This window comes from Nonomuraea sp. NPDC059194, from assembly GCF_042754765.1.
Classification (GTDB): Bacteria; Actinomycetota; Actinomycetes; order Streptosporangiales; family Streptosporangiaceae; genus Nonomuraea.
In genome coordinates this window covers 168,463-224,614 of record NZ_JBHZBH010000004.1, presented here as the reverse complement: position 1 = coordinate 224,614, position 56,152 = coordinate 168,463, and the positions used below count along the sequence as shown (strand labels likewise).

55 protein-coding genes (2 of these 55 running past the window's edge) are annotated in these 56,152 nt (G+C 71.6%); 29 read left to right on the top strand and 26 right to left on the bottom strand.

Annotation, left to right across the window (positions count from 1 at the left end; translation table 11 throughout):
• Positions 1–576, top strand: the 3' portion of a protein-coding gene (locus ACFXJ8_RS08290) for an SAM-dependent methyltransferase (RefSeq protein WP_379643143.1). The gene continues 234 nt to the left of window position 1, outside the view; 576 of the gene's 810 nt are visible here — the last part of the coding sequence; its start codon lies beyond the left edge, outside the window; its stop codon occupies positions 574–576.
• Between the two features lie 114 nt (positions 577–690).
• Here the strand turns inward: ACFXJ8_RS08290 and ACFXJ8_RS08285 are convergent, their stop codons facing one another.
• Positions 691–1,944, bottom strand: a complete 1,254-nt coding sequence (locus ACFXJ8_RS08285; RefSeq protein WP_379643142.1) for a DUF6493 family protein — start codon at positions 1,942–1,944, stop codon at positions 691–693.
• A 474-nt stretch (positions 1,945–2,418) separates the two neighbouring features.
• Between ACFXJ8_RS08285 and ACFXJ8_RS08280 the strand changes: the two genes are divergently transcribed.
• The 7 genes from ACFXJ8_RS08280 to ACFXJ8_RS08250 all read left to right on the top strand — a co-directional run bounded on the left by ACFXJ8_RS08280 (position 2,419) and on the right by ACFXJ8_RS08250 (position 9,214).
• Positions 2,419–3,483, top strand: a complete 1,065-nt coding sequence (locus ACFXJ8_RS08280) for an ABC transporter ATP-binding protein (RefSeq protein WP_379643141.1) — start codon at positions 2,419–2,421, stop codon at positions 3,481–3,483.
• A complete protein-coding gene (locus ACFXJ8_RS08275; RefSeq protein WP_379643140.1) occupies positions 3,476–4,570 on the top strand; it encodes an ABC transporter ATP-binding protein in 1,095 nt (364 codons plus the stop codon). The genes ACFXJ8_RS08280 and ACFXJ8_RS08275 overlap by 8 nt, the downstream gene beginning before the upstream one ends.
• Positions 4,567–5,460, top strand: coding sequence for a carbohydrate ABC transporter permease (locus ACFXJ8_RS08270; protein WP_379643139.1), 894 nt, complete (start codon positions 4,567–4,569; stop codon positions 5,458–5,460). The genes ACFXJ8_RS08275 and ACFXJ8_RS08270 overlap by 4 nt, the downstream gene beginning before the upstream one ends.
• 59 nt (positions 5,461–5,519) lie before the next feature.
• Positions 5,520–6,272 carry a carbohydrate ABC transporter permease gene (locus ACFXJ8_RS08265; protein WP_379643273.1) on the top strand — a complete coding sequence of 251 codons (753 nt, stop codon included), beginning with the start codon at positions 5,520–5,522 and terminating at the stop codon, positions 6,270–6,272.
• A gap of 2 nt (positions 6,273–6,274) precedes the next feature.
• A complete protein-coding gene (locus ACFXJ8_RS08260) occupies positions 6,275–6,550 on the top strand; it encodes a DUF2160 domain-containing protein (RefSeq protein ID WP_379643138.1) in 276 nt (91 codons plus the stop codon).
• Positions 6,551–6,560: 10 nt separating this feature from the next.
• Positions 6,561–8,321 (top strand): ABC transporter substrate-binding protein, encoded by a 1,761-nt coding sequence (locus ACFXJ8_RS08255; protein ID WP_379643137.1) that lies wholly within the window; start codon positions 6,561–6,563, stop codon positions 8,319–8,321.
• Positions 8,322–8,392: 71 nt separating this feature from the next.
• The gene (locus ACFXJ8_RS08250; RefSeq protein WP_379643136.1) at positions 8,393–9,214 is read left to right on the top strand and encodes a siderophore-interacting protein; all 822 of its coding nucleotides are present in this window, start codon (positions 8,393–8,395) and stop codon (positions 9,212–9,214) included.
• A gap of 86 nt (positions 9,215–9,300) precedes the next feature.
• On the opposite strand, the gene pcaC is transcribed toward ACFXJ8_RS08250, so the two are convergent.
• From pcaC to ACFXJ8_RS08200, 10 genes are all read right to left on the bottom strand, one after another.
• Positions 9,301–10,389 (bottom strand): 4-carboxymuconolactone decarboxylase, encoded by a 1,089-nt coding sequence (pcaC, locus tag ACFXJ8_RS08245; RefSeq protein ID WP_379643272.1) that lies wholly within the window; start codon positions 10,387–10,389, stop codon positions 9,301–9,303.
• Positions 10,390–10,391: 2 nt separating this feature from the next.
• On the bottom strand, positions 10,392–11,654 hold the full coding sequence (pcaB, locus tag ACFXJ8_RS08240; protein ID WP_379643135.1) for a 3-carboxy-cis,cis-muconate cycloisomerase: 1,263 nt from the start codon (positions 11,652–11,654) through the stop codon (positions 10,392–10,394).
• Positions 11,641–12,177, bottom strand: a complete 537-nt coding sequence (pcaG, locus tag ACFXJ8_RS08235; RefSeq protein WP_379643134.1) for a protocatechuate 3,4-dioxygenase subunit alpha — start codon at positions 12,175–12,177, stop codon at positions 11,641–11,643. Before pcaG ends, pcaB begins: the two co-directional genes overlap by 14 nt.
• Entirely contained in the window at positions 12,174–12,914 is a 741-nt protein-coding gene (gene pcaH / locus ACFXJ8_RS08230; protein ID WP_379643133.1) for a protocatechuate 3,4-dioxygenase subunit beta, read from the bottom strand. Before pcaH ends, pcaG begins: the two co-directional genes overlap by 4 nt.
• Before the next feature lie 9 nt (positions 12,915–12,923).
• Positions 12,924–14,069, bottom strand: coding sequence for a thiolase family protein (locus ACFXJ8_RS08225; protein ID WP_379643132.1), 1,146 nt, complete (start codon positions 14,067–14,069; stop codon positions 12,924–12,926).
• A 10-nt stretch (positions 14,070–14,079) separates the two neighbouring features.
• Positions 14,080–14,871 (bottom strand): class I SAM-dependent methyltransferase, encoded by a 792-nt coding sequence (locus ACFXJ8_RS08220; protein ID WP_379643131.1) that lies wholly within the window; start codon positions 14,869–14,871, stop codon positions 14,080–14,082.
• A 57-nt stretch (positions 14,872–14,928) separates the two neighbouring features.
• The gene (locus ACFXJ8_RS08215) at positions 14,929–15,405 is read right to left on the bottom strand and encodes a nitroreductase family deazaflavin-dependent oxidoreductase (RefSeq protein ID WP_379643130.1); all 477 of its coding nucleotides are present in this window, start codon (positions 15,403–15,405) and stop codon (positions 14,929–14,931) included.
• 2 nt (positions 15,406–15,407) lie between these two features.
• Positions 15,408–16,025, bottom strand: a complete 618-nt coding sequence (locus ACFXJ8_RS08210) for a TetR/AcrR family transcriptional regulator (RefSeq protein ID WP_379643129.1) — start codon at positions 16,023–16,025, stop codon at positions 15,408–15,410.
• A 53-nt stretch (positions 16,026–16,078) separates the two neighbouring features.
• Positions 16,079–17,329: a winged helix-turn-helix domain-containing protein gene (locus tag ACFXJ8_RS08205; RefSeq protein WP_379643128.1), complete on the bottom strand. Its 1,251-nt coding sequence runs from the start codon at positions 17,327–17,329 to the stop codon at positions 16,079–16,081.
• A 107-nt stretch (positions 17,330–17,436) separates the two neighbouring features.
• Complete coding sequence (locus ACFXJ8_RS08200; protein WP_379643127.1) at positions 17,437–18,849, bottom strand: 2'-5' RNA ligase family protein; 1,413 nt, start codon at positions 18,847–18,849, stop codon at positions 17,437–17,439.
• A gap of 63 nt (positions 18,850–18,912) precedes the next feature.
• On the opposite strand from ACFXJ8_RS08200, the gene ACFXJ8_RS08195 reads away from it, so the two are divergent.
• Positions 18,913–20,034 carry a methyltransferase gene (locus ACFXJ8_RS08195; protein ID WP_379643126.1) on the top strand — a complete coding sequence of 374 codons (1,122 nt, stop codon included), beginning with the start codon at positions 18,913–18,915 and terminating at the stop codon, positions 20,032–20,034.
• A gap of 76 nt (positions 20,035–20,110) precedes the next feature.
• Positions 20,111–20,905: a dihydrofolate reductase family protein gene (locus tag ACFXJ8_RS08190; protein ID WP_379643125.1), complete on the top strand. Its 795-nt coding sequence runs from the start codon at positions 20,111–20,113 to the stop codon at positions 20,903–20,905.
• Positions 20,906–20,957: 52 nt separating this feature from the next.
• Here the strand turns inward: ACFXJ8_RS08190 and ACFXJ8_RS08185 are convergent, their stop codons facing one another.
• Positions 20,958–22,625: a cation acetate symporter gene (locus ACFXJ8_RS08185; protein WP_379643124.1), complete on the bottom strand. Its 1,668-nt coding sequence runs from the start codon at positions 22,623–22,625 to the stop codon at positions 20,958–20,960.
• Positions 22,622–22,936, bottom strand: coding sequence for a DUF485 domain-containing protein (locus ACFXJ8_RS08180; protein ID WP_379643123.1), 315 nt, complete (start codon positions 22,934–22,936; stop codon positions 22,622–22,624). The genes ACFXJ8_RS08185 and ACFXJ8_RS08180 overlap by 4 nt, the downstream gene beginning before the upstream one ends.
• A 274-nt stretch (positions 22,937–23,210) precedes the next feature.
• Between ACFXJ8_RS08180 and ACFXJ8_RS08175 the strand changes: the two genes are divergently transcribed.
• The 4 genes from ACFXJ8_RS08175 to ACFXJ8_RS08160 all read left to right on the top strand — a co-directional run bounded on the left by ACFXJ8_RS08175 (position 23,211) and on the right by ACFXJ8_RS08160 (position 28,046).
• Positions 23,211–24,029 (top strand): PIG-L family deacetylase, encoded by an 819-nt coding sequence (locus ACFXJ8_RS08175; protein ID WP_379643122.1) that lies wholly within the window; start codon positions 23,211–23,213, stop codon positions 24,027–24,029.
• 258 nt (positions 24,030–24,287) lie between these two features.
• Positions 24,288–25,961 carry a discoidin domain-containing protein gene (locus ACFXJ8_RS08170; RefSeq protein ID WP_379643121.1) on the top strand — a complete coding sequence of 558 codons (1,674 nt, stop codon included), beginning with the start codon at positions 24,288–24,290 and terminating at the stop codon, positions 25,959–25,961.
• Between the two features lie 4 nt (positions 25,962–25,965).
• Entirely contained in the window at positions 25,966–27,153 is a 1,188-nt protein-coding gene (locus ACFXJ8_RS08165) for an MFS transporter (protein WP_379643120.1), read from the top strand.
• Positions 27,150–28,046, top strand: a complete 897-nt coding sequence (locus ACFXJ8_RS08160; protein ID WP_379643119.1) for a TolB family protein — start codon at positions 27,150–27,152, stop codon at positions 28,044–28,046. Before ACFXJ8_RS08165 ends, ACFXJ8_RS08160 begins: the two co-directional genes overlap by 4 nt.
• 4 nt (positions 28,047–28,050) lie before the next feature.
• Here ACFXJ8_RS08160 and ACFXJ8_RS08155 read toward each other — a convergent pair whose 3' ends face one another.
• The 7 genes from ACFXJ8_RS08155 to ACFXJ8_RS08125 form a co-directional block, all read right to left on the bottom strand.
• Positions 28,051–28,896: a DUF4097 domain-containing protein gene (locus ACFXJ8_RS08155; RefSeq protein WP_379643118.1), complete on the bottom strand. Its 846-nt coding sequence runs from the start codon at positions 28,894–28,896 to the stop codon at positions 28,051–28,053.
• Between the two features lie 79 nt (positions 28,897–28,975).
• Entirely contained in the window at positions 28,976–29,254 is a 279-nt protein-coding gene (locus ACFXJ8_RS08150; RefSeq protein ID WP_379643117.1) for a hypothetical protein, read from the bottom strand.
• Positions 29,255–29,998: a (2Fe-2S)-binding protein gene (locus ACFXJ8_RS08145; protein WP_379643116.1), complete on the bottom strand. Its 744-nt coding sequence runs from the start codon at positions 29,996–29,998 to the stop codon at positions 29,255–29,257.
• Between the two features lie 43 nt (positions 29,999–30,041).
• Positions 30,042–30,992 (bottom strand): M56 family metallopeptidase, encoded by a 951-nt coding sequence (locus tag ACFXJ8_RS08140; protein WP_379643115.1) that lies wholly within the window; start codon positions 30,990–30,992, stop codon positions 30,042–30,044.
• Positions 30,989–31,372 carry a BlaI/MecI/CopY family transcriptional regulator gene (locus tag ACFXJ8_RS08135; protein WP_379643114.1) on the bottom strand — a complete coding sequence of 128 codons (384 nt, stop codon included), beginning with the start codon at positions 31,370–31,372 and terminating at the stop codon, positions 30,989–30,991. Before ACFXJ8_RS08135 ends, ACFXJ8_RS08140 begins: the two co-directional genes overlap by 4 nt.
• 58 nt (positions 31,373–31,430) lie before the next feature.
• Positions 31,431–32,495, bottom strand: a complete 1,065-nt coding sequence (locus ACFXJ8_RS08130; RefSeq protein ID WP_379643113.1) for an FUSC family protein — start codon at positions 32,493–32,495, stop codon at positions 31,431–31,433.
• 73 nt (positions 32,496–32,568) lie between these two features.
• Positions 32,569–33,888, bottom strand: a complete 1,320-nt coding sequence (locus tag ACFXJ8_RS08125) for an efflux RND transporter periplasmic adaptor subunit (RefSeq protein ID WP_379643112.1) — start codon at positions 33,886–33,888, stop codon at positions 32,569–32,571.
• Between the two features lie 147 nt (positions 33,889–34,035).
• Here ACFXJ8_RS08125 and ACFXJ8_RS08120 point away from each other — a divergent pair, with 147 nt between their 5' ends.
• The 6 genes from ACFXJ8_RS08120 to ACFXJ8_RS08095 are packed head-to-tail and all read left to right on the top strand — an operon-like array spanning position 34,036 to position 39,802.
• Positions 34,036–35,124, top strand: a complete 1,089-nt coding sequence (locus ACFXJ8_RS08120) for an efflux RND transporter periplasmic adaptor subunit (RefSeq protein ID WP_379643111.1) — start codon at positions 34,036–34,038, stop codon at positions 35,122–35,124.
• Positions 35,121–35,933 carry an ABC transporter ATP-binding protein gene (locus tag ACFXJ8_RS08115; RefSeq protein ID WP_379643110.1) on the top strand — a complete coding sequence of 271 codons (813 nt, stop codon included), beginning with the start codon at positions 35,121–35,123 and terminating at the stop codon, positions 35,931–35,933. The genes ACFXJ8_RS08120 and ACFXJ8_RS08115 overlap by 4 nt, the downstream gene beginning before the upstream one ends.
• On the top strand, positions 35,930–37,147 hold the full coding sequence (locus ACFXJ8_RS08110; RefSeq protein WP_379643109.1) for an ABC transporter permease: 1,218 nt from the start codon (positions 35,930–35,932) through the stop codon (positions 37,145–37,147). The genes ACFXJ8_RS08115 and ACFXJ8_RS08110 overlap by 4 nt, the downstream gene beginning before the upstream one ends.
• Positions 37,140–37,655 (top strand): hypothetical protein, encoded by a 516-nt coding sequence (locus ACFXJ8_RS08105; protein WP_379643108.1) that lies wholly within the window; start codon positions 37,140–37,142, stop codon positions 37,653–37,655. Before ACFXJ8_RS08110 ends, ACFXJ8_RS08105 begins: the two co-directional genes overlap by 8 nt.
• Positions 37,642–38,343, top strand: coding sequence for a response regulator transcription factor (locus ACFXJ8_RS08100; protein ID WP_379643107.1), 702 nt, complete (start codon positions 37,642–37,644; stop codon positions 38,341–38,343). The genes ACFXJ8_RS08105 and ACFXJ8_RS08100 overlap by 14 nt, the downstream gene beginning before the upstream one ends.
• Before the next feature lie 10 nt (positions 38,344–38,353).
• On the top strand, positions 38,354–39,802 hold the full coding sequence (locus ACFXJ8_RS08095) for an ATP-binding protein (RefSeq protein ID WP_379643106.1): 1,449 nt from the start codon (positions 38,354–38,356) through the stop codon (positions 39,800–39,802).
• Here ACFXJ8_RS08095 and ACFXJ8_RS08090 read toward each other — a convergent pair.
• Entirely contained in the window at positions 39,763–40,488 is a 726-nt protein-coding gene (locus ACFXJ8_RS08090) for a FadR/GntR family transcriptional regulator (RefSeq protein WP_379643105.1), read from the bottom strand. The genes ACFXJ8_RS08095 and ACFXJ8_RS08090 overlap by 40 nt on opposite strands.
• 87 nt (positions 40,489–40,575) lie before the next feature.
• On the opposite strand from ACFXJ8_RS08090, the gene ACFXJ8_RS08085 reads away from it, so the two are divergent.
• The 9 genes from ACFXJ8_RS08085 to ACFXJ8_RS08045 are packed head-to-tail and all read left to right on the top strand — an operon-like array spanning position 40,576 to position 52,260.
• Positions 40,576–42,081 carry an ABC transporter substrate-binding protein gene (locus tag ACFXJ8_RS08085; RefSeq protein ID WP_379643104.1) on the top strand — a complete coding sequence of 502 codons (1,506 nt, stop codon included), beginning with the start codon at positions 40,576–40,578 and terminating at the stop codon, positions 42,079–42,081.
• Entirely contained in the window at positions 42,078–43,016 is a 939-nt protein-coding gene (locus tag ACFXJ8_RS08080; RefSeq protein WP_379643103.1) for an ABC transporter permease, read from the top strand. Before ACFXJ8_RS08085 ends, ACFXJ8_RS08080 begins: the two co-directional genes overlap by 4 nt.
• Positions 43,013–43,834 (top strand): ABC transporter permease, encoded by an 822-nt coding sequence (locus ACFXJ8_RS08075; RefSeq protein WP_379643102.1) that lies wholly within the window; start codon positions 43,013–43,015, stop codon positions 43,832–43,834. Before ACFXJ8_RS08080 ends, ACFXJ8_RS08075 begins: the two co-directional genes overlap by 4 nt.
• Positions 43,821–44,723 (top strand): ABC transporter ATP-binding protein, encoded by a 903-nt coding sequence (locus tag ACFXJ8_RS08070; RefSeq protein WP_379643101.1) that lies wholly within the window; start codon positions 43,821–43,823, stop codon positions 44,721–44,723. Before ACFXJ8_RS08075 ends, ACFXJ8_RS08070 begins: the two co-directional genes overlap by 14 nt.
• Positions 44,692–45,477, top strand: coding sequence for an ABC transporter ATP-binding protein (locus ACFXJ8_RS08065; protein ID WP_379643100.1), 786 nt, complete (start codon positions 44,692–44,694; stop codon positions 45,475–45,477). The genes ACFXJ8_RS08070 and ACFXJ8_RS08065 overlap by 32 nt, the downstream gene beginning before the upstream one ends.
• A complete protein-coding gene (locus tag ACFXJ8_RS08060; protein WP_379643099.1) occupies positions 45,474–46,655 on the top strand; it encodes a M20 family metallopeptidase in 1,182 nt (393 codons plus the stop codon). Before ACFXJ8_RS08065 ends, ACFXJ8_RS08060 begins: the two co-directional genes overlap by 4 nt.
• A 28-nt stretch (positions 46,656–46,683) precedes the next feature.
• Complete coding sequence (locus tag ACFXJ8_RS08055) at positions 46,684–47,730, top strand: P1 family peptidase (protein ID WP_379643098.1); 1,047 nt, start codon at positions 46,684–46,686, stop codon at positions 47,728–47,730.
• An 11-nt stretch (positions 47,731–47,741) separates the two neighbouring features.
• A complete protein-coding gene (locus tag ACFXJ8_RS08050; RefSeq protein ID WP_379643097.1) occupies positions 47,742–49,196 on the top strand; it encodes an aldehyde dehydrogenase family protein in 1,455 nt (484 codons plus the stop codon).
• A 37-nt stretch (positions 49,197–49,233) separates the two neighbouring features.
• A complete protein-coding gene (locus ACFXJ8_RS08045; protein WP_379643096.1) occupies positions 49,234–52,260 on the top strand; it encodes a chondroitinase family polysaccharide lyase in 3,027 nt (1,008 codons plus the stop codon).
• A gap of 436 nt (positions 52,261–52,696) precedes the next feature.
• On the opposite strand, the gene ACFXJ8_RS08040 is transcribed toward ACFXJ8_RS08045, so the two are convergent.
• The 5 genes in view from ACFXJ8_RS08040 to ACFXJ8_RS08020 are tightly spaced (at most 56 nt apart) and all read right to left on the bottom strand, a layout consistent with a single transcriptional unit that may run on beyond the window.
• Entirely contained in the window at positions 52,697–53,461 is a 765-nt protein-coding gene (locus ACFXJ8_RS08040; protein WP_379643095.1) for an SDR family NAD(P)-dependent oxidoreductase, read from the bottom strand.
• Positions 53,462–53,517: 56 nt separating this feature from the next.
• Positions 53,518–53,736 carry a cold-shock protein gene (locus ACFXJ8_RS08035; protein ID WP_379643094.1) on the bottom strand — a complete coding sequence of 73 codons (219 nt, stop codon included), beginning with the start codon at positions 53,734–53,736 and terminating at the stop codon, positions 53,518–53,520.
• A gap of 7 nt (positions 53,737–53,743) precedes the next feature.
• Positions 53,744–54,205, bottom strand: coding sequence for a hypothetical protein (locus tag ACFXJ8_RS08030; protein WP_379643093.1), 462 nt, complete (start codon positions 54,203–54,205; stop codon positions 53,744–53,746).
• Positions 54,202–55,806: an alpha/beta hydrolase gene (locus ACFXJ8_RS08025; protein ID WP_379643092.1), complete on the bottom strand. Its 1,605-nt coding sequence runs from the start codon at positions 55,804–55,806 to the stop codon at positions 54,202–54,204. Before ACFXJ8_RS08025 ends, ACFXJ8_RS08030 begins: the two co-directional genes overlap by 4 nt.
• Before the next feature lie 31 nt (positions 55,807–55,837).
• Positions 55,838–56,152, bottom strand: the 3' portion of a protein-coding gene (locus ACFXJ8_RS08020; RefSeq protein WP_379643091.1) for an indolepyruvate ferredoxin oxidoreductase family protein. 2,955 nt of this gene lie beyond the right edge of the window; only the last 315 of its 3,270 coding nucleotides appear in the window; its start codon lies beyond the right edge, outside the window; the stop codon is at positions 55,838–55,840.

The following is a 56,152-nucleotide window of genomic DNA, read 5'->3' as shown; positions in this document are numbered from 1 at the left end:
GGCACCGGCCTGCCCACCAGGCAGAACGTCCACGAGGTCGCTCTGGAGGCCGCGCCCGACTCCAGGATCGTCTACGTCGACAACGACCCGATCGTGCTCGTGCACGCCAGGGCGCTGCTCGCCGAGACCCCGCAGACGATCGTGGTGGGCGCCGACCTGCGCGACACCGCCTCGATCCTCGACCATCCCGAGGTCGGCGCCCACATCGACTTCGGCCGGCCGGTGGCCGTGCTGCTGTTCGCCATCCTCCACTTCGTCCCCGACCACCAGGAGTCGGCCGACATCGTCCGGCGGCTGTGCGCCCCGCTGGCCGTCGGCAGCCACCTGGCCGTGTCGCACAGTTACGCCGGCGACCTGACGAGCGAGACGATCAGCACCGGCAGGACGGTCTACCGGGCGGCGACCGCGGGCTCGCTCACGCCGCGCACGACCGAGCAGATCAGCGCCTACTTCGACGGCCTCGACGTGCTCGAGCCCGGTGTGGTGCCGATCGACGCGTGGCGCCCCGAGTGGCCCGACGTCGAGCCCGACTTCACCAAGCCTGGCCTGCTCGGCGGCGTGGCCCGAATCCCGTAACGCCGCGAGGCGACCCCGCGCCCAACGTCGGCCGGTCCAGCGACCGGCAGGCCGCCGCGGTCCCGGAGGCGCGGGTCAGCGATCGGCAGGCCGCCGCGGTCCCGGAGGCGCGGGTCAGCGATCGGCGGGCCGCCGCGGACCCGAAGACGGGGGGAACGGCCGCGGCGGGGTGAGCGCCTCGGATGTCTGCCCGCCGAACCGTCCGGCCAGGCGCTGACCCAGCGCGACAGGCAGTGCCGGGAGCGCCGCCCTGATCCGCTCGGCGCCCGGCGGGCCGAACCGCCCGGCGTTCTTGAGCGCGAGCTGGGCGGCGCGGCCCTGCACCTCGTAGGAGGCGTGGTGGAAGGCGGAGGCGAGCGCCGGGGCGATCTCGTCGGCGTGGACGACGGCCTGCCGTACGCTTTGCTCCAGCCAGGTCAGGCCGGTGCGCGCGAGCGTGATCTCGGCCCTGAACACCAGCGCCTCGACCGCCTCCGCCACGTCGGCGCTCTCGTGCCCCCCGAGCCGCCGCAGGTGGCGCAGCGCGAGCTCGGCGACCGGGCCGGGCGCGGACGGCAGCAGCCGCAGGTAGTCGCGCCGCCGCTCGCCCACCTCCGCCTCCGAAGGGGCGAGCAGTTCGTGCAGGCGGACGAAGAAGCGCAGGTCCTGGGCGCTGCCGCCGCGCAGGAAGCGGCGCACGCACCCGTCGAGCAGCAGCTGCCTGTCGCCCAGTTCGCGCAGCCTGCGCAGCCACGGCGAGAGCGGCTCGATGCGCTCGTGCCGCAACACCCGGCCGACGCCCTCGGCCTCGAACATCCTCGGCAGCAGCGCGTCCGTCAGCGGATCGGGACGCGGCCTCCACCCCGCCGACACCCACGCCACGACCAGCGGATCGTGTTCGGGCGGTGGAGCTCCCATGCTCCGCAGCAGCGCCAGCGCGAGCGGCACGCCCGGATCACGAGGACCTCTCAGCCTGGCGGCCAGCCGTACGGCCAGCGCCGCCTGCCACGCGGCGGGCCTGGCGCTCAGCACGTGCAGGAGGGGTGCGAGGTCGCCAGTGGTGTGGGTCAGGTCGCGCCTGGTCACCCAGGAGGCCACCGCCGAGACGGCGCTGAGCGTGCCCGCCCCGGCCAGCCGTACCAGGCCGGGCCACTTCTCCCACGGTTGGCGCACCTCGTCCCAGTCGTCGTCCGTCCAGCGGGCGTGCTCCCTGGCCTCGGTGCGCGCCCGCATGACCGCGATGTGGCCGCGCAACTCCCCGGCGACCAGCCTGCGCTCGCCGTCGTCGAGAGCGAGCAGCCGTCGCCCGAGCGCGTCCGGGTCACCCGCGTCGATGAGGTCGCGGATCTCGTGCCACACAGTCGGGAGGGGTGCCGTGTCCTGCGTCATGGCTGGGAACCATAGAGATCACCTCCGACAGAATCCTCAGCAGCCGTCCGGCGCGGGGGAAGTACCCGTCGTGGGGTCCGCCGCCTGGCTCGGCCGCGAAGTGGGCGTAGCCGACGGCGTCGTCGGGGATGCCGAGCGCCACTGGTCCCAAGGGTCGAGACGAAGCACAGGTGGCCCGGCGGTTGCGCGCCCAGTCAGGTCCGGCAGCCGCCCGCTGTTCGCGAACTCGACCACCTCGTCGAAGGCGGGACGCGCGGCGAGGATCCACACAGCGGGATCACGGAGGGAAGGCGCCGCGCCGTAGAACTCCGGTGTGCAGAAACCGTGAAGATTCCGGCTCCGATGACCGCCGAATTCGTAGCAGACATTTACTCTAGGCATCCACTGACTCGTCATGTTAGATGGAAGAGCGTCACCGTGGTAAACCGGGAGAGAGGACCGGGCAGAATGGCGCTGGTTCTTGACGGTGTCGGTGTGCGACGACGTGACGAGATCTGGCTCGACGGCATTGACCTGGAATTATCCAGCGGATTGACGGTCCTGCTCGGGCCGCTGGGCGCGGGCAAGTCGACGCTGATGCGGGTCATGGCCGGTCTGCAACCCCTTACCACGGGCCGGGTCATTGTCAAGGGAAAAGACGTGTCCGCCATTTCGGTGCGAAAGCGCTCGGTGGCCTTCGTCTACCAGCAATTCATTAACTATCCGTCGCTGACGGTCCACGAGAACATCGCCTCGCCGCTCCGGCTCGATTCCGCCTTTCCAAACAAGGACGTCGATCGCCGGGTGCGCGAGGTCGCCGAGCTCATGGGCCTCGGCGACCTGCTCGACCGCCGACCGGCGGAGCTTTCGGGCGGTCAGCAGCAGCGCACCGCCATCGCCAGGGCGCTGGCGCGGCCGGTCGACGTGCTGCTGCTCGACGAGCCGCTGGCCAACCTCGACTACAAGCTGCGGGAGCAGCTCAGGGGCGACCTCAGGCGCAGGTTCGCGGGATCGCCGAGCGTGGTCGTCTACTCCACCGCCGACCCCGCCGAGGCGCTCGGCTTCGCCGCGCCGACCGTGGTGCTCGGCGAGGGAAGGGTCCAGCACGTCGGCGACGCGGCCGACATGTACGACAGGCCGCCGACGCTGGCCGTCGCCGCCGCGCTCAGCGACCCGCCGCTGAACCTGCTGCCGGGGATCGTGCGCGACGGCCGGATCGAGTGCATGGGCGCCTCCGTTCCCGCCCCGCGGGAGTACGCCACCGGCCGGCACGTCGTCCTCGGCGTACGCCCCCACCAGGTGAGCATCGACAGCGCGGTGGTAGGCGCGCTCGCCTTCCCCGCGGAGATCAGGCTCGCCGAGGTGACGGGCAGCGCCACGTTCCTGCACCTGCTGCTGCGGGGTGACAGGCACCTGGTCGCCCAGGTGAAGGGGACGCGCCCGGTCACTCCCGGCGAGCCGGCGACCGCCTACGTCGACCCCGCCCACGTCCTGGTCTTCGACGAGGCGGGCGCCCGCCTGACGGCAGGCTCGACGACGGGGGTCGATCCGCATGGCTGACATCCGCCTCGAAGGCGTCGGGCACAGCTACGACGGCGGCCGGACGTGGGCGCTCAAGCCGCTGACCTGGACCTGGCGGGACGGCAGGGCTTATGCCCTGCTCGGGCCGAGCGGCTGCGGCAAGACCACGCTGCTGAACATCATCTCCGGCCTGCTCTCCCCGACGGTCGGGCGGATCTGGTTCGGCGAGCGCGAGGTGACCTCGGTGCCGACCGCCGGCCGTAACATCGCGCAGGTCTTCCAGTTCCCCGTCCTGTACGAGGAGATGTCCGTCTACGACAACCTCGCCTTCCCGCTGCGCAACCGCAGGTACCCGAAGGCGGAGGTCGACCGGCGGGTGCGCACCGTGTCGCGGCTGCTCGGCCTCGACGACCAGCTCGGCCGCAGGTCGCGCAGGCTGGATGCGGGCCGCCAGCAGATCGTCAGCCTCGGCCGGGGGCTGGTCCGCTCCGAGGTCGCGGCCGTGCTGCTCGACGAGCCGCTCACCGTGATCGACCCCGCCCTGAAGTGGACGCTGCGCAGCAAGCTGAAGGAGATCCACCGCGACACGGGGCACACGCTCGTCTACGTCACCCACGACCAGACCGAGGCGCTCACCTTCGCCGACGAGGTGGTGGTGCTCAAGGACGGGCAGATCGTCCAGTCGGGCACGCCCGCCGAGCTGTTTCTGTCGCCCGCGCACGAGTTCGTCGGCCATTTCATCGGCTCGCCGGGCATGAACGTGCTGCCGGCCGAGATCGCCGACGGCCTGGTGCGGGTGGGCGAGGCGGTGGTCGGCAGGGCCGTGGGCGAGCTGCCCGCGGGTCCCGTGCGCGTCGGCGTCAGACCGGAGTTCGTACGGATCACCGCCACCCCCGACCCGCCGGGCCTGAAGGCGCGGATCACCGGGGTGGACCGCATGGGCGCCTACCACCTGGTCCACGCCGAGGCAGGCGGCCACGACCTGGTCGCCAAGGTCGACGCGGGCCCGGCGCTGCCCCCGGGCTCTGTCCAGTTCTTCCAGTTCGCCCCCGACGCGGCGTTCCTGTTCAGGGACGAGGTCAGGTGCGGGTCGATCGCGCCGCCGGAAGAAGGGCGGGAAGCGTGAGCGAGCAGGACCAGGGCAGGCAGGCCGACCTCAAGCCGAAGAACAACCGCGCCTGGTTCCTCGTGCTGCCCGTCGTGGTGTCGGTCGCGTTCACCGCGGTGATCCCGCTGATGACCGTGGTCAACTTCTCCGTGCAGGACATCTTCACCCCCACCGACCGGATCTTCGTGGGCCTCGACTGGTTCAGGTCCGTCTCCCGCGACCCCGAGGTCAGGGCCGCCTTCGTGCGGACCCTGCTGTTCTCCGCCCAGGTGCTGCTGGTGGAGATCCCGCTCGGCGTGGCGATCGCGGTGTGCATGCCGCGGCGCGGCTTCTGGGTATCGGTCGCCCTGGTCGTCGTCGCGCTGCCGCTGCTCATCCCGTGGAACGTGGTGGGCACCATCTGGCAGATCTTCGCCCGCGGCGACATCGGGCTGGGCGGCTGGGCGATCAACAACGTCCTCGGGATCGGCTTCAACTACACCCTCGACTCCACCGACGCCTGGATCACCGTCCTGGTCATGGACGTCTGGCACTGGACCCCGCTGGTCGCGCTGCTGGCCTACGCGGGCCTGCGCTCCATCCCCGACCCGTACTTCCAGGCCGCGCAGATCGACGCCGCCTCGGCGTGGGCGACCTTCCGCCACATCCAGCTGCCGCGCCTGCGCGGTGTGCTGACCATCGCGATCCTGCTGCGCTTCATGGACAGCTTCATGATCTACACCGAGCCGTTCGTGGTGACAGGCGGCGGTCCTGGCAACGCCACCTCCTTCCTCAGCATCCTGCTGTCGAAGATCGCCGTCGGGCAGTTCGACCTCGGCCCCGCGGGCGCGTTCTCGCTGCTCTACTTCCTCATCGTCCAGATCATCTCGTACGTCTTCTTCACCGTGCTGACAAGGAGCGGCAGATGAGGCCGCAGCTGAGGCTGCCGTGGGCGCGCACGGTGTTCTGGCTGTACGCCGCCACGCTGATGCTGCCGCTGCTGTGGATGTTCGGCATGTCCATCAGGCCCAACGAGGACATCCTCGGCAGTTTCTCGCTCATTCCGCAGCGGGTGACGCTGGAGAACTACGAGACGTTCTTCACCGACGCGGTGTGGTACTCGAGTTATCTCAACTCGATCCTCTACACCTCGATGAACGCGGTCATGTCGCTGATCGTGGCGCTGCCCGCGGCGTACGCCTTCTCGCGGTTCAGGTTCGCCGGGGACAAACACCTGTTCTTCTGGCTGCTGACGAACAGAATGGCGCCGCCTGCCGTCTTCCTGCTGCCGTTCTTCCAGATCTACCAGAGCGTCGGGCTGTTCGACACGCATCTCGGCGTGGCCATCGCGCACATGCTCTTCAACGTGCCGCTGGCGGTGTGGATCCTCGAAGGGTTCATGTCGGGGATTCCGCGCGAGATCGACGAGACGGCGGCCATCGACGGCTATTCGCTGCCGCGTTTCTTCATCCGGATCTTCCTACCGATGATCCGCTCGGCGATCGGGGTCACCGCCTTCTTCTGCTTCATGTTCAGCTGGGTCGAACTGCTCATCGCCAGGACCATCACCTCGGTCGACGCCAAGCCGATCGCCGCGACGATGACGCGGACGGTGAGCGCGGCGGGCGTCGACTGGGGGCTGCTGGCGGCGGCGGGCGTGCTGACGATCATCCCGGGGGCGATCGTCATCTGGTTCGTCAGGAACTACATCGCCAAGGGCTTCTCCATGGGGAGGGTCTGACCGTGCTCGAGTGGATGGTGTGGACCCCGCCCACTGCCCTGGTGTTCGCCGGGCTCGGCCTGCTGCTGTGCGGGATGGCGGTGTGGGCCAGGCTCTCGCCGCCCGTGGCGCGCCGCGGCTTCCTGCGTATCGAGACCGACAGGGGCGACCGGCTGTACATCGGGCTGATCGCCGCGGCCGTCGTGCTGGCCGGGTGGATCGCCGTCACCGACCTGTCCATGTGGCTCGCGCTGGGCTGCGCGCTGCTGGTGGCGCTGGTCATCGGCATCTGGGGTTGAAGGAGGGACGATGTCGTCAACGCTCAACCGGGTGGGCGCCGTACTCATCCTGCTGGTGGCAGGGTGCAGCACCGGCGGGGGAGGTGGGGGCGCGAGCGACTTCAGGGAGGAGGACGGCAGGGCGGCGGCTCGCCGCTGGGTCAGCCAGGAGTTCACCCCCAGCACGCTCTCCCGTGATCGGCAATTGGCGGAGATGGACTGGTTCGTCAAGGCGGCCGCGCCGTACCGGGGAATGGAGATCAACGTGGTCTCCGAGACGATCACCACCCACGAGTACGAGTCGAGGACCCTCGCCAAGGCCTTCAGCGAGATCACCGGGATCAGGCTCAAGCACGACCTGATCCAGGAGGGCGACGTCGTCGAGAAGCTCCAGACCCAGATCCAGGGTGACCAGAACATCTACGACGCCTACGTCAACGACTCCGACCTCATCGGCACCCACTCGCGCGGCGACTACGTCTTCCCGCTGTCGGACTACATGGCGGGAGAGGGCAAAGCCGTCACCTCGCCCACGCTCGACCTGCAGGACTTCATCGGCACGAGCTTCACCACCGGCCCGGACAAGAGGCTCTACCAGTTGCCCGACCAGCAGTTCGCCAACCTCTACTGGTTCCGCTACGACTGGTTCACCGACGAGAAGATCAGGAAGCAGTTCAAGGACGCCTACGGCTACGACCTCGGCGTCCCGGTCAACTGGGCCGCCTACGAGGACATCGCCGACTTCTTCACCAACAAGGTGAACGGCGACGGCACGATCGACGGCAAGAAGGTCTACGGCCACATGGACTACGGCAGGAAGGACCCGTCGCTCGGCTGGCGCTTCACCGACTCGTGGCTGTCCATGGCGGGCAACGGCGACCCCGGCATCCCCAACGGCCTGCCGGTGGACGACTGGGGCATCAGGGTGGAGAACTGCAGGCCCGTCGGCTCGTCGGTGACCCGCGGCGGCGACACCAACGGCCCGGCGGCCGTCTACGCGCTGACGAAGTACGTGGACTGGCTGAAGAAGTACGCGCCGAAGGAGGCGGCGGGCATGAACTTCAGCGAGTCGGGGCCCGTTCCCGCGCAGGGCGCCGTCGCGCAGCAGGTCTTCTGGTACACCGCGTTCACCGCCGACATGACCAAGCCGGGGCTGCCGGTCGTCAACGCCGACGGCACGCCGAAGTGGCGGATGGCGCCCAGCCCGCACGGCGCGTACTGGAAGGACGGCAACAAGCTGGGCTACCAGGACGCCGGAGCGTGGACCCTGCTGAAGAACACGCCCCAGGAGCGGCGGGCGGCGGCATGGCTGTACGCCCAGTTCGTCACCTCGAAGACGGTGTCGCTGAAGAAGTCCATCACCGGCCTCACCTTCATCCGCGACTCCGACATCAGGAGCGACTACTTCACCGACAACGCCGCCAAGTACGGCGGGCTGATCGAGTTCTACCGCTCGCCCGCCCGCAAGCAGTGGACGCCGACGGGCACCAACGTGCCCGACTACCCGAGGCTCGCCCAACTGTGGTGGCAGAACGTGGCCACCGCCGTCACCGGCGAGACGACCGCCCAGCAGTCGATGGACAACCTGGCCAAGCAGCAGGACGAGATCCTCTCCCGGCTGGAGCGGCGGGGGTACGGCGGTGCCTGCGCGCCCAAGCTGAACCAGGAAAGGGACGCCCAATACTGGCTCGACCAGCCCGGCGCGCCCGCGCCGAGGCTCGCCGACGAGCGGGGCAAGCCGGAGACGCTCGACTACGACAAGCTGCTGGCCCAGTGGAAGGACGCTGACTGAGTCGCCGAGTTGCCCACCCGACACCTTTGTGTGAAGGTGTTAGGTAAGGCAAGCCTAAGTAAAGGATGGCGATGGACGTCCAGCACTACGACCTGACGGTGGTCAGGGCGATCGACCTCACCCCGCACATGCGGAGGGTCACCTTCACCGCGCCGAACCTGGCCGGGTTCCGCTCGGTGTCGCCCGACCAGCAGGTGAAGATCTTCCTGCCACCGCCAGGTCACGACGTCCCCGTCATCCCGCCGATGCCCGAGGACCGCGACATCACCACGTGGTACGCCGCCTACCTGGCCATGGACGACGCGATCAGGCCCGCCATGCGCACCTACACGATCCGCGCCCACCGCGACGAGCCCGCCGAGCTCGACATCGACTTCGTGCTGCACGACGACGCGGGCCCCGCCTCGGCGTGGGCGGCGGGCGCCGTGCCGGGGCAGCGGATCGCCATGGTGGGTCCCTCGGTCAGCCACGTCAGGACGCCCGCCTCCTACGACTGGATGCTGCTGGCCGGTGACGAGAGCGCGCTGCCGGCGATCGCGGCCGTCCTGGAGACGCTGCCCGACGGCATGTACGCGCGGGTCTTCGTCGAGGTGGCCGGGCCTCAGGAGGAGCAACTGCTGGAGACCAAGGCCGACCTCGACCTCACCTGGGTGCACCGCGGGCCTGGCGACCTGCTCCTGCGGGCGGTCGAGCAGTTCGCGCCGCCCGCGGGCGAGCCGTACGTGTGGCTGGCGGGGGAGGCCGGGGCGGTGCGGGCGCTGCGCAGGCACTTCGTCAACGACCGAGGGGTGCCGAAGTCCTCGATCGTGTTCGTCGGGTACTGGCGCCGGGCGCTGTCCCAGGACGCGCCGCCCACCGCCGAGGACCTGGCCGACGCCACCGAACAAGTCTGAGGCTAGTCGCATCTCGGCTCGCGCCCCGACACCGACAGCATGGCCGACATCAAGGCCTACCTCGACGCGGTCCTCAGCCAGGTGGGCTACCGGCCCTCCTCCTGAAGGACGCGCTGGGCGACGGCGAACGCGGCGTTGGCCGCGGGCACGCCGCAGTAGATCGCGCTCTGCAGCAGCACCTCGCCGATCTCGTCGGGGGTGAGCCCGTTGCGCAGCGCCGCGCGCACGTGCATCGCCAGCTCCTCGGTGTGCCCGTGGGCCACCAGGGCGGTGAGCGTGACACAGCTGCGGGTGCGCAGGTCGAGCCCCGGCCTGGTCCAGATCTCGCCCCACGCGTAACGGGTGATGAGGTCCTGGAAGTCGCGCGTGAACGGGGTCGTGCGGGCGATCGCCCGGTCGACGTGCTCGTCGCCGAGCACGGCCCGCCGTACCTCCATGCCGCCGGCCCGGCCCAGATGCGCGTCCATGGCGGCGGTGACGGGCTCGGGCCGGTCGATGTTGGCCAGGTGTGCGGCGCGCGGCAGCTCGACCAGCGTGGCGTCGGGCAGGCCGTCGGCCAGCTCCCGCGCGTGGGCAGGAGGGGTGGCGGGATCGTCGCGTCCGGCGACGACCAGGGTCGGCACGCCGATCTTCGGCAGGTCATGGCGCAGGTCGTAGGCGGCGAGCGCGTCGCAGCAGGCCGCGTACGACTCGGGGTCGGCCGCGCGCAGGTCGGCGAGCAGCGCGGGAACGGGCTCGCCCGCGAACCAGCGGGCCGCGGCGCCCTCCAGCAGGGGAGCGGTGCCGTGCGCCCGCACCAGGGCGGCCCGCTCCCGCCAGCCCTCGGGCGCGCCGAACCTGGCCGACGAGCAGACCAGCGTCAGCGTCGTGACCCTAGCGGGGTGGTGCAGCGCGAGGTGAGCGCCGATCGCGCCACCGAGCGAGATGCCCGCGTAGTGGAAGCGGTCCCAGCCGTGGTGGTCGGCCAGGCGCAGGACGAGTCCGGCCAGCTCCGCGACGCCGTCCACGGCGGCGGGCGCGGACCCGCCGTGCCCCGGCAGGTCGTAGCGCAGCACCCGGTGGCGGCGGGCGAGCGCGGCCACCTGCGGCTCCCAGACGCGCAGCGACGTGCCGAGCGAGGGACCCAGGATGATCGGCCGCCCGGCCGCGGGTCCTTCGAGCAGGTGGTGAAGCAGGGTCACGAGAACTCCATCGCGGTACGGCGCAGCGCCCTGTCGACGAGCTCGGGCGCCGCGCCCAGGTAGGTCGTGGGGTCGAGCAGACCCGGATCGGCCGGATCCCCGGCGACGGCGGCGAGGCGTTCGGAGACGATCAGCCCGCCTGTCGCGTCGAGATCGGCCCGCATGCGCTCAGGGTGGACGCGCAGCCCCTCGGCCAGCTCGGCCGCGTCCCGCGCGGCGCCGCCGGCGACTCTCAACAGCTCGCGCAACGGCTGCCACTCGGCGTGCCAGGCCCCCGAGGGGCGTTCGTCCTCGGCGGCGAGCGAGCCGTACAGGATGGCGGCCAGCGACGGCGCCTGGCGGGCGGCGGCGGCGATCCAGGTGGCCCGCACCGGGTTGCGCTTGTGCGGCATGGCCGACGAGCCGCCCCCCACGCCCTCCGACACCTCGCCGATCTCCGTGCGGGACAGGACCAGCACGTCGGCGGCGAGCTTGCCGAGCGCCCCCGCCGTGAAGGCGAGCGCGCCGCCCAGGTCGGCGACCGGGGTGCGCAGCACGTGCCACGGCATCGTGGGGACGGCCAGCCCGACCTGCCCGGCGAACGCCTCGGCCAGCCTGATCCCGATGTCGGGCGGGGACGGCGACGCCGGGCAGAGCGCGGCCGCGTGGGCGTGGAAGGCGGCCAGCGTTCCCGCCGCGCCGCCGAGCTGGGCGGGCAGCGCGGCGCGCACGGCGGCGAGCCGGTCGAGCGCGTCGAGGGCCAGCGCCCGCCAGCCGGCCGCCTTCAGCCCGAACGTGGTCGGCACCGCGTGCTGGGTCAGCGTACGGCCGGGCATCGGCGTGGCGCGGTGCTCGGCGGCCAGCCTGGCCAGCGCGGCAGCCGTACGGCCGAGATCGGCGAGCATCGGATCGAGCGCGCGGCGGGCGACGAGCATCAGCGCGGTGTCCATGATGTCCTGGCTGGTCGCGCCCAGGTGCACGTAGGGCGCGGCCTGCGCGCCGACCGCGGACCTCAGGTCGGCGACGAGCGGGATCACCGGGTTGCCGCCCTCGCGGGCGCGCAGGACGAGCGAGGCCAGCTCGAAGCGGTCGGCGCGGGCCGCCTGCGTCACCGCGTCCGCTGCGGCCTGGGGGACCGCGGGCAGGACCCGCGCCCACGCGCGGGTCAGCGCGGCCTCGGCCTCCAGCAGCGCCCGCAGGACCGCCGCGTCGCCCGTCGCATCCTCGACGGCCGACCCCGCGCGCGCCGCAGACAGCAGCCCCTGGTCAGCCGAAGTCAAGGAACACCGTCTCCCGCTCGCCCTGCAGGCGCACGTCGAAGACGTACACGCCAGGCCGCTCCTCCCGCGCCAGCAGCGTCGCCCTCAGCTCGGGCTCCAGCCCGGCCAGCAGCCGGTCCTGCTCATCGGCGCGCAAGTAGGCGCGGGTGTACAGGTGGTGGCCGAGCCCGCGCGCGAACACGCACACCGAGATGTACGGCAGGCCGGGCGCGAGCGTGCGCAGCATCCAGCGGCCGTCGGCGTCGGTGGCGACCCTGCCGAACCCGGTGAAGTCGAGCCCGTGCCTGCCGATGATCTCGCCGGTCACCGGATCGCGGCGCAGCGACCCGGGCGCGCCGCTCAGCCCCCCGGCGGGATCGGCCTGCCAGAACTCCAGCAGCGCGTCGGGCACGGGCTCGCCCGCGCCGTCGTACACGTGGCCGTGGACGACGATGCCGCCGGTCGCGACGTCACCGCCACCCGCGAACGGCAGCGCGTAGCCGTAGAAGGGGCCGACGGTCTGCGAAGGCGTGGGCTGTGTCATGACTCCGTCCAGGTGGCCGAGGGCCCGTCCAGCACGATGTCCCACCGGTAGCCGAGCGACCATTCCGGCACCGACAGGTCGTGGTCGTAGGCGGCGACCAAGCGCTCGCGGGCCCGCTCGTCCAGCACCGAGTTGAAGATCGGGTCGTAGCGGAACAGCGGGTCGCCGGGAAAGTACATCTGCGTGATCAGCCGCTGCGCGAACGCCGTGCCGAACAGCGAGAAGTGGATGTGCGCGGGCCGCCAGGCGTTGCGGTGGTTGCGCCACGGGTAGGCGCCCGGCTTGATCGTGGTGAAGGCGTACCGGCCCTCGTCGTCGGTCAGGCAGCGGCCCACCCCCGTGAAGTTGGGGTCGAGCGGGGCCGGATGGTCGTCGCGCTGGTGGGCGTAGCGGCCCGAGGCGTTGGCCTGCCACACCTCGACGAGCTGGCCGCGCACGGGACGGCCCGCCCTGTCCAGCACCCGTCCCGTGATCGTGATGCGTTCGCCCAGCGGCTCGCCGTGGTGCCGGCGGGTCAGGTCGGCGTCCAGCGCCGTCACGTCCGTCACGCCGAAGACCGGCCCGGCCAGCTCGGCGGCGTCGGGATCGTCGACCACGACCAGCGGCCGGTGCGGGTGGCGCAGGGCGCTGCTGCGGTAGGGGGCGAAGTCGCGGGCCGAATGGTGGCGCACGACGCCCTCTTTGCGATAGGCCTCGTGCAGGTCGGCGATCTCCGCGGAGATCCGCTCTTGCGTCATGGGGGCTCCTCAGCGTTCCAGTACGACGGCCAGGCCCTGGCCGACGCCGATGCACAGCGCGGCGAGACCGAGACCCGAGCCCGCGGCGGCGAGCTGGTGGGCGACCGCGCCGGTGATCCGCGCGCCTGAGGCGCCCAGCGGGTGCCCGACGGCGATGGCGCCGCCCCGCGGGTTGACGACCTCGGGGTCCAGCTCGGGCAGCTCGGCCAGGCAGCCGAGCACCTGGGCGGCGAACGCCTCGTTCAGCTCGACGACGGACGGCTCGCGGCCCCGCAACGCCTTCCTGATCGCCCCGACCGGACCCAGGCCGAAGTACTGCGGTTCGACCGCGCTGACCGCGCTCGCGGTGATCCTGGCCAGCGGCTCGCGCCCGGTCAGCGCCAGCCCCTCCCGGTCGCACAGCAGCAGGGCCGCCGCCCCGTCGTTGAGCGGCGAGGAGTTGCCCGCCGTGACCGTGCCGCCCTGCCTGAAGGCGGGCTTCAGCCTGGCCAACGCCGCCATCGAGGTGTCGTCGCGGATCGACTCGTCGCGCGTCACCTCGCCGACGGCGACGATCTCCCCGGTGAAGTCGGCCTTCGCCGCCTTCGCATGGCTGGCCAGGGCGTAGGCGTCCTGCGCCGCGCGGTCGATGCCGTGCTTGTCGGCGATCAGCTCGGCGCCCTCGCCGAGCGCGACCGTCCACTCCGGCGCCATGCGCGGGTTGACCAGCCGCCAGCCGAGCGTGGTGGAGACCAGCTCCTGGTTGCCCGCGGGGAAGGCCCGCGACGGCTTGGGCAGCACCCACGGCGCGCGGCTCATCGACTCGACCCCGCCGGCTACCACCACGGACGCCTCACCGAGCGCGATGGCCCGGTAGGCCTGGATCACCGCCTCCATGCCCGACCCGCACAACCGGTTCACCGTCGCGCCCGGCACGCTCACCGGCAGGCCCGCCAGCAGGACGGCCATGCGGGCCACGTTGCGGTTGTCCTCGCCCGCGCCGTTGGCGTTGCCGAACACCACGTCGGCGATCGCGGCGGGGTCGAGGGCGGGGGAGCGGGCCAGCAGCTCCTTGACGACGTGCGCCGCCAGGTCGTCTGGGCGCACATCCGACAGCGCGCCGCCGTACCTGCCGATGGGGGTGCGGACCGCATCGACGACGTAAACCTCGTTCACAGCCCCGACGCTAGGGTGCGCGCCGCCCGCCCGCACGCACCCGCTTCCGGTGAGCGGAAGATGTCGCCAGCTTGATCACGGTGTAGACGGGGTCGGGGCGGGGCCGCTCCTGACCGGGCAGCGCGGCCAGCCGGGCGTCCAGCGCGGCGAGCTCGGCGGGTTCGGCTCGCCTCGCCCAGTGAAGCTCGCCCGAGGCGAGCATCGCGCGCCACGCCCGCGGGCTGCCTCCCTGCCCGTGCCCGGTGAATGTCGTACGGCCCGCGACGCTCAGGCCGTGCCGCGCCGCCATCGCGGCCACCGTGTCGAGGGCGTCGGAAGGCGCGGCGAGGTGGCGCGCCCGCACCGGCCCGAGGAGGGCGGCGACGTCGCAGCCGGTGTCGTATATGGCGGCGTGCTTGTCCACGGTCGTGATCAGGGCGCCGCCCGGGCGCACGACTCGGGCGGCCTCGGACAGGACCCTGGCCACGATGCCCGGATTGAGCAGGTGGAACAGCCAGATCGTCGTGACGGCGTCGACGGAGGAGCCCGGCAGCGGCAGCGCGGTCGCATCGCCCAGGACCACCGTGCCGCGCAGGCGGGAGGCGGCCACCCGCGCCATGCCGTGCGACAGGTCGACGCCGAGGACACGCCGCCCCCGACTCCGGAGCAGAGCGGTGACGCTGCCGGTGCCGCAGGCCGCGTCGACCAGGACCCTCGTCGACGGGGGAAGGAGCGACGCGACCGCCTCCGCCGCGGCCCTCGCCCTGGGCTCGCCTCCGCGGGTCAGGTCGTAGATGGCCGCCTCGCCGTCGTAGTCGAGCATGGCCCAACCCTACGGTCGCCGCGCCCGGCATCCAGGCGCCTGCGCGGTGTCGCCCCGTCAGCGTGGGACGAAGCGGACGAAGGCGATGCGGCTGCCGACCTCCCTGAAGTCCGCCTCCGAGCCGTCGACCAGGAAACCCATGAATCGGGCGAGCCGCCTGGCCACCCTGGGGGAGCGCCTGGCGTAGGCGGCCATCAGCGCGGCGCCCTCCTCGGGGCCGAGCGGGCGCGCCGTCATCGCCATGGCGCGGGTGCCCACCTGGACGGTGACCTCCGGCGTGGCCAGGATGTTGCGGAACCAGTCGGAGCGCCTGCCGTACCCGGAGGGGCCGACGTAGCTGCCGTCGGCGGGATCGTGGGCGATCGCCTCGATGACGACCTGGCGCGGCTTGCCGGAGATCCGGCCGGTGTGGGTCAGGAGCATGAACCGGCCGGCCAGCAACCACCCCAGACGCAGGCGGTAGAGGTGGATGGGCAGCCGGAACAGCAACCGGCGGATGCCGGACGGCGGCGGCGGGGTGGCGACGACCTGCATGGTCACTCCTTCGTTTGGACCTCGTCCGCGCCGAGCGCGGAGAGGAGGTCGGCCAGGGCCGCCACCGCCTCCTGGGCGGGCAGGTCGGGATCGAGCAGCCGGTGCAGCACCAGCCCGTCCAGCAGGCCGGTGATCAGGGTGGCCGCGCCCAGACGCCGGCTCGGCGACCACCGCGGATGCAGGGCGCCCAGCCACGCGGCGATCCGCTCGCGAGCGTGCCGTAGCTGGGCGCGGAGGACCTCGCCGATCTCGGGAGCGCGCTGCGCCCCCGCCACCAACTCCACCGACAGCCGGATGACGTGGTCGTCCTGCACGGCCATCGGCAGCAGGCGGCGCAGGGTCTCGACGCCCGCGCGCTCGTCGGTCGCGGCGAGCACCTGGGCGAGCAGCGGCTCGATCACCATCTCGCCGGCCCGCTGCGCGATCGCGACATGGAGCTCTTTCAGACCGCCGAAGTGGTAGTGGATCAGCCCCAGATTGGTGTCGGCGGCTACGGCCACCGCCCGGCTGGTGACGGCGGGCCAGCCGCCCTCGGCCAGCAGCGCCAGCCCTGCCGAGACCAGCCGTTCGCGCCGCTGCTCCCCGCGGTCGGAACCTGGTCGATCGACTAAGTTAGTCACACGACCAAGCTAACACCGCCTCCTCCTGCGTGCAGCCCCTCCACCACCGCGATCTACCGGTTGGTCAGTTCGTGGGCGTGCGTGTCGTCGACGATGGCGGGGTGCCACGGCTCGGCCACCTTGGCCCCGTAGGAGATCTCGCGGGCGCCGACGAACGCGCCCAGCTCGGCGACCGCCCGGCCCACCGCCTCGACGGTCGCCTCGTCGGCGGACGTTTCCGCCTCCGGGAACAGGCCCTCGATCTCCAGCACGCCCCCGCGCCGGTCGAGGCGTGGCACGAGCCTGCCGATCAACCGCTCACCGTGCAGGATCGGCAGGATGTAGTGGCCGTACTGCCGCTTGGCCTTCGGCACGTACATCTCCGTGCGGAACGCGAAGCCCCACAGGCGTTCGGTCCGCTCCCTGTCGCAGATCAGGTTGTCGAACGGCGACAGCAGCGTGGTGCGCGGCTCCCACGCCCGCTCCAGCAGGACGAGGGAGTCGCGATGCACGTACCACCGCTCGGTGCCGCCCTCCACCTCGGCGGGCAGGATACGGCCCGACCGCTCCAGCCGGTCGAGCACTCCGTCGAGGCCGGGATAGCGCGCACGCGTGAAGTGCCGCTCGATGTCGGCCACGCGGGCCACGCCGAGCGCTCGCAGCGCGTGCTCGGCCGCCAGCGACACCGCCTCCTCCTGCGACAGCGGCTCGCCGTCGACCCACTGCGGCAGCCAGCGCTCGGCCAGGTCCCAGTGGCGGCGGCGACCCTCCCTGCCCGCCACCATGATCTGGCCCTGGATCCACAGGAAGTCGAGCATCCGCTCGACGTTGCGGCCGTTGGTCCAGCCGCTCGACTCCCACGCCACGGCGGCGTGGTCGTCGAACCCGCCGACCGGCAGCGGCCCCTGCTCGCGCAGCCGGTCGAGCACGTGCTGCCGCAGCCCGTCGTTGGCCTCCAGCCAGTCGCGGACGCGCCCCCCGTAGCCGGACCGGCCCGCCGGGTAGCCGCGCATCATGACCTGGTGGATCGGGAAGTCCTCCGCCAGCACGATCGACGCGGCGTGCGCCCAGTACTCGAACAGCCACCGCTCCCGCCACAGCAGCGCGTCGAGGTCGGCAGGGTCGTAGCCGCCGACCCTGCTCCACAGCACCAGCAGGTGACTGCGCGCCACCACGTTGACCGGGTCGAGCTGCAGGCAGCGCAGGGTCCGCAGGACGTGCCGTAACCCCTCCAGGTCGCCGCCGGGGCGCGGACCGGCCAGCTGCTGACTGCTCACGGCCAGCCGGCGCGCGGACTCCACGTTCAGGACCAGGGGGAACGGCATAGCCCCGAACTATACCCGAAAATACGTTCGAGTGTTGTTGAAAGCACGGGAGGTGGCGCGTGGATCCCGCACCCCAACGTGGTCGCCGCGCGCCCCGGAACCAGTCGTCAGAAGCCGAACTGCGCGAAAGGCCGACCTTCGCCGATCGCCATGAGGGCCGCCTCGGGATAGTCGACCGTGTCGGCGGGCAGCCGGTCGAGCGGATGCCACTCCAGCGCGTCGCACTTGTCCGGCTCGGCGTTGTACGGTTCGCCGTCCCACCGCTCGGCGCGGAAGAACAGCCCGAGCCGGTCAGGGGCCCGGTGCATGGCGTGGACGAAGGTGAGGTCGGCGGGGTCGATCACCACGCCCACCTCCTCCCCGGCCTCCCTGACCGCTGCCTCGACCGCCGACTCGCCCGCCTCCAGGTGCCCGGACGGCAGGTGCCACTGGCCGTCGGCGTACCCGGTGCCGGCCCTGCGCCCGAGCAGCACCTTCCCGTCGCGGACGAGCAGCACGTGCACGTCCACGATCGCCTTGAACCTGGCCTGCTTCGCCCGGTGCGGGGCGCTCGCGCCGCGGCCGCCCAGGGCCTGCGACCACTTCACCGCCACCGCGGCGACCTGGATCAGCTCGGCGCGCAGCCGGTCGGGGTCGCTCTCGGCGAACGCCTCCAGCACCTCCTCGTGCAGGATGTGCCGCCAGGTCACCTCTCCGGCCCGCTTGGCGGCCTCCAGTTCGGTTTTCGCGCGGTCGGCGGCGGCGGTGCGCTCGGGGCCGGTGCCGTCGGCGGGGTCCTGGATGCCGAACATGACGTCCTGGGCCACCCGCTCGGCGGCCACGTCGGCCAGCACCTCGGCCAGCGAGCCCGGCCGGCCGTAGTCACCGTCGACCCGGCCGCCGCCCCGCGGCAGGGCCGGCTCGGAGCGCCCCGCAACGTCGTCGCCGAGCGGGCAAGTCTCGGGGCGCCCCGCAATGTCGTCGCCGAGTGGGGAAGTCTCGGGGCGCCCCGCGCCGTCGCCGCCCAGCGGGAAGGTCAGCTCGGAGCGCCACGCGGTGCCGTCGTAGGCCAAGAGCGTCACCTCGCTCGCGCGGGCGGTGAACGGCATCCCAGCCGCCAGGTCAGCCTCGATCTCCGCGAGGGCGTCGGCGGGCGCGCCGTCGGCGACCGTCAGGTGGGGGACGGCGTCCGGATACCGCCCGCCGTACGGCGGCGCCTCGGGCCAGCGCCGCCACACGGCCTCGGTGAGCGCGCGCAGCGGCCCCTCAGGCTCGGGCGCCAGATAGAGCACGCCGGGGAAGCGGCCGGTGGCGTGGAAGGTGACGTCGAACGGGTCGAAGCCGGCGAACAGCCGCCCGAGCTCGGCGGCCACCTCCGCGCTCACGCGGTCGCGGCGCAGGAACGGGTACAGCACGGTCACGTGCGCCGGCACGCCGTAGGCGGCGGAGGAGTCGTAACGCTCGCGCCAGCGCCCGACGACGGGCTCGGCAGCCGGAACGTTGACCACCAGTGCCGTCAGGCCCGCCTCGTAGTGATCCACGCGGACATCCTTCCACGCCGGGCTCATCATGGCCCTCGCGGTGCTCGGCTACCCTGGGGGCCGATGAACGAGCTCGACCTGACCCGCTTCCCCGAGAACCCCCGCGACCGGCTGCGCGCCTGGGACGCCGCCGACGAGTATCTGCTGCGGCATCTCGGCGGCGACCTCCACGGAAGTCTCCATGGCAGCGTGGTTGTGGTCGGCGACAGGTGGGGCGCGCTCGTCACCGCGCTGGCCGCCCACCGCCCCACCCAGATCACCGACTCCCACCTCACCCAGGAAGCCACCAGGGCCAACCTGAAGCGCAACGGGATCGACCCCGACCAGGTCCGCCTGCTGTCCACCAGGGACACCCCGCCAGGCCGGATCGACGTCCTGCTGGTCCGCGTGCCCAAGAGCCTCGCCCTGCTGGAGGACCAGCTCCACCGCCTGGCGCCCGCCGTGCACGAGGACACGGTGGTCGTCGGCGCGGGCATGGTCACCGAGATCCACACCTCGACGCTGCGGACCTTCGAGCGTGTTCTCGGCCCCACCAGGACCTCGCTGGCCGAGCGCAAGGCCAGGTTGATCTTCTGCGCCCCCGACCCCGCGCTGCCCAGGACCGCGAGCCCGTGGCCGCTGCGCTACGAGCTGCCCGACGACCTCGGCGAGCTCTCGCGGCGCACCGTCACCAACCACGCGGGCGTCTTCTGCGCCGACCGCCTCGACATCGGCACCAGGTTCTTCCTGAGCAACCTGCCGCGCAGCGAGGGGCCGGAGCGGATCGTCGACCTCGGCTGCGGCAACGGCGTGGTCGGGCTGGCCATGGCGCTGCGCAACCCCTCGGCCGAGGTGGTGTTCGTCGACGAGTCGTACCAGGCGGTCGCCTCGGCCGAGGCGACCTTCGCCGGCAACGCCTCCTCGGCCGCCCGGTTCGTGATCGGCGACGCCCTCGCGGGCGTCGAGGCCGGCTCGGCCGACCTGGTGCTCACCAACCCGCCGTTCCACAGCCACCGCGCCACCACCGACGACACGGCCTGGCGGATGTTCACCGGATCCCGTACGGCGCTGCGCCGCGGCGGCGAGCTGTGGGTGATCGGCAACCGGCATCTCGGCTACCACGTCAAGCTGCGCAGGGTGTTCGGCAACTGCGAGGTCGTGGCGAGCGATCCGAAGTTCGTCGTGCTCCGCGCGGTCCGGCGCTGAGCGAGGCGTCCGGCCGCCACCCGGTAGCGTCGCCGCATGGAGCCCGACCAGTTCGTCAGGGTGCGCGGCGCGCGGGGTGCACGACCTGCGTGACGTCGACGTCGCCATGCCGCGCGACGCCCTGGTCGCCTTCACCGGCGTCCACCTGCTGGACGAGCCCGCGTCGGGCCTGCACCCGGCCGACACCGAGGTGCTGATGCGCCAGCTCGGCGTGCGCGTGGACGGCGGCGGCACCGTGGCCGCCTCTAGAGTCACGCTTGACAAAAAAAATTGTCGGTGGGAGGGTGAAGGCACCACCGAGAAACACGAGGAGCAAGACATGCGCAAGATCGTCGCTTCGTACTTCATCTCGCTCGACGGCGTCGTGGAGTCCCCCGACAAGTGGCACTTCCCCTACTTCAACGACGAGATGGGCGCCGCCATCGGCGCGCAGTTCGCGGAGTCGGACGCCATGCTCATGGGCCGCGTCCTCTACCAGGAGTGGGCCTCCTACTGGCCGGCCAAGAGCGACGAGGACGACGACTTCGCCGGCCACATCAACGGCATCCAGAAGTACGTCGTCTCCAACAGCCTCGACTCGGTCGACTGGAACAACACCACGCTCATCCCCGGCGACTCCTTCGTCGAGCGGCTGACCGAGCTGAAGCAGCAGCCCGGCGGCACCATCGCGATGAACGGCAGCCCCACCCTCGCCCGCTCGCTCTTCCAGCACGGCCTGATCGACGAGCTCTTCCTGCTGGTGCACCCGATCGTGGTCGGCACCGGACAGCGGCTGTTCGAGGGCAGCGACCAGATCCCGCTCAAGCTGACCTCCTCCACGACGTTCGAGACCGGCGTCCTTTCCCTCACCTACTCCACCGAAGCGAAGTGACCACCAGGACCACCGCCGCCAAGCCGCACCTGAAGTCTCGGCGCCGGGCAGGCTAGGACTGGCGGCGTGTCCCGCGCGTGGCGCCCCGATGGGCTCCCGTACCCGTCAACGACCTGACCGACAGCTCGTCGAACCGGTCGGGGTCGGCCTTCTCCTTGCTGCACCACGCGCCGACGATCGCGCACAGGAAGCCGAACGGAATCGACACCAGACCCGGATTCTCCATCGGGAAGACGGCGAAGTCGACGCCCCTCGGCAGGAGCGACAGGCTGGCCCCGGTGACCGGATCGACCTTGCCCGACACCACGGGGGACAGGAGCACCAGCAGCACCGATCCGGACAGCCCGCCGTACACCCCGGCAACGACGCCGGTGGAGTTGAACCTCTTCCAGAACAGCGACAGCACGATCGCGGGCAGGTTCGCCGAGGCGGCCATGGCGAACGCGAGCGCCACCAGGAAGGCGACGTTCTGCTCGCGGGCGATGACGGCGAGCGCGATCGCCAGCAGGCCGATCACCAGGGCGGAGAAGCGGGCCACCCCGACCTCCTGCGACTCGCGCGGCCGGCCGAACATCAGCACGTGACCGAAGTAGTCGTGGGCCAGCGAGGTGGAGGAGGCCATCACCAGCCCCGACACGACCGCCAGGATCGTGGCGAAGGCCACCGCGCCGATGAAGGCCAGCATGAGATCGCCGCCCATCGGGCCGCCGACGTACTCGCCGAGGACCTGCGCGAGCTGCAGCGCGGCGGTGTTGCCCGACGGGTCCTGCGCCGTGATCGCCTCGTGGCCCACCAGCGCGGTGGCGCCGAATCCCAGCGCGAGTGTCATCAGGTAGAAGACGCCGACCAGGCCGATCGCCCAGTTGACCGAGGTGCGGGCGGCGCGGGCGTCCGGCACGGTGAAGAACCTCGTCACGATGTGCGGCAGGCCCGCCGTCCCCAGCACCAGGGCCAGGGCCAGGCTGATGAAGTCGAGCTTGTTCACCAGCGTCCTGACCGGGTCGCCCGCCACCTCCTGGGCGAACCTGCCGCCCGGGCGCAGGAAGTCGGGGCTGCCGCTGGCCTTCGCGGCGGCGCCCAGCATCTCGCTCAGGTTGAACCCGAACCTGCCCAGCACCAGCACCGTCAGCACGGTCGTGCCCGACATCAGCAGCACGGCCTTGATGATCTGCACCCAGGTGGTGCCCTTCATCCCGCCGAACATCACATAGAAGATCATCATCACGCCGACCGTCACGATCGTCGCCACCTTGGCGGCGTCGGTCGAGACCCCCAGCAGCAGCGACACCAGCGCGCCCGCGCCGACCATCTGGGCCAGCAGGTAGAACACCGACACGGTGACCGTGGAGATCACCGCGGCGGTGCGCACCCTGGGCTGCTGCCGTACCCGATAGGACAGCACGTCGGCCATCGTGAACCGGCCGGCGTTGCGCATCAGCTCCACCAGCAGCAACGTCAGCAGCCACGCGACCAGGAAGCCGATGGAGTAGAGGAAGCCGTCGTAGCCGGACAGCGCGATGATGCCCGCGATGCCGAGGAACGACGCGGCGGACATGTAGTCGCCGGCCAGCGCCAGGCCGTTCTGCGCGCCGGAGAACGCCCGGCCGCCGGCGTAGAAGTCTTCGGTGGACCTGGTGTTGCCCCTGACCCAGAACGTGACCACCAGGGTGATGGCGATGAACAGGATGAACAGCCCGAACGTCAGCACGGTCCCGTTCATCGGCGGCGCCTTCCGTGCCGTGGCGACGGCGTCCAGTTCTCGATGCGCCTGCGTTCGGCGAGGGCCTGTTGCGCCCGTTCCTGCTCGGCCTGCCTGAGCTCGGCCTCGTCGCGCAGCTGCGCCGACAGGGGGTCGAGCATCCTGCGGGCGTAGCGGGTGTAGCGCCAGGCGAGCACGAAGGTGGAGACGAACTGGAGCACGCCCAGGAGCAGGGCCACGTTGATGTTGCCGATGGCCGGATAGGCCATGAAGTCGCGGGCGAACGCCGACAGTGAGATGTAGAGGAAGTACCAGCCGAGGAACGAGGCCACGATGGCGATCGCCAGACGGCGAAACCGTTTCTTTAGCAGGCGGAACCTCCTGTCCTGCGCCAATTCCGCATATGGCCCTGGCGGGCCGTGACGTCCTGAGCCCCCCACCATGCGGCCCTCCCCTGGCTCGCGATGACCCTCTGTGGCGGTGCGACTCCACAGTGAGATGAAACGATACGGGCGGCTCCCCACACTTTTCCGGGGAATGCGGGAACTCCCATTCGCGCCTCCGGGAGCGGGCGGAACTGTCGCAGGCGTGCGGTTGAATGCAGGGATGGATCGACAGTTGACAGTGATGGCCGTGCACGCGCACCCCGACGACGAAGTGATCAGCACCGGCGGGATCCTCGCCCGTTACGCCGCCGAGGGCATCAGGACGGTCCTGGTCACGTGCACCAACGGCGAGCAGGGCGACGGCCCTGGCGGGGTCAAGCCTGGCGACCCGGCCCACAACGACGCCGAGGTGGCCGAACGCCGGCTGGCCGAGCTCAAGGAGTCGGTCGCCCACCTCGGCATCGAGCACGTCGAACTGCTGGGATACCGCGACTCGGGCATGGACGGCTGGGAGGGCAACGCCCATCCCGACTCCTTCTGGAATGTGCCGGTCGACGAGGCGGCCGCCAAGCTGGCCGTGTTGATGGAGCACTACCGGCCGCAGGTCGTGGTCACCTATGACGAGAACGGCGGATACGGTCACCCCGACCACATCCAGGCGCACAGGATCGCGGTGGCCGCCGTGGAGTCGACGGGCATCCCCGACAAGCTCTACTACTCGGCCGTCTCGCGGGCCCGGATCAGCGAGATGTTCGACTGGATGCGGGCCTCGGGGATGGACATGACGGAGTTCGAGCTCCCCGAAGACTTCGGCACCCCCGACGAGCTGATCACCGCCGTGGTCGACGTCTCGCCGTACGTGGACAACAAGGTGAAGGCGCTGCGGGCGCACGCCAGCCAGGGCGACAGCATCTTCCTGCTCCAGATGCCGGAGGAGGCCCAGCAGCGGGCCTTCGACACCGAGGCGTTCGTCCGCAAGGTCTGCAAGGTGCCGGCGCCCGACCACGAGGACGACCTGTTCGCCGGACTGCGCGGATAGCCGTCCGCCCCGGGTCGCCTGCGGGCGCGGCGACCCGGGGCGCCGGATCGGCAGCGCGACTCCTTCCCCGCTCCTGGTGATCACGCTTCGCTAGGTCAAGTTAGGAATGTTTCCTAACTTTCTTGACAGGCCCATGAACAGGTTGCCAAGATGCGGCTAAGCGGCTTGGCGCGGCGTCGACGACGACGACGTGACGCGCTCAGTTCTCCTTCTGTCCCTGCCGCATCGTGAGTCGTTGCACCATGCCTTGGAGCCCCCATGTCGCGTGCGCTGCTGTTACCCCTCCTCCTCCTGACCGGGCTGCTCGTCGCCCCTTCCTCCGCCACCGCCACCGCAGCCGAAACCCTCCTGTCCCAGGGCCGACCGGCGACCGCCTCCTCCGTCGAGGACGCCTCCCTGGGCCCCGCCGAAGCCTTCGACGGCGACCTCACCTCCACCCGATGGGCCTCCGTGGAGGGCCACGACCCCGAGTGGATCCAGGTCGACCTCGGCACGGCGGCCCCCGTCTCCCGCGTCGTGCTGACCTGGGAGGCCGCCTACGCCAGGTCGTACCAGATCCAGACCTCCCCCGACGGCGTCACCTGGACCACCGTCCACTCCACCACCAGCGGCGACGGCGGCACCGACGACCTCGCGGTGACGGGCACCGCCCGCTTCGTCCGCATGTACGGCACCGCCAGAGGCACCTCCTACGGCTACTCCCTGCACGAGATGCAGGTGTACGGCGAGGGCGGCACCCCCGGCGGCCCCGACCACCAGGCCGAGGACGCCACGCTCTCCCAGGCCTCCGTCGCGAGCAACCACGCCGGATACACCGGCAGCGGCTTCGTCGACTACGTCAACACGGTGGGCGGCTACGTCGAATGGACCGTCCAGGCCGCCACCGCCGGTCCGGCCACCCTGACCTTCCGGTACGCCAACGGCACCACCACCGCCCGCCCGCTGGCCATCGCCGTCAACGGGACGACCGTCAACCGCGACTTCCCCGGCACCGGCGCCTGGGCCACCTGGGCCGACCTCGCGATCACGGCCACGCTCAACGCCGGGGCCAACACCGTTCGCGCCACCGCCACGGGCCCCAACGGCGGCCCGAACCTCGACAAGCTCACGGTGGGCTCCTCCTCCGGCGGGCAGACGTTCGTGGTGGCCGCCGCCGGAGACATCGCCGAACAGTGCAAGGCGAGCTCCTCCTCGTGCGTCCACCCCAAGACCGCCAACCTGGTGAAGTCGATGAACCCCGAGTTCGTCATCACGATGGGCGACAACCAGTACGACGACGCCCGGCTGCAGGACTTCACCGCCTACTACGACAAGACGTGGGGCGCGTTCAAGAACAAGACCCGCCCGACCCCCGGCAACCACGAGAGCTACGACCCCGCCGGGTTCGAGGCCGGCTACAAGTCGTACTTCGGGTCGATCGCCTTCCCCAACGGCAAGAGCTACTACAGCTTCGACCACGGCAACTGGCACTTCGTCGCGCTCGACTCCAACCTCTTCGACCAGAGCGCGCAGATCAACTGGCTGAAGGCCGACCTGGCCGCGACGAACAAGCGGTGCGTGGCCGCCTACTGGCACCACCCGCTGTTCAGCTCGGGCGAGCACGGCAACGACCCCGTCAGCAAGCCGGTGTGGCAGATCCTCTACGACAAGCGGGCCGACCTGGTCCTCAACGGCCACGACCACCACTACGAGCGGTTCGGACCGCAGAACCCGAACGCGCAGGCCGACCCGAACGGCATGGTCGAGATCCTCGGCGGGATGGGCGGCGCCCCGCCGTACAACATCGAGAACGTGCAGCCCAACAGCCAGAAGCGGCTGTCGGGGACGTTCGGCGTGGTGAAGCTGACGCTGGGCGACAGCACCTTCTCCACGCAGCTGATCGGCGTCGACGGGCAGGTCAAGGACACCAGCCCCACCTACACCTGCCACTGACCGCGTGTACATCTCCGGATTCCGCTATCGAAGGCTGACCACGGCCGTGCCCGCCAACGTGCTGGCGCTGGGCGTGGTCAGCCTGGTCACCGACATCTCCTCCGAGATGGTGACCGCGGTGCTGCCGTACTACGCGGTACTCGTGCTGGGGCTCAGCCCGCTGGCCTACGGCCTGCTGGACGGCCTCTACTTCGGGGTGACCGCGCTGGTACGGCTGGCCGCCGGTCACGCGGCCGACCACTGGCGGCGGCGCAAGCTCGTCGCGGGCATCGGCTACGGACTTTCGGCGGTGTGCAAGCTCGGCCTGTTGGCCGCGGGAAGCTCGGTGGGCCTGCTCGGCGCGGTGGTGGCGGCCGACAGGACGGGCAAGGGCCTGCGGACCGCGCCCCGCGACGCGCTGATCTCGCTGAGCGCCACACCCGAGACGCAGGGGCAGGCCTTCGGCGTGCACCGGGCGATGGACACGGTCGGCGCGTTCCTCGGACCGCTGGCCGCCTTCGCGGTGCTCGGCGCGAGCGGCGCCTACGACGCGGTGTTCGTGGTCAGCTTCGCGGTCGCCGTGCTCGGCGTCGTGCTGCTGGCCCTCTACGTCAGGGAGCAGCCCCTGACGACACTCACCCCCTCGCGGCAGGGTTTCGACCTGCGGCCCGCCCTTGAGATGCTGCGGCAGCGGCCTTTCCGCCGGATCTGCGTGATGGCCGCCGCGCTCGGCCTGGTGACCGTCAGCGACCCCTTCGTCTACCTGCTGTTGCAGAAGGGGACGGGCATCGCGCCCGAGCACTTCCCGCTGCTGCCGCTCGGCACCGCCGCCGTCTACCTGCTGCTGGCCGTGCCCATGGGCAGGCTGGCCGACAGGTGGGGCAGGGTGCCGGTCTTCCTGCTCGGCCACCTCGCGCTCGTCGGCGTCTACGCGCTGCTCGCAGGCGGCGCGCCGTACTGGCTGGTCCTGGGGGTGTTCGGGCTCTTCTACGCCGCCACCGACGGCGTGCTGATGGCCGCGGCGGGCCCGCTGCTGCCCGGCCACCTGCGCGCCAGCGGGCTGGCGGTGCTGCAGACCGGCCAGGCCGTCGCCCGCATGCTCTCCTCGATCATGTACGGCGCGGCATGGACGTTCGCAGGACCGGTGCCGGGGCTGGTCGTGATGGGCGCGGGAATCCTGGCCTGCCTGGCGTTCTGGAAGGTGGTCCGATGAGAAGGACACTCATCCTGGTCCTGACGATGCTGGTGCTCGGCGGCGGCGCGCTCTTCTACACCGTGCGCGCCGCCAGGGTGGACGAGGGCGCGGGCGCGGCCGCCTTCGACCTGGCGAAACCGGGCCAGATCGTGGTCAGGGACGCCGGCACCGGCCTGGTGCGCGGCAGCCGTACCCGATGCGAACGCTTCGCCACCGCCGCGGGGACGGGCGTCTGCCTGGTCACCGACGTCGCCAAGACCTACGCCGTCATCGTGGACCGGACGATGAAGGAGACCAGGCGGCTGCACATCGCCGGCATCCCGAGCCGCGCCAGGGTGTCGGCGAGCGGGCGGATGATCTCCTGGACGGTTTTCGTCACCGGCGACTCCTACAACAAGAGCGGCTTTTCCACCTGGACCGGCATCCTCGACAACCGCACCGGTTACGCGATCACCAACATGGAGCAGATCCCGCTGATCAAGGACGGGCGCCGCTACCACTCCGCCGACGTCAACTACTGGGGTGTCAGTTTCGCTCCCGACGACAACCGCTTCTACGCCACCGTCTCCACCCGCGGCAAGACCTACCTGGTGCAGGGCGACTACGGCAAGTGGCAGGCGCGCGTGCTGCGCGAGAACGCCGAATGTCCCTCGCTGTCGCCGGACGGCAGGCGGCTGGTGTTCAAGAAGCGGATGCCGGGGGGAGCATGGCGGCTGCACGCGCTCGACCTGGCCACGATGGCCGAGACCCCGCTCGCCGAGAGCGCGAACGTCGACGACCAGGCGGCGTGGCTGGACGGCACGAGCGTGATGTACGCCAAGGGACGGGACGTGTGGGCGGTGCCCGCCGACGGCACGGGCGCGCCCCGCCTGCTGGTCGCCGACGCCACCTCGCCGTCGGCCGTCCGCTGATTTCTCAGGCGCGGCGGATCACGATGTCGCCGTAGTACGTCCTGGCGTGCACCTCGACGGTCTCGTCGGACTCTGCGGGCCCGGTCGCGGCCGCCATGAGGTTGTGCACCGTCCCGTACGGCGTGCGCACGTCGAGCCAGGCCGCCGTGCCCTGCCCGATGCCGACCTCCACCTGGCCGTGACCGGTCTCCAGGTCGAGCGAGCCGCGCACGGCCTGCTCGACGCGGATGTCGCCGTAGGCCGTCCTGGCGTGGACGCCCGCCAGCGCGCGCTCGACGGTGATGGCGCCGTAGGCGGTGTTGAGCCGCAGGTCGCCGGTCACCTCGCCGAGGCCGATGTCGCCGCTGGAGGTCTTGATCACCGCGGTGCCGTCGACCCGCCGCAGGTCGATGCCGCCGTTGGCGGTGGTGACGTCGGTGTGGCCGCTCGAGCCGGCCACCCTGATGTCGCCGTCGGCCGTGCTCAGCCGCAGCTTGCCCGTCTCGTCGAGGGTGATGCCGCCCGAGGCGGTCTCGAGGGAGCAGTCGCCGAGCCGGCCCCTGCCGCGGATCTCGCCCGCCGTCGTGGCCTCGACGCGCGAGCCCGCCGGCAGGTCGATCGTCACCTCGACCGACCCGGCGTGGCTGAACAACGACAGGGCCCTGTTCCGCGGCGCCTTCACCAGTAGCCGGCCGCGTGTGTGCTCCACCGTGGTCTGGCGGGCGGCCTTCACGTCGGCCTCGTCGGACTCGTCGGCCGGGCGGATCGTGACGACGGTGTCGGCGCGGTCGCTCGCGTTGATCCGCAACCGGCCCGTGCCGGCGGAGATCGTCGCGGTGATCGGCTCTGGGGTGTCGAACGTCTCGGGCACGGCATCACTATGGCGTCAGAATGACATCATGGCAAGCGGGGTGTGGCCTCACGATGGCGTCGCGTGCTGCTCCACCTGATCAGGAGGGCGGTGGCGGCGCCGTACGCGAGGGTGAACCACAGCGGACCGGTGCCGCCCACGCGCCCACGCGCGCCATCGCGGGGCGCCGCTTCAGCCTGGCCGCGATCGCCAGGCCCGCCAGCGCGAAGGGAAGCAGAAACGCCAGCGCTCCCGAGACCGTCCACGCCCACGGCTGGAAGGGGGTGGTGTCCACCATCACGAAACACCCGAAGCTGGACGCCTCGCCTGGCACGAAGACCCCCGCGGACGCCGCGATCGCCAGAATCCACCAGAACATCTACGCCTGCCCCAGCACCGACCGGTAGCGCGCGAGGCGATCCGCTTCGCTGTCCAGGCAGCAACTGGCGCACAGGACCTTCTCGGCCGAGGTGTAGTAGAGGCAGCAGGTGTTGCGCAGGTAGAACAGCCCTTCCCGGGCGCCCTCCCTGATCCGCACGAGCGTGCCGAGCCGGTCGAGCCCGCCGCCCGCCGCGGCCATGAAGCGGTGGTAGGCCGCCTCCAGCACGTCCACGTCGCCTCCACGCAGGCTCGCCGCACCGAACGCCGCCGCGCAGCCGTGCGCGACACCGCCGTGCAACTGCCGCAACCCGGCCCGCGTGCGCACGCGCAGGGCGCCCGCCAGCGGCAGCAGGTGCTCCTCCAGCACCCAGGAGACCAGGGTCTCCACCGAACCCTCGACGGCGTACGGCTCGCGCAGCCCGACCGCCTCGAACCCGTGATGCTCGGAAAGCCGGATGGCCACATTCGAGGGCCGCACGTCGATCAGGACGCCCTCCAGCGCCCAGGCCAGCAGCGCGGCGGTGGTGACGCGGCCCGCGTAGACGGCGATCACGGTCAGCGCCGTGGCGTGGTCGCTCACCTGGCCGCTGGCGTGCCGTTCGGCGTCGAGGACGCGGGTCAGCTCGGGGGAGCCGGGATCGAGCAGCCGCGAGCAGTCGATCCAGTCATCGCCGGGGGGCAGGCCGTGTTCGAGCCGGTAACGCTCGCCGAAGGCGTCGAGCCTGGCGAACACGTCATGCATGGGGATCCTTCGTCGATGCGGAGCTACGACGAGGAATCGTAGTTCATGGCAGGGTGAGCGAATGACAGTGATGGGCGACAAAAGCCGCCAAACCGGGCACTGCGGCCACGGCAGCCGGGCCGCCCGGCAGCAGGGCGACGGCGGCCAGCCACGCCACCCGCTCGCGGCGCGCCAGCGGCGCGGCCGGGCGCAGCATCCGGCGCACCCTGGCCAGCGCGCTCTGCCCGCCCGCGCCCATCACGAACGCCGGCACCCGCCCCGTGGCCAGGCCGACCAGCGCCGCCGCGATCTGCACCCTGGGGTGGCGGCTGGCGGCCACGTCGTCGGCACGCAGCTCGACCAGGCGGGCCACCTCCGACCTCGCCGCGGCGAACAGCGGCACGAACGGGAACGCCCGCGCGAACGCCTCGCCCGCGGCCAGCACGAGATGATGCCTGCCGCGCAGGTGGGCCCGCTCGTGGGCGAGCACGGCCGCGAGCTGCTCGGCGTTCAGCGATCGGAGCGCGGCGGTGGTGATCACGGTCGTGGCCGTCCGGCCGGGCAGGCAGTAGACGAGCGGCTCGGCGTGCTCGACGACGACCGCGCCGAGCTCGGGGTCGGGACGGCCAAGCACGGCCAGCCCCTCGGCATGGCGGCGGCGCTGCCTGCCTGCGCGGGCCAGCACCACCGCCAGACAGGCCGACACCCTGCCCACGACCAGCGCGCCCACGGTCAGCGCGACCAGCGCCGCCCACCCGGCCGTGCCAGGGCCCTCGGCCAGCATCGTCGTGCAGAGCTCGAACAGCTCGGCCAGGCCATGCCCGATCGCGTCGGCCGGAACCGTGGCCGCCACCAGCGCCAGCAGCGCGGAACCGGCGACCGACGCGCAGGCCGCCAGCCACATGGCGATCGCCAGCCGCGGCGCCCGGTCGGACCACCCCGACCTGCTCAGCGGACCGGGCAGCAGCACGGAGACGGCGACCGCGTAGCAGGTCAGGACGACGGCGTCCGTCATGCCTGGCGGCCCTTGGGCGGGTACACCTGCAGCGCCGACTCCAGCGCGGCGGACTCCTCGGGGGTCAGCCGCTCCAGGAAGTGGACGAGCGTGGCGGCCTGGTTGCCGCTGCTGGCCAGGGTCTCGCGCATCAGGCCGGCGGTGTAGGCCTCCTTGCTGGTGACCGTCTCGTACACGTAGGCCTTGCCGACCGGCTGGCGGCGCAGCAGACCCTTCTTGTGCAGCTTGTCCATGACCGTCATGACGGTGGTGTAGGCGATCTCCCGCTCGCGGCGCAGGTCTTCGAGCACGTCACGCACCGAGGCGGGGCGGTGGTAGGACCACATCCTGTCCATGATCGTGGCTTCGAGATCACCGAGGGCGCGCACCATGCGGCTCATGCTACCCGCGATCGTAGAAGAATCGAGGGGCCAGGTCGCCCGCCCCCGGTCCTCGCGCTCAGTCGGCGAGCGGGGGCAGCGCGGCGACGGCGTCCTCGCGGCTGACGCCGGTCGCCTGGAGCAGATCGACGGTGATCGACCGCAGCTGCGCGACCAGCACGCCCGCCGCGAACCCCTCCCCGACGCCCGCCTGCGCCGCAGCCACCGCGAGGATCGCGGCGCGCGCCCTCTCGGGCTCGTGACGGGAGGGCAACTCGTCGCGCAGCAGCACGACGGCGGCCGACAGGTCGCGTAGTGCCCCCGGCAGCCATGATGGGACGGGCGCGCCCTGGTCGAGGGCGACCAGCGCGCGGCGGGCCAGGACGCGGGCGTTGCGCAGGGCGTGGTCGACGGGAGTGGCCGCGGTCTCGTACCTCAGCAGCAGCTCCCGCCGCCGCCCGCGCAGCAGCGGGGAGATCGTGATGATCTCCCTGCTCGTCTGCAGGGCCTCGGCGAACTGCTCGATCGTCTTCTGGGTGCCGCGCGCCTCCTCCAGCGCCGCGGCGGCCAGCTCCGGGTCCGACTTCTCGACGGCCTCGGCCGTGTCGTGGAGCGCCGCGGCCAGCGCCTCCAGTGCCGCGGCGGCGTGCCGGTGGGCGATGCCGGTGGTGCTCGCGGGCATCAACGCCACGGCCGCGATGCCGAGCACCCCGCCGAGCAGGGCGTCGACCATCCGGTCCAGGCCGCCGGTGCCCGAGGGCGGCAGCAGGGTGGCGACGAGCACGGCGGAGGAGGCCGCCTGCGTCACGATCAGCGACCCGCTGTCCAGCAGCACGGCCACAACCATGGCCAGCGCGACGACGAGCGCGATCTGCCACGGGCCCGAGCCGATCTGGGACACCAGCAGGTCGCCCACGCCGACGCCGAGGCCGACCCCGACCACCAGCTCGGCCACCCTGCGCAGCCGCGCGCCGAGCCCGACGCCGATGCAGATCACCACGGCGATCGGCGCGAAGAACGGGCGGGGGTGGCCGAGCACGTCCTTGGCCACCAGCCAGGCGAGCGCCGCGGCCAGGGCGCACTGGGCGATCGAGGGCGCCATGAGGGCGAGCCGGTCCATCCGGCCCCGCACGTCGATTCTCACGTCGCCAGCATGCCCGCCCCAGATGACAACGCGGTTACCCTGGGAAAGCCTGGCAGCCGGCTGAACGCCGCTGTCAGCTTTCGGGCCAGCTCCCGTCAGGGAACTCGCCCGTGCCGCTCGAGCCCAGCACCACCTGGTCGTCGTCACTCAGGCCCGCCTCGATCTGCACGTACTGGTCACCGCGCACGCCGGTCGTGACCGGCTGCTCCTTCTGCCCCGAGGCGGTCTTCACCGTGACCGTCGCGCTGCCGTCCGCCCTGGTCCTGACGGCCTGGGCGGGAACATAGAGCGCGTCGTCGGCCTCGCCCGTCGTGACCGTGACGGTCGCGGTCTGGCCCACAAGGAGGTCGGCGGGCGGGTCGTCGAAGGTGACGGTCACGGCGTAGCGGACGAGCCGGCCGGAGGCCGTGGCGGTCGGGGCGATGTGGGTGACGGTGCCGCTGTGCCGTTCACCCTGGCGCGTGGCCAGCGTGACGCGGGCCTTCTGGCCGAGGGCGAGGCTGTTGACGTCGGACTCGGTGAACATGGCCTGGACCTGCAGCTCGTCCAGGTCGCCGAGGCTGATGAAGGTGCCGGTGCCGGTGCTGTCGCCCCGCGCTCCCGCGACGGACAGCACCGTGCCCGAGGCCGGAGCGACGATCCTCGTGCTCCTGACGGCGTCGGCGGCCCGCTCTTCGGCGGCCTGGGCCTTGGCGAGGGCGGACTCGGCCTGCTCCTCGCTCATCCCGCAGTCGGCCTTGTCCTGGCCGCCGGGGCCTGAGCTGGCCCTGGGGGCCGTGCTCGGCCTGCCGTTCGGCCGAGGGTCTGAGGTCTGGCTCGGCGGGGTCGCGGTCACCGTCACCGTCACGGTGGGGGCGGGCGCGGTCACCGTGACCGTCACCGTCGGCACCGGCTCCTCGGGCTCGCCGGGGTCGGGTGAGCCGGGATCGGGCGAGCCGGGATCGGGAGAGGGGGTGAGCAGCGCAGTCGCGGGGGTGAAGGCGGTGAGCGTGATCCCGGCGCCCGCACCGCCCGTCTGCGCGGAGCACGACCCGGCCGAGTCGAGGGCGTCCTGCGCGGCGGCCACGTCCGCCTTCGCCGCCGTGTACGCCTCCCTGGCCGCCGTCGCGTCGACCCACGCCAGCAGCCGGCCCTTGCGCACCCTGTCGCCGACCTTCACCTTCAGCCCCTGGACCTTCCCCGAGGCGCCGAAGGCCAGGTCGCGGCGCGATCCGTCCCTCGTGTTCCCCGCCGCGGAGACCGACGCCGTGACCGTGCCGCGCTGGGCGGCCGCCAGCCGTACCGTGGACAGGGGTGTGGGGTCGTCGCCCAGGGCGACCACCAGCACCCCCGCGCCCACCAGTGCCGTCGCGGCCACGGCGAGGGCGCCCCGGCGAATATGACTCGGTCTCATGGGCGCCCATCCTGGCGGTCCCGATTCGGAGGAGGCTGTCGGGAAGCTGGAGGTTGCCTGTGCGACCTGAGGCCGCGCGGCGGCGTTCAGCAAACGCCCAGGCTTCGTGAGGGTGGAGCCAAGGCTGGTGTGCCAGGGTCACCGCCTGTGAAGCTGTCGACCAGGCGCAGGAGCCTGATAACGAACGGGATCCTCGCGGTCGCGTTGCTGGGCGGGGCCGGGCTTGCCTACTCCGCGCTGGGAGCGGGCGGGTCCTCGGCCGACGCCGTCGTGCGTACTGTCACCGCGGCGAGAGGCACGGTGGAGGCCTCCGTCTCGGCCTCCGGCGCCGTGGAGAGCGCGCGGTCCCGCTCGCTCACCTTCGCCTCCGCCGGCACCGTGGAGAAGATCTACGTCAAGGCCGGGGACGCGGTGTCCAAGGGCGACATCCTGGCCAGGCTGGACGACGACGCCGCCCAGGAGAGCCTGGACTCGGCGCGCGCCGCCTACGAGGCCGCCGCCGCCGACGGCACTTCCACCGCCGCGCTCTACGCCTCCTACGTCAAGGCGCGCAACGCCTACAGGGCCGCCAGGCGCGAGGTCGCGGGCACCGTGCTGAGGGCGCCCTTCGCGGGCACCGTCATCGCGGTGAACGGCACCGTCGGCGGCTCCTCCGCCGCGGCAGGGACGGGTCAGGGCGAGGAGGCGTCCTCGGGCTTCATCGAGGTGGCCGACGCCAAGAAGCTGAAGCTCGTCGGCTCCTTCACCGAGGCGGACGTCACCAGGCTGAAGGTCGGCCAACCGGCGGCGATCACCTTCGACGCCCTGTCGGGCGTCACCGCGACAGGAAAGATCACCCAGATCGAGCCGGTCGCCGCCACCAGTGAGAACGTCGTGCAGTATCCGGTGACGATCTCCTTCACCAAGGTGCCCGACGAGGTGCGCCTCGGCCAGACCGCCACCGTCCAGGTCGTCACTGACCGCGCGGAGGACGTGGTGACCGTCCCCTCCATCACCGTGACCACGGCGGGCGGGCAGAGCACGGTCACCCTCGTGAAGGACGGCCGGCAGGTGCGCACCCCGGTCGAGATCGGGGTGAAGGGCACGGCCACGACCGAGATCAAGTCGGGCGTGGCGGAGGGCGACAGGCTCGTCCCGCCTGCCGCCACCGGCACCGGCGGCACCCAGCAGCTGGGCAGGTTCCCCGGCGGCGGCATGATCGGCGGCCCCGGCGGCGGTCCTGGGGGTGGCAGGTGAGCGCGCCGGTCATCAGAGTGGAGAACCTGGTCAAGACGTACGGCGAGGGCGACGCACAGGTCCGCGCGCTGCGCGGGGTCAGCCTCGACGTCGAGCACGGCGACTACGTGGCCATCATGGGCGCCTCGGGCTCGGGCAAGTCCACGCTCATGAACATCCTCGGCTGCCTCGACGTGCCGAGCGAGGGCCGCTACCTCATCGACGGCGCCAACGTCGGCTCCCTGGACGAGCACCAGCTCGCCGTCCTGCGCAACCGCAAGATCGGGTTCGTGTTCCAGTCGTTCAACCTCATCCCGCGCATGAGCGCGCTGGCCAACGTCGAGCTGCCGCTCACCTACGGCGGCGTCGCCACCGCCGAGCGCCGCGCCCGCGCGCTCGACGCCCTCGACAAGGTGGGCCTGGCCGACCGCGTCCACCACGACCCGAACCAGCTGTCGGGCGGCCAGCAGCAGCGCGTGGCGGTCGCCAGGGCGCTGGTCACCGCGCCCGCCCTGCTGCTGGCCGACGAGCCGACGGGCAACCTCGACACCATGTCCACGCGCGACGTGCTGGGCATCATGGACCGGCTCAGCGAGTCGGGCAGGACCATCGTCATCATCACCCACGAGGACGACGTGGCCGCGCACGCCAAGAGGATCATCAGGCTCGTCGACGGCGACATCGTCGAGGACCGCCGCCAGGCGCCGGTCGAAGGGCCGCCGCCGCGGCCGGCCGCCTCCGCCCCGCTCCCGGAAAGCGGATCGGGACCGCCGGGGGGAGCGGGCGGAGAGCACGACCAGCAGCCCGCGAGCGAGGTGCGGGCCAGGTGAACCAGCTGGAGATCCTCCGCTTCGCGGTGCGCGGCCTCGCGGCCAACAAGTTGCGCAGCGCGCTGACCACGCTCGGCATCCTCATCGGCGTCGCCGCGGTGATCCTCCTGGTCGCCGTCGGCGAGGGCTCGTCACAGAGCATCCAGCGCAACATCCAGCGCCTCGGCTCCAACACCCTCACGATCTCCCCGTCGTTCTCGGGGGCGGGGCCGGGCGGCGGTCAGGGGTCGGGGCCGAGGACGCAGGCCAGGCCGCTCACCCTGCAGGACGCCAAGGCGCTCACCGAACTGCCCTCGGTGAAGAGCGTCTCGCCCGTGGTGAACGCCAACGCGGCCACCGCCGTCCACGAGGGCGCGAGCCACGCGGTCGGGCAACTGGTCGGCACCTATCCCAGCTACTTCGAGGCGATGAACAAGCAGGTCGCCTCAGGCACGTACTTCGTCAACGACGACGTCCGCGCCGCCAGGAAGGTGATGGTGATCGGCCGGACGGTCGCCGAGGAACTGTTCGGCCAGGTGAACCCGATCGGCAGGCAGCTGAGCGTCTCCGGCGTGCCGTTCACCGTGGTGGGCGTGCTCAAGGAGTCGGGCTCCAGCGGCATGCAGGACGCTGACGACCTCGCGATCGCGCCGCTGCCGGCCGTCCAGCAGAGCCTGACGGGGTTCGGCTCGCTCGGCTCGATCGTGGTGCAGGCCGCGGGCGCGACCGCCACCGAGTCCGCGCAGGCGGAGGTGACGGCCCTGCTCAACCAGCGTCACGGCGTCGGCGCCGACCCCGACTACCGCATCCTGAACCAGGCCGCGCTGCAGGAGACCGTCAGCGCCGCGACGGGCACCTTCACCGTCCTGCTCGGCGCGGTGGCGGCGATCTCGCTGCTGGTCGGCGGCATCGGCATCACCAACATCATGCTGGTCACAGTCACCGAGCGGACCCGCGAGATCGGCATCCGCAAGGCCATCGGCGCGCCGAGGAGCGCCATCCTGGGCCAATTCCTGATGGAGGCCACGCTGCTGAGCCTGGTCGGCGGGCTGTCAGGAGTGCTGATCGCCTTCCTCGGCACCCGTTTCACGATCGCGGGCATCGAACCCGTGCTGGTGCCCTCCTCGGTCGCGCTCGCCCTGGGCGTCTCGATCGGGATCGGGCTGTTCTTCGGCAGCTATCCGGCCAACAGGGCCGCCAAGCTGCGTCCCATCCAGGCGCTGCGCCATGAGTGAGGAGAAGGTCGTGTCGTCGTTCGAGGAGGAGTTCCGGCCGCGCCGCGGGACGCCCAAGCTCACGCTGGGCCTGGTCGCGGCGCTGGTGCTGGTGGCGGGGGTGCTGATCGGCATCCAGGCGCAGAAGGCGCTCGGCGGCGCCACGGCCGCCGGGGAGTTCGGCACCCGCATGGGATACGGTGGGGCGCAGCCGAGCGGGGGGCCGAGCGCCGGGCCGGGACCGCAGGGCCAGCGGCCGGGGGGCGCGATCCGCGGTCCCGGCCAGGGCGACGCGACCGTCGGCACCGTCGAGAAGGTCGAGAAGGACCGGATCAGGGTGAAGACCATGGACGGCTCCACCGTCGTCGTGACGACGACGGGCGAGACTACGGTCCAGGTCACCGAGCGGGGTGCGCTGTCCGACCTGAAGAGCGGCTCCACCGTGGTCGTCCAGGGCGAGAAGGGCGGCAACGGCGAGATGGCGGCCACTTCCATCAGCCAGGGAGGCGGATTCGGTGCCAGGGGATAGGGCTCAGGAGGCGCGGCTGCTCGTCGTCGACGACGAGCCCAACATCAGGGAGCTGCTGTCGGCGAGCCTGCGTCTGGCCGGGTTCGAGGTGCGGGCCGCCGCCGACGGCGGGCAGGCGCTGCGCCTGGCCGAGGAGGAACGGCCCGACCTGGTGATCCTCGACGTCATGCTGCCCGACCTGGACGGCTTCGCGATCGCCGACCGGCTGCGGGCGGGCGGCAGGCGGGTGCCCGTACTGTTCCTGACCGCCCGCGACGCCCATGACGACAAGGTGGCGGGGCTGCGGGTCGGCGACGACTACGTCACCAAGCCGTTCAGCCTGGACGAGGTGCTGGCCAGGATCAGGGCGGTGCTGCGCCGTACCAGGGGAGGGGAGGCGGCGCCGTCCAGAATGGAGGTCGGCGACCTGGAGCTGGACGAGGTGGCCCACCAGGTGCGCAAGGCGGGGGTGCCGGTGTCGCTGTCGCCTACGGAGTTCAAGCTGCTGCACTACTTCATGGTCAACGCGGGCAGGGTGGTGTCGAAGACGCAGATCCTCGACAACGTCTGGTCGCACGACTACGACGGCGACACCGGAGTCGTCGAATCCTACGTCTCCTACCTGCGGCGCAAGCTCGACAGGGGCGACCCCCGGCTGCTGCACACCCTGCGCGGGGTCGGCTACGTCCTGCGCGCGCCACGGCAGTGAAAGCCCGCCGATGAAGGCGCTCCCGCTCTGGTTGCGGCTGGTCTCCGCGACCCTGCTCCTGGTCACGCTGGCGATCACGCTGACGGGGGGCTTCGCCGTACGGCTGCTGCGCGGCTATCTCGTCGAGCGGGTGGACCAGCAGCTGGCGGCCGCCGCCCGGCCCCTCCCGTCCCCCGACGTGCCCCCGCGGCCGATGGAGGGGCGGCCGCTGCGCCTGCCGGGGCTGTTCCACATGGTGCTGCTCGACCAGCAGGGCGCGATGGTCAGGATCTTCGCCGAGTCCGTCGACGTCGACCGGCCCGCCATCCCGCGGATCACCCGCGTGGATGTGATCGAAAGAGCGGGACGGCCCTTCAACCTGGGTTCGGCCGATCGCGACGGACCCGAGTGGCGGGCCGTCGCGGTGCCGGGTCCCAGGGAGACCACCCGGGTGATCGCCATCAGCCTCGGCGACATCGACCGCACCGTCTCCCGCCTGGTGGTGATCGTGGCGGGCGTCGGCGGCGGCGTGCTGGTCGTGCTGGGCCTGGCCTGCTACTGGCTCGTACGGCGCAGCATGCGCCCCCTGGGCGAGATCGAACGCACGGCGGCCGCGATCGCCGAGGGCGACCTGTCCAGGCGCGTGCCGCAGCGGCCTCGCCGTACCGAGGTGGGCAGGCTGGGCCACGCGCTCAACGGGATGCTCGCGCAGATCGAGCGGGCCGTCAGGGACAGGGAGGCGGCGGCCGAGGCCGCGAGCCGGTCGGCGGAGCTGATGCGCAGGTTCGTCGCCGACGCCTCGCACGAGCTGCGCACCCCGCTGACCTCGATCAGGGGGTTCGCCGAGCTGTTCCGCCAGGGCGGGCCCGACCTGGACCGGGCCACCTGGCTGATGGACAGGATCGAGAACCGGGCGGGCCACATGAGCCTGCTGGTCGACGACCTGCTGCTGCTGGCCCGCCTCGACCAGCGCCGCCCGCTCGACCGCCGGCCCGTCGACCTGCTCAGCCTGGCTGCGGGCGTGGTGATCGACGCCAGGACCCTCGCACCCGGCAGGAACATCCGCTTCGAGCGCCTGGACGACGCGGAGGGCGAGGTGAGCGTGCTGGGCGACGAGGCGAGGCTCGCCCAGGTCGTCGGCAACCTGGTGGGCAACGCGCTCAGGCACACACCCGAGGGCACGCCGTTCAGCGTGCGGGTCGGGGTGGTGGGAGGGCAGGCCGTGGTGGAGGTCGCCGACGAGGGACCGGGCCTGCCGGGCGACGCCCTCGACAGGGTCTTCGAGCGCTTCTACCGCGCCGACCCCGCCAGAGGGCTCGACTCGGGCGGCACCGGACTCGGCCTGTCCATCGCCGCCGCGCTGACCGACGCGCACGGCGGCACGATCAGCGCCGCCTCGCCGCCCGGCGGCGGCGCGCTCTTCCAGGTCAGGCTGCCCGTCTACTCCAGCAGCTCGTCGAGCGCCCCCTCCGGCAGGTAGGGGGAGTAGAAGTCGCTCAGCGCCTGACGGGCCAGGCGCGCGGCCAGCGGGCCGTCGCCCGCGCGGACGGCCGACAGCGCCTCCTCGTGGTGGGCGATGCTGCGCCGCCGCTGCTCGGGAGCCCTGATCTTGTCGGCGATGAGGTTGAGCACGATCGAGCGGACCACGTCGCTGCAGATCTGGATGAGCTTGTTGCCGCTTGCCCGCGCCACCGCGTCGTGGAAGTCGACGTCGGCCGCGCCGAACGACTCGTAGCCGTCGGCGGCCCGCATGCGCGCGATCGCGTCGTCCATCTCCGCCAGCTGCTCGGGGGTGTGCAGCCGGGCGGCCAGCAGGTAGGCCGCGCCCTCCAGCACCATCCTGAACTGCACCAGCTCGGCCAGTGACAGCTCCTCCACCCTGGCCAGGGTGGTCATCGACTTGTGCAGCGCCGCGGGGCTGAACGGCAACACCTGCGCGCCGTTCGGGTCGCCCGGCCGCGAGCTGACCAGGCCGCGCGCCTGCAGCACCCGCAGCGCCTCGCGCACGGTCGACCGGCTCACCGAGAACTGCACCATCAGGTCCCGCTCGCTCGGCAACCGCTCGCCCGGCCGTAGCTCGCCGCTCTCGACGGCCTGCTCGACCTGCTCGACGATGCGCTCGTAGGCCCGCACGGTTCGCACCGGCTGGAACCGAGGTCCGTCCATCGAGCCCCCTCTTGACCGAAAAGTCCTCGGCTGGCAGTGTGCGTAGCCTACTGGTCAGACCAGTGCACTAGCCAGGAGGCTTGAGGAATGAGGCGGATTGGCATGTGGGTCGCCCTCGGCGGCCTCCTTCTGAGTGCGGCCTGCGGCGGTGGCGGCGACAGCGCCGGCGACCGCACCGGCGGCACGGCGGGCTCCCAGCCCTCCAACCTCGCCGTCGGCTTCGTCGCCGAACCGGCCAACCTCGACTTCACCACCACCGAGGGCGCGGCCATTCCCCAGGCGCTGCTGGTCAACGTCTACGAGGGCCTGGTGAAGCTGGACCAGGACGGCAAGATCCAGCCGTTGCTGGCGGAGAAGTGGGACGTCTCCGCCGACCGCAAGACCTACACCTTCACCCTGCGCAAGGGCGTCACCTTCACCAACGGCGCGCCGTTCACCGCCGACGACGTGGTCTTCTCCATCGACAGGGTCACGTCCGACTGGAAACTGAAGATCAAGACCCAGATGGACGTCGTGGACAAGGTGGAGAAGAAGGACGACACCACCGCCGTCGTGACGCTCAAGCGGCCGAGCAACGGCTGGCTGTACTCGATGGCCACCAGGCTCGGCGCGATGTTCAGCCGCACCGGCGTCGCCGACCTGGCCAACAAGCCCGTCGGCACCGGCCCCTACCAACTCGGCTCGTGGAAGCGCGGCGACTCCATCCAGCTCACCGCCAACCCGAAGTACTGGGGACCGCAGCCGCAGGTCTCGCAGATCACCCTGAAGTACTTCAAGGACGCCACGGCGATGAACAACGCGCTGCTCACCAGCGGCATCGACGTCATCTCGGCGGTGCAGGCGCCCGAGTCGCTGGCCCAGTTCGCCGACACCAGCCGCTTCCAGGTCATCGAGGGCACCACCAACGGCGAGGTCGTGCTGTCGATGAACAACGCCCGCCCGCCCTTCAACGACAAGAAGGTACGGCAGGCCGTCCGCCACGCCATCGACCACAAGGCCCTGCTCGACACCGCGTGGGCGGGCCGCGGCCAGCTCATCGGCAGCATGGTGCCGCCCACCGACCCGTGGTACGAGGACAGGACCGCCGACTACCCCTACGACGTGGCCAAGGCCAAGGCGCTGCTCGGCGGCAAGACCTACAACGTCAAGCTGCGCATCCCCAACCTGCCCTACGCGGTGGCCGCCGCGCAGGTGGTCAAGTCGCAGCTCGCTCAGGTCGGCATCAACGCCGAGATCGACCCGCTGGAGTTCCCCGCCCGCTGGCTCGACGTGGTCTTCAAGCAGGGCGACTACGACATGTCCATCATCAACCACGTCGAACCCCGCGACATGGGGATTTTCGCCGACAAGTCGTACTACTTCCACTACGACAACCCGGAGTACGGCAAGCTCCTCGCCTCCGCCGACGAGGGGTCGGAGCAGCAGCAGGTGGACGACCTGAAGGCGGCGGCCAAGCTCCTGTCCGACGACGCCGCGGCCGACTGGCTCTTCCTCTTCCCGAACCTCATCGTGGCCAAGAAGAGCGTCGCCACCGGCCTGCCGAAGAATGCCATCGCCGAGTCCTTCGACTTCACCGCCCTCACCAAGCAGTGATCTGGTACCTGGCCAAGCGGGTCGCGGTGCTCCTGGCGAGCACCGCGGCCGCCGGTGTGGTCGTCTTCGCCTTCATGGCGCTGCTGCCCGGCGACCCCGCCGAGGTCGCGCTCGGCGTCAACGCCACGCCCGAGGCGGTCGAGGCGCTGCGCAGGCAGTTCGGCACCGACCGGCCCGCGCTCGCCCAGTTCTTCGACTGGGCCGGCGGGCTGGCCGGCGGCGACTTCGGCACCTCCTACGTCACCAGCGCGCCGATCGGGCCGCAGATCGCCGAGCGCTTCGGCGTCACGCTCACGCTCGTGCTCGGCGGGATGGCGATCGCGCTGGTCGTCGCGGTCCCGGCGGGCACCTTCGCCGCCGTCCACCACCGCAACCCCCTCGGCGCCGCCATCAGCGCCTTCAGCCAGGTCGGCATCGCGATCCCCGCCTTCCTCGCGGGCATCCTGCTGGTGTTCGTCTTCGCGGTGCAGGCGCAGGCGCTGCCCTCGGGCGGCTACGTGCCCTTCGCCGAGGACCCGTCGCTGTGGTTGCAGTCGCTGCTGCTGCCGTGGCTGTCACTCGGGCTGGTGCAGGGGGCGGTGCTGACCCGCTACGTGCGTAGCGCCGTCCTCGACATCATGCGCGAGGACTACCTGCGCACCGCCCGCGCCAAGGGCAGGGGGCGCATGGGCGCGCTGTGGCGCCACGGGCTGCGCAACGCGGCCATCCCCGTGGTCACGGTGCTCGGGCTGCAACTGGCCACGCTGCTCATCGGGGCGGTCGTGGTCGAGCGGGTCTTCGTCATCCCCGGCCTCGGCGACCTGCTGCTGAACGGCGTCGCCCAGCGCGACCTGCTGCTCGTCCAGGGGGTGGTCATGGTGCTCGTCGTGGCCGTCCTGCTGGTGAACTTCGTGGTCGACCTCGCCTACGCCGTACTCGATCCGAGGTTGCGATGAGAGGAAACCTGATCGTCGGCGCCGTCCTGGTCGGGCTCACGGTCCTGGCCGCGCTGGTGTCGTTCGTGTGGACGCCGCACGATCCGACGCTGGTCGACGCCGCCCACCGGCTGGCCCCGCCCGGCGGCGACTACCTGCTCGGCACCGACAAGTTCGGCCGCGACACCCTCAGCCAGCTCATGGTCGGCGCGCGCACCACGCTGTACGTCGGGATCGTCGCGGTCGGCATCGCCGCGCTCGTCGGCACACCGCTCGGCATGCTCGCCGGGATGACGCCGCACGGGTGGCTGTCGGAGCTGATCATGCGGGTCAACGACCTCGTCTTCGCCTTCCCCGCGCTGCTGCTGGCCGTCATGCTCGGCGCCGTCTACGGGGCAGGGACACTCACCGCCATGATCGCCATCGGCATCGCCACCGTGCCCGCCTTCGCCCGCATCGCCCGCGCCGCCACCATGCAGGTGATGGTTACCGACTACATCCTCGCCGCCCGCGCCGCCGGGCGGCGGCGCAGCGCGATCGCCGCCCGGCACGTCCTGCCGAACATCGGCTCCATGCTCATCGTGCAGGCGTCGGTCTCCTTCGCCATCGCGATCCTGGCCGAGGCGGCGCTGTCCTTCCTCGGCTTCGGCACCAGGCCGCCGACCCCCTCGTGGGGCCGCATGCTGCAGGAGGCGCAGGAGCTGCTCTTCTCCACGCCGCGCCTGGCCCTGTGGCCGGGCCTGGCGATCGCGCTGGCCGTTCTCGGCTTCAACCTCCTCGGCGACGGGCTGCGCGACCACCTCGACCCCAAGCTCAGGAGGATCCGTGCTGAGCGTTGAGGGCCTGACCGTCCGGGCCGGCGACCTGGAGCTGGTGCGGCAGGTGTCGTTCGACATCGCCCACGGCGAGCGGGTCGGCCTCATCGGCGAGTCGGGCTCGGGCAAGTCGCTGACCGCGCTGTCGCTCATGGGCCTGCTGCCCGAGGGCGTCACCGCCGCCGGCTCTGCCCTCCTCAAGGATCAGCCGCTGGTCGGCGTCCCCGACAAGCAGGTCAAGGACCTGCGCGGCCGCGTGGTGTCGATGGTCTTCCAGGAGCCGATGACCGCGCTCAACCCCACCATGCGCGTCGGCGCCCAGGTGGCCGAGGTCATGACCCTGCACGGCACACCGCGCGCCGACGCCCGGGCCCGCACGCTCGACCTGCTGCGCCGCGTCGGCGTCGAGGCGCCCCGCGCCTACCCCCACCAGCTGTCGGGCGGGCAGCGCCAGCGCGTCATGCTCGCCATCGCCCTGGCCAACGAGCCCTCCCTGCTCATCTGCGACGAGCCCACCACCGCGCTCGACGTCACCGTGCAGAAGCAGATGCTGGAGCTGATCGCCGAGCTCGCGCCGGCCGTGCTGTTCATCACCCACGACCTGGCCGTCGTCGCCTCCGTCTGCTCCCGCGTCCTGGTCATGTACGGCGGGCGCGTCGTCGAGAGCGGACCCATCCGCGAGGTGTTCACCAACCCCCGCCACCGCTACACCGAGGGCCTCATCGCCGCCTCCAGACTCACCCCTCGCGGCACCCGCCTGCCCACGATCAACGGCACCGTGCCCGCGGCGGGCGCGTTCCCCGACGGTTGCGTCTTCAGTAACAGGTGCGCGCACGCCACGCCGACCTGCTCGCAGGAGCCGACGCTGCAAGGAGAGGGCCATGCCTACGCCTGCTGGCACCCCCGTGATTGAGGCCCGCGACCTCACCAGGGTCTACCGCACCTCGCTGTTCAAGCCCGAGGTGCACGCCCTGCGCGGCGTCTCCCTCGACGTACGGCGCGGCGAGCGCTTCGGCCTGGTCGGCGAGTCGGGCTCGGGCAAGTCGACGCTGCTGCGCCTGCTGTGCGGCCTCGACCAGCCCACGAGCGGCTCCATCAGCTTCGACGGGCGGCAGATCGTCGGCCGCCGCGAACGCGACCTGCGCTTCCTGCGCGACGACCTCCAGATCGTCTTCCAGGACCCGATGAGCTCGCTCGACCCCAGGATGAAGGTCCGCGACATCATCGCCGAACCGCTCGTCTCCCTCGGTCGCCCCGTCGAGGGCCGCGTCGCCGAACTCCTGGACGAGGTCGGCCTGCCCGCCTCCGCCGCCGACCGCTACCCCCACCAGTTCTCCGGCGGCCAACGGCAGCGCATCGCCATCGCCAGGGCCCTCGCGCCCCGGCCCAAGGTGCTGGTCGCCGACGAGCCCGTCAGCGCCCTTGACGTGTCCGTGCGCGGCCAGATCCTCAACCTGCTGGCCGACCTCATCGACACGCACGGCCTCACCCTGATCTTCGTTTCGCACGACCTGTCCGTCGTGCGGCACGTCTGCGAGAGCGTCGCGGTCATGCACCGGGGCACCATCGTCGAACGGGGCCTGGTCGACGAGGTCTGGGCCGAGCCGAGCCACGACTACACGCGGACGCTGCTGCGGGCCGTACCCACTCTGGAGGGACTGCTGTGATCGAGATCGATGCCAGGGGTGTCGTGGAGTTCACCCAGGAACTGGTCCGCATCCCCAGCACCAACGACCCCGCCAAGGGGCGCAACGAGCTGCCCGCGGCCGAACTGGTGGCCGCCAGGATGCGCTCGTGGGGCTGGGAGCCCGTCATCGACGAGGCCGCGCCCGGACGGCCGAACGTCGTCGCGGTCGTGGAGGGCGGCGGCGGTGAGGGGCCGACGCTGATGTTCGAGGGCCACACCGACGTGGTGACGGAGGGCGACCTGTCGGAGTGGACGGTCGACCCGTTCGGCGGCGAGATCCGCGACGGCAGGCTGTGGGGCAGGGGCAGCGCCGACATGAAGTCGGGCCTGGCCGCCGTCCTGTACGCCACCAGGGCCCTGCAACTGGCCGGACCGTTCCCCGGGCGGATCAAGGTGTGCGCGCTCGCCGACGAGGAGGGGCTGATGATCGGCGCCCACCACTTCGTGAACTCCGACCTGGCAGCCGACGTGGACGCCGCCATCGTCGCCGAACCCGAGGCGGGCGAGATCTGCGCCGTCGCCAAGGGGGCGCTGCGGCTGCGCGTCGACTTCACCGGCAAGATGGCCCACGGGGCGATGCCGCAGCACGGGCGCAACCCCGTTCAGGCGGTCGGCGCGCTGCTGGTCGCCCTGCGCTCCTACCAGGAGGAGCTGCAGGCCGTCCATCCCGCGCACGAGCACCTCGGCGAGGTGTACGTGACGCCGACCGTCGTGCAGGCGGGCTCGCGCGAGCAGGTCAACGTCATCCCCGCCGCCGCCTCCGTCTTCGTCGACGTGCGCACCATCCCCGGGCTCGCGCACAAGGAGGTGGCCGACACGGTGGAGGAGCTGGCCGCCTTCGACGGCATCGAGTCCAGGGTCACCATCCTGGTCGACCGGCCGCCCGTCGACGTGCCCGTCACGCACCCCGTCGTCACGTCCCTCGCCGCCGCGCACACGGCGGTCACGGGGCAGCAGCCGGTGTACGGCGGCGTGCCGGGATCCACCGACGGCACCGTGCTCACCCACTGGGGCGGCATCCCCTCGGTGGTCTACGGCCCCGGCGGCAAGTGGATCGCGCACCAGGCCGACGAGTACGTCGAGGTCGAGGAGATCGTCCGCTGCACCCGCGTCTTCGCCGAGGCGGCGCGGATCTTCCTGTCCGGCGGCGCGGCATGACCCGCCTGGCTCTTCGCCGGAGCGCCCGATGAGGCCGGGGCCCACGAACTCGCTGGCCGACGTCGCCGGGCTGCGGGTCGGGCACGCGCAGCGCGTCGGCGACGGGTACCGGACGGGCGTGAGCGTCGTGCTCGCCCCGCCCGGCGGGGCCGTCGCGGGGGTGGACGTACGGGGGGCCGCGCCCGGCACCCGCGAGACCGAGCTGCTCGACCCGCGCAACCTCGTGGAGCGCGTCCACGCGATCGTGCTGACCGGCGGGAGCGCCTACGGGCTGAGCGCGGCGTGCGGGGTCATGGAGCGCCTGGCCGACGCGGGGGTCGGCTTCCCCGTGGCGGAGGGCGTCGTCCCGATCGTGCCGTCGGCCGTCATCTACGACCTGGGGCGCGGCGGCCGCTTCCGCGCCACCCCCGACGGGGCCCTGGGCGCCGCGGCCTACGACGCCGCCCTCGCCTCCTCGCCGGAGATTTCGGAAACGCCGGGAGACTCCGCGGGTGCGGTCGCGGCGGTGCTCAACGGGTCCATCGGGGCCGGGACGGGGGCGATCGCGGGCGGTCTGGCCGGCGGCATCGGCACCGCGAGCGCCGTCCTCCCCTCGGGGATCACCGTGGCCGCCCTCGCCGTCGTCAACGCGGTCGGCTCCGTGCTCGACCCCGGCAGCGGCCTGCTGTCCGGCACCAGGTACGGCCTGCCGGGCGAGTTCGACGTCCGCGAGCCCGACCACGACGAGTTCGCGCGCTGGCATCCCGACAAGGCGCCGTCGTTCAACACCACGATCGGCGTCGTCGCCACCGACCTGACGCTGTCCAAGGCCCAGTGCGGCAAACTGGCCGGAGTCGCGCACGACGGGCTCGCCAGGGCGATCAGGCCCGCGCACACCATGGTCGACGGCGACACCATCTTCGCGATGTCCACCTGCGACCGCCCGGGCCCCGAGGACACCGAGCTGCACGACGTGCTCGCCGCCGCGGCCGACGTGTTCAGCAGGGCGGTCGCGCACGCCGTCCTGCACGCCACCGGCAGGCAAGGCGCGCCTGCGTACCTGGACGTGTTCCCGAGCGCACGCAAGCAAGCATGAGGGGGTCGGACATGACGCACGGACAGCTGGACGGACTGCCAGGCGGGCTCCCGGACGGGCTGCCGGTCGGAGACGGATGGGTGCCGGTCGGGGAGAGCACCGAGATCGTCTTCCCCTACGACGGCACGACGGTGGCGCACGCGCCCGTCGGGACTGTGGAGCTGGCCAGAAGGGCCGTCGACGAGGCGCTCGCCGTGGCTCCCGCGATGGCCAGGACGCCCTCCCACGCCCGCCGTACCGCGCTGATGGGCGCGCACGACGCGCTGGCGGCGCGCCGGGAGGAGTTCGAGCGGCTGCTGGTGCTGGAGACCGGCAAACCGCTGGTCGACTGCAGGGTCGAGGTCGCCAGGACCCTCGTCACGCTGGCCACGGCCGCCGAGGAGGTCGCCAGGCTGCACGGGGAGACCGTGCCGATGGACCTGCTGCCCGCGGGGGAGGGGTTGGTCGGGTTCTGGACCAGGCGCCCGATCGGGGTGGTCGTCGGGATCACCGGGTTCAACTATCCGCTGCTGCTGGCCGCGCACAAGATCGCCCCGGCGCTGGCGGCCGGGTGCCCGGTGATCGTGAAGCCGGCCCCCTCGACGCCGCTGGCCACGATCGGGCTGGTGGAGCTGCTGCGTTCGGTCGGGGTGCTGCCGAACGCGGCCGTGCAGCTCATCACCGGCGACGTCGAAGTCGGCAGGGCGCTGGTGGAGGACCGGCGGATCGGCGCGGTCTCCTTCACCGGGTCGGCGGCGGCCGGCCACGCCATCGCGCGCAACGCCGCCCCTACCAAGGTGTTGCTGGAGCTGGGATCGAACGCGGCGCTCGTCGTGGCGGCCGACGCCGACCTGGAGGCCGCCGCCGACGCGGTGGTGCGGGGCGGCTACTACGCCTCGGGCCAGGCGTGCATCTCGGTGCAGCGGGTGGTGGTCGAGCGGGCGGTGCGCGAGGAGTTCCTCGACCTGCTGGCCGCACGGATGAAGGACGTCGTGGTCGGCGACCCGCGCGCCCCAGAGACGAGGGTCGCGGCGCTGATCGACGAACGGTCCACCTCGCGGGTCCTGTCGTGGGTGGACGAGGCGGTGGCGGCCGGGGCCGAACTGGTCGCGGGCGGGGGGCGCGAGGGGCGGGCCATCGCGCCGGCCGTACTTGCCGATGTGCCCGACGGCGTCGCCGCGTGGGACGAGGAGATCTTCGGCCCCGTGGTGTGCGTGCGGACCGTGGAGAGCCTGGAGGAGGCCTTCGAGACGGTCAACAGGTCGCGGTACGGCCTGCACCTGTCGGTCTTCACCCGGTCGCTGGCGACGGCGTTCGCGGCGATCGAGCGGCTGGAGGCGGGCGGGGTGGTGGTCAACGAGGTGCCGGGATTCAGGGCGGACAACATGCCCTACGGCGGGGTGAAGGACTCGGGGATCGGGCGTGAAGGGCCCCGGTTCGCGATCGAGGAGTTCACGGTCACCCGGATGGCGATCATCCGCCCGTAGCTGGACGTGAAGATAGTTTTCGCGTTTTATGGTGATCGTGGCGAATATCTCGCGCAGGACGGTCATCAAAGGCGCGGCGCTCGTCCCCGCCCTCCCCGCGATTCCCGGCGTCACCGCGCCTCCTGGCTTCACCGCGGTTCCTGGCTTGACCGCCGATCTCGAACAGCGGGCGATGGCCATGGACCCGCCGGTGTTCCTGCTGGAGAGCGCCGTCCCTCCGCACGTCACCGGCGACGGCCTGGCCATCGTCGACCAGGTCGCCGTCTGCGGACAGAAGTCGCTGCGCTGGGACCACACCGAGAGGGCCGTCATCACCGTGCGCGCCCCGCTCCGATGGGCGCCCGACCCCTACCGGCTCGGCGACGACCAGGCGTGGCAGGGCCTCGTGGACGCCTTCTGCGTGTGGATCCACAACGAGAGCCCCGTCGACGACGTCGTGCGGTTCGAGTTCGGCAGGGGTTCGAGGACCGACGTGTGGTTCGAGTTCCGCCTGAACTACTCCGGCTGGCGCACCGCCTGGGTGCGCTACGCCTACGACATGCACGGCAGGCCGCACCCCGACATGGACACGCTGCGGATCGTGGCGCCCCGCCGTACCGGAAGACTGCATCTCGACCAGCTCATGCTGAACGTGCCGCTGCGCCCCGACGCGCCGTGCCGCGACCACCAGCTGCCCGGCATCGCCCCCGAGGGCGACGAGTACGACAACCAGCACTGGCAGGCCCTCCACCTGTTCGACCGGCTGCTCGCCACACGTACGCCCGAGGTGAAGCCGCCGTCGCAGCAGGAGAGCGCGGCGCTGCGCGCGCTGGTCACCCGCTACCACGACGAGTACCTCGTCGCCCAGGTCAAGCCCGACGTGGCCGCGCTCACCGCGCGGACCGAAGCGCTCATGGGCCGTCCCGTGCACGCCTACCAGTCGCAGATCTACCCCGCCGAGATCGCCGCCGAGCTGAAGGACTTCGTCGCCCCCGTCACGCTGCGCGCCTGCACCGACCTGATGAAGACCATCGCGCAGGGCCACCAGGCCAGCCCGCCCGACCGGCCCGCGCTCGCCGCCCTCTACCTGAAGATCGTCGACCATCTGCGCGAACAGGGCTGGACCCGCGGCAGCTGCCAGGGCACGATCCATCACCTCGGCTACGACATGCGCGGTTACTACGACTCCGTCTACCTCATGCGCGACGCCCTCCGCGAGGCGGGCAGGTTCGAGCAGGTCCGCGCCGACCTCGACTGGCTCACCGGGCTCGGCAGGATGTTGCGCGGCTGGAAGCACCGCATGGCCCACGGCTCCATCATGGACCTGTTCAACACCACCGTCCGCGGCATGCTGGCCGCCGTGCTCCTGCGCGACACCGAGGCCGAACAGGTCGCCTACCTCAAGGTGCTACGCGACTGGCTCGACGCCGCGTTGCTGCCCACCGACGGCATCCAGGACGGCATCAAGATCGACGGCACTGCCTTCCACCACGTCGGCTTCTTCCCCGACTACGTTCGCGACGGCCTGTCCGGGCTCGCCCCGCTGATCTACGTGATGCACGGCGGCGCGTTCGCGCTGCGCCCCGAGGCGTACGGGTGGCTGAGGAAGGCCCTGCTCATGCAGCGCGTCTACGCGGGCAGAACGCAGTGGCCGATCTCCCTCAGCGGCCGCAACCCCAGCGGCACCACCGCCCTGTCGATCGTGCCCTACCAGTGGCTGGCCCCGATCGACGACGAGATCGGCGCCGCGTTCCTCAGGCTCCTGCCGGCCGCGCCCACCCCGCGGCAGCAGGAGATCGCCGCCGAACTGGCCGCCAGAGGCGTCACCGCCGAACCCTCGCCCACCGGGAACTGGGCGCTCAACTACGCGGCGCTCACCGTCCACCGGCGCGGCGAATGGCAGGTCACGGTCCGCGGCCACAACCGCTACCTGTGGTCCACCGAGATCTACGTCGGCGCCAACTGGTACGGCCGATACAACACCTACGGCCAGATCCAGGTCGTGCACCGCGGCACCAACCTCGACAGCGGCTACGCCCAGCCCGGCTACGACTGGAACCGCAGGCCCGGCACCACCACTATCCACGAACCCCTCGACGCGCTCAAAGGCGACCTGACCGGGGCGATCGAGGAGATGCTGCTCACCGACTCCCGGTTCGCCGGCTCATGCGCCATCGACGGACAGCACGGCCTGTTCGCCATGGACCTCCACGAACACCCCAAGTACGAGGGCACCCACCGGGCCAGGAAGTCGGTGTTCCTGTTCGACGACCGGATCGTGGCGCTCGGCACCGGGATCGGCAACGCCGACCACGCCCACGAGACCGAGACCACGCTCTTCCAGACCACCAGGACCGGCCGCGTCCTGGTCGACGGGACCGACGTCCCCTTCCCCTACGAACGGCTCGACCTCTCACCGCGCTGGCTACTCGACGACAAGAACATCGGCTACTACCTCGCCGCAGGCCAGCGCGTCGGCCTCACCCGCTCCACCCAGGCCTCACGCCACAACGCCACCGAGGCGGCGACCAGCGGCGACTTCTCCACCGCGTGGATCAGGCACGGCGCCGCGCCCCGCGCCGCCTCCTACGAGTACGCCATGGTCGTCGACACCACCGCCGAGCGGATGGCGGCCTTCGCGGCCGACGTGCCGTACACGGTGCTCAGGGCCGACGACGCCGCGCACGTGGTCAGCGACCGCGCCACCGGCGTCACCGGCTACGCGATCTTCGAGCGGGTACGGCTGGCCGGACGCGTCCTCGAGGTCGACACGCCGTCACTGCTCATGACCCGCGCGGACGGCGACGACCTCGTGCTCGCGGTCGCCGACCCCGACCTGCGCCTGTACAGCGGCATCGACCACGACCAGTACGAGCGGGGCAGGTACGTCGGCCACTACAGCCCGTGGTCCAGGCCGTGGCTGACCAGCCCCAGCCACCCCCACCTGCTGAAAGTGACCCTCGCGGGCCGGTGGCGGCGCGCCGCGGGCCGGTGCCGGACGCGGATCACCGGCGGCAGGACCGTGGTCGAGTTCGAGACGGTCCACGGCATCCCGATCCAGGTACGGCTGAGCCCCGCCCCGTGATGATCCCGCGCCCTGCCGGTCTGGCACGCTGCCGGTCTGGCACGCTGCCAGTCTGGTGCGCTGCCGGTCTGGCACGCTGCCAGTCTGGTGCGCTGCCGGTCTGGCACGCTGCCAGTCTGGTGCGCTGCCAGTCTGGTGCGCTGCCGGTCTGGTGTCCTGACGCTCAGCGCCCCTGCCGGTCTGGCAGCCTGCCGGTTCAGCGCCCTGCCGGTTCAGCGCCCTGCCGGTCTGGAGGTCCGGAGGTCTGGCTGTCTGGGGTCTGGTTGTCTGGTGCGCTGCCGGTCTGGTGCCCTGACGTTCAGCGCCCCTACCGGTCTGGCGGACCTGACGGCAGCGCCCTGACGGTCTGGGGGTCCGGCTGGCTGGCGGGCTGACGGTCTGGGGCGCTGACGGTTCGGTGCCCTGATGGCTTGGGTCGTGCGGTGGGGGCCGTGGCTCAGTTCGGCGGGTTGAACCTGCCGTCGACCGCGGTCCAGCCGCCGTCGACGTAGAGGACCGCGCCTGTGACGAAACTCGCCGCGTCGGAGGCCAGATAGACGACCGCGCCCGCCATCTCCGGAGCCTGCGCCCACCTGCCGAGCGCCGACTTGGCGGCGTAGGCGCCGTACCAGTCTGGATTGTCCTTGATCTGCCGGGTGAGCGGCGTCTCGACCACACCGGGGGCGACGGCGTTGACGCGCACGCCGTGCGGGCCGAACTCGGCGGCGGCCGTCCTCAGCAACTGCACCAGGCCGGCCTTCGTCGCCGAGTAGACGCCCTGGCCAGGCTCGGTCACCGACGCCCTGATGGAGGCGAACCCGATGATCGAACCCCGTCCCCGCTCCACCATGCCCGCGCCGAACGCCCTGACCACCTCGAACGAGGCGCGCAGGTTGAGGTCGACGACGCGCTCGAACTCCTCGGCCGAGTAGTCGAGCAACCGCTTGCGGACGTTCGTGGCGGCGGTGAAGACGAGCACGTCGACCGCGCCGAGCCCGTCGGCCGCCTCACGCACGGCCGCACCGTCGAGCACGTCGAGCCGGACGGCCGTCCCGCCACACAGGCGTGCGGTCTCCTCCGCGGAGGACAGATCACGGTCGGCGCACACGACCTCGGCCCCGTGCGCGGCCAGGGCCAGCGCGGACTCCCTGCCGATGCCGCTGCCCGCGCCGATGACAACCGCACGCCGTCCGTCAAGCCGGAACAACCGCTCGTAGTCCATGCTCGTCACCTTATCCACTGGTCCGACCAGTGCACTAGGTACCCCGAGGTGGCCGGTCAGAGCTTGCGGACGTTCTCGGCGCAGAAGTCGAAGCTGTCCTGGGTGCGTTCGACCACGTCGAACTCGACGTGGTCGCCGGGGTGGAGCTCGCGGAAACCTTCGGCGACGATGTCGCTGAAGTGGGCGAAGGCGTCCTTGCCGGAAGGAAGGTCGGGGGAGGAGATCGCACCCCAGCCTTTCTCGGACTTCCAGAACTTGACGGTGCCTCGGGTCATACGGAGATCATTTCACATCGGGCCAGACGCAGGTCGAGGTGACACCGATACCGAGAACGTCCCCTTGAGTCCACGACAGGGAGAGGATGAAGTCATCAGGGCGACTTCGTCCGGAGATATCGGGTTCTCTTGTCTCCAGGCCGTTGACGCCCGTTATGAGGTGACCCTGTTGCTGCCAGTGAGCCTTCACGCGATTCGCGACGTCGACGAAGCGCTCCTTGGGGATTCCTCGTAGGTAGTACCGTCGATTGACGATGACGCGCTCCTCCGATCCGCCATCCGTCGGGTCGAGGCAGTAGCGTCGATTCAGACTGGGAAGAAAGGCATCAAGCCGTGGCCGTGGCTCGATGACTGCCACGGTGTCACGAATGAGCCGCTCTACGCGAGATATTGCTTCGTTTTCATTCAAGGTGAGTTTCTCCGCACACCCGGTCAGAAGGAGGACGAGAACGGCGATAATCCGTGTCATGAAGTGACCTTGCGATAATTACCATTGACTATGTGGGCGAGATTCTTGAGGGATTCGGAATCGTCATCCCAATAGAGCGAGTGAGCTTTGAAGGTTAGGTAGAACGGGCCGTCCTCTACGTAGAACCGGCGGGCGCCGAAGCTGTCGTCTCCTGGGTCGTTGCCGTAGCGCGCGAAGTCCCCCACCGGATCGCCCGCCGCCTCTCCCACCCACACCTTCCCCGGCGCCACCCCCAGCTCCTCCGCCTTCCACACCCCCACGCCTGGGCTCCCCACGAACACCAGCTCGTCCGCGAACCTCCCCGGCCGCAGCACCGCCGCCTTCCCCGTCACCAGCGACCCGTAGCTGTGTCCCAGCATCGTCAGCTTCGCCTTCCCCGAAGGGGCGTGCGTGGCCCGCAGGCCGTCCACCAGCGACGCCAGCGTCCTGGCGCCCTTGTCCGCCGCCCCGTCCGTGGCCACGCTCCGCCCCGGGACGGGCAGGTACCAGTCGACCTGCGGCGCGCGGTAGCCCAGCCACGCGATGGAGGCGATCCGCTGCCCGGGCGCGAAGTAGTGCGCCTGGTCCCACAGCACCGCGGCCCTGTTGAGGTCCTCCCCGAACGACACGAGCCTGGTGTTCATGCCCGGCACGTACGTCACCACCCGGTCGGCCGCGTCGGGGTCGCCGAAGGAGATCGCCGCCTGTCCGAGGGAGTCGAGATCGAAGGACAGCAGGTACGCCGGAGGCCGCCCGTTCCTGCCGCCCTGGGCCAGCCCCTGCTCGATGACCTTCACATGGTCGAGCTGGAGCATCACCCTGTCGAGGGCCGCCGGCCAGGTGAGCGCGAGGTGCGGGGCGACGGTGGTGAGCAGCGCGGCGAGCCTGGTCTTCTCGGTGGCCAGGAGCGCCCTGTTGGCCCGGTCGCGGACGGTCACGGGCAGCCCGTCGAGCAGTCCGAGCGCGGGCTGGGCCTTCTCGGCCTGCTCGCGGGCGGAGGTGTCGAGCAGGCGCCACCATGCGCTCACCCTGGCGGCGAGCGTCGGGTCGGACGCCTGCCGCTGCAGGTCGAGCAGCCGGGCGAGCGCGGCGGCGTCGCCCGCGGCGGCCCCGGTCAGCAGGGCGGTGACGGTGGAGGGGGCGTGCCCGCCGTACAGGCCGAAGGCGACCAGGGGCGCGGGGGCGAGCGTGCCGCCGTCGCGCAGGATGAGGGCGAGGCGGCGGCGCAGGTCGTCGGCCTGGGCCGCCGACCACGAGCCGATCGCGGCGACCTCGGGAGCGCCGAGGGTCTGGGCCGCGCGCGGCAGCTCGCCGGCCGCGGTGGTGAGGCCGGTGACCAGGCGGCGCAGCTGGGCGGGTTCGACGCCGGCGAACGAGCCGTGGACGGCGCTCATGGAGGTGGCGGGCCTGCCCAGCGAGGGGACGGCGTCGCCCTCCTGCGCGAGCCTGCGCAGGGCCGCCTCCAGCGCCGCGGCGAGCGCGGCGCGCTGCCGGGTGAGCTCGGCGGCGAACGCGGGCGCGCCGCCGCCGACCCATGCCTGCGCCGCCATGGCCCGCGCGGGATCGTCGAGGATCCCCGCGACGTCGGCGGCGTGCCGTACGGCATGCTGAAAGCCCACCATGGCCACAAAGAGTAGCCGGGCGACTACCGGTTCAGCCGGTGGATTCCAGCAACGCGGCGGCCCGCTCGCGGTAGTCGGCCACGCCGCGCAGCTTGACGTGCTCGTAGCCGCGGATCACGTCGGGCAGTTGCGCCAGCTGGAGCACCTTCTCCTCCGGCGCGCCCGACGACAGCGCGCGCAGCACGTCGCGGGTGTACTCGGCGGCCAGTGACCGCTCGGCCCTGCGCACCTCGCCCACTCCGAACACGTCGAGCTTGGTGCCGCGCAGCGTCCGCATGCCGTACAGGGCCTTGAAGGCGGGGTCGAACCACGGGCCGAGGCTGAGCTTGCGCTTGAGCCCGAGCGC

Excerpts from the sequence above, each read along its gene's own strand:
- ACFXJ8_RS08285 (WP_379643142.1), bottom strand. The coding sequence starts at position 1,944 with ATGACGCAGGACACGGCACCCCTCCCGACTGTGTGGCACGAGATCCGC.
- ACFXJ8_RS08275 (WP_379643140.1), top strand. The coding sequence starts at position 3,476 with ATGGCTGACATCCGCCTCGAAGGCGTCGGGCACAGCTACGACGGCGGC.
- ACFXJ8_RS08265 (WP_379643273.1), top strand. The coding sequence starts at position 5,520 with ATGCTGCCGCTGCTGTGGATGTTCGGCATGTCCATCAGGCCCAACGAG.
- ACFXJ8_RS08255 (WP_379643137.1), top strand. The coding sequence starts at position 6,561 with ATGTCGTCAACGCTCAACCGGGTGGGCGCCGTACTCATCCTGCTGGTG.
- ACFXJ8_RS08250 (WP_379643136.1), top strand. The coding sequence starts at position 8,393 with ATGGACGTCCAGCACTACGACCTGACGGTGGTCAGGGCGATCGACCTC.
- pcaG (WP_379643134.1), bottom strand. The coding sequence starts at position 12,177 with ATGACACAGCCCACGCCTTCGCAGACCGTCGGCCCCTTCTACGGCTAC.
- pcaH (WP_379643133.1), bottom strand. The coding sequence starts at position 12,914 with ATGACGCAAGAGCGGATCTCCGCGGAGATCGCCGACCTGCACGAGGCC.
- ACFXJ8_RS08220 (WP_379643131.1), bottom strand. The coding sequence starts at position 14,871 with ATGCTCGACTACGACGGCGAGGCGGCCATCTACGACCTGACCCGCGGA.
- ACFXJ8_RS08215 (WP_379643130.1), bottom strand. The coding sequence starts at position 15,405 with ATGCAGGTCGTCGCCACCCCGCCGCCGCCGTCCGGCATCCGCCGGTTG.
- ACFXJ8_RS08205 (WP_379643128.1), bottom strand. The coding sequence starts at position 17,329 with ATGCCGTTCCCCCTGGTCCTGAACGTGGAGTCCGCGCGCCGGCTGGCC.
- ACFXJ8_RS08195 (WP_379643126.1), top strand. The coding sequence starts at position 18,913 with ATGAACGAGCTCGACCTGACCCGCTTCCCCGAGAACCCCCGCGACCGG.
- ACFXJ8_RS08185 (WP_379643124.1), bottom strand. The coding sequence starts at position 22,625 with ATGAACGGGACCGTGCTGACGTTCGGGCTGTTCATCCTGTTCATCGCC.
- ACFXJ8_RS08175 (WP_379643122.1), top strand. The coding sequence starts at position 23,211 with ATGGATCGACAGTTGACAGTGATGGCCGTGCACGCGCACCCCGACGAC.
- ACFXJ8_RS08170 (WP_379643121.1), top strand. The coding sequence starts at position 24,288 with ATGTCGCGTGCGCTGCTGTTACCCCTCCTCCTCCTGACCGGGCTGCTC.
- ACFXJ8_RS08160 (WP_379643119.1), top strand. The coding sequence starts at position 27,150 with ATGAGAAGGACACTCATCCTGGTCCTGACGATGCTGGTGCTCGGCGGC.
- ACFXJ8_RS08150 (WP_379643117.1), bottom strand. The coding sequence starts at position 29,254 with ATGTTCTGGTGGATTCTGGCGATCGCGGCGTCCGCGGGGGTCTTCGTG.
- ACFXJ8_RS08145 (WP_379643116.1), bottom strand. The coding sequence starts at position 29,998 with ATGCATGACGTGTTCGCCAGGCTCGACGCCTTCGGCGAGCGTTACCGG.
- ACFXJ8_RS08140 (WP_379643115.1), bottom strand. The coding sequence starts at position 30,992 with ATGACGGACGCCGTCGTCCTGACCTGCTACGCGGTCGCCGTCTCCGTG.
- ACFXJ8_RS08135 (WP_379643114.1), bottom strand. The coding sequence starts at position 31,372 with ATGAGCCGCATGGTGCGCGCCCTCGGTGATCTCGAAGCCACGATCATG.
- ACFXJ8_RS08125 (WP_379643112.1), bottom strand. The coding sequence starts at position 33,888 with ATGAGACCGAGTCATATTCGCCGGGGCGCCCTCGCCGTGGCCGCGACG.
- ACFXJ8_RS08105 (WP_379643108.1), top strand. The coding sequence starts at position 37,140 with ATGAGTGAGGAGAAGGTCGTGTCGTCGTTCGAGGAGGAGTTCCGGCCG.
- ACFXJ8_RS08095 (WP_379643106.1), top strand. The coding sequence starts at position 38,354 with ATGAAGGCGCTCCCGCTCTGGTTGCGGCTGGTCTCCGCGACCCTGCTC.
- ACFXJ8_RS08090 (WP_379643105.1), bottom strand. The coding sequence starts at position 40,488 with ATGGACGGACCTCGGTTCCAGCCGGTGCGAACCGTGCGGGCCTACGAG.
- ACFXJ8_RS08085 (WP_379643104.1), top strand. The coding sequence starts at position 40,576 with ATGAGGCGGATTGGCATGTGGGTCGCCCTCGGCGGCCTCCTTCTGAGT.
- ACFXJ8_RS08075 (WP_379643102.1), top strand. The coding sequence starts at position 43,013 with ATGAGAGGAAACCTGATCGTCGGCGCCGTCCTGGTCGGGCTCACGGTC.
- ACFXJ8_RS08065 (WP_379643100.1), top strand. The coding sequence starts at position 44,692 with ATGCCTACGCCTGCTGGCACCCCCGTGATTGAGGCCCGCGACCTCACC.
- ACFXJ8_RS08055 (WP_379643098.1), top strand. The coding sequence starts at position 46,684 with ATGAGGCCGGGGCCCACGAACTCGCTGGCCGACGTCGCCGGGCTGCGG.
- ACFXJ8_RS08050 (WP_379643097.1), top strand. The coding sequence starts at position 47,742 with ATGACGCACGGACAGCTGGACGGACTGCCAGGCGGGCTCCCGGACGGG.
- ACFXJ8_RS08040 (WP_379643095.1), bottom strand. The coding sequence starts at position 53,461 with ATGGACTACGAGCGGTTGTTCCGGCTTGACGGACGGCGTGCGGTTGTC.
- ACFXJ8_RS08035 (WP_379643094.1), bottom strand. The coding sequence starts at position 53,736 with ATGACCCGAGGCACCGTCAAGTTCTGGAAGTCCGAGAAAGGCTGGGGT.
- ACFXJ8_RS08030 (WP_379643093.1), bottom strand. The coding sequence starts at position 54,205 with ATGACACGGATTATCGCCGTTCTCGTCCTCCTTCTGACCGGGTGTGCG.
- ACFXJ8_RS08025 (WP_379643092.1), bottom strand. The coding sequence starts at position 55,806 with ATGGTGGGCTTTCAGCATGCCGTACGGCACGCCGCCGACGTCGCGGGG.